Raw genomic sequence first — 56,277 nt, forward strand, 5'->3', positions numbered from 1 at the left:
CGCTCGACAGGGCCGGAAATGCCGATTGCGCCCAGCACGCGTCGATCTTCGTCGAGGATCGGAACGGCAATCGAGAATATTCCCTGCTTCCAGTCGGGATCGGCCTCGAAATAGCCTGCAAGGCGGACCGATGGCAGGCCGGACAAGACATCATCCCGGACAATCTTTGTATCCGAGCGAAGCGGCACCACGCCAAGAGACCGGTCATATAGCCCTTCAGGGTCCTCATGAAAGGCGAGCATGACCCGCCCGGCGGCGGAGGCAGGAACCGGCAGGCGCGACCCCGGACGGCTGGAAAAGCGTATCGGGCGCGGCGAAATGAGCTTCTCCACCACCAGCACGCTGTCACCGTCCAGAACGTACAGGTTCACCGTCTCGCCGAGCTCGCTTTGAAGCTTCTGGCAATATGGCGTAGCCGCTTTGCGCACAGGATGACCAGCCAGCACTTTGGCGCCCAGTTCGAACAGTTTCAGGCTCGGCTGATACATGCCTGTTTCGGCGTCCTGCACCGCATAGTTTGACGCCACAAGGGTGGCTAGCGTGCGATGCGCATTGCTCTTCTGCAGCCCAAGGTCCTGCGCAAGCGTCGATAAGCGGACCGGGCCGGATGCCTGCGCCAGATAGTCCAGCACCCTCAATCCTTTTTCGAGCGTTGAATCCATACCCCTGAACGACCTCATTGAATTGACAGGACCGCCCATGGCGACCATCAAGTCGGCTTGTTATCTGGTCAAAGTGTCGGGGGAGTTTGCGTGAGCGTCAATTGGGAAATGCCGGAGGGCAAAGAGGTCGAGGGCTCAACTGAAAAAGTCATCGGCATTTCTGCAGGCCCGATTGGCTGGATCGTGATCAACAATCCTGCCCGCCGCAATGCTATGTCCCGCGCCATGTGGGAAACAGTGCCTCCCCTGCTAGACACGCTCTGCGCCCTGCCCGACACACGCCTGATTGTCGTAACGGGCGCAGGCGGCAAAGCCTTCATTTCCGGTGCAGACATTTCCGAATTTGAAAAGCAGCGCGCCTCACTGGAGGCCAATAAAGCCTATGACGAAGCCGCGGGTGCAGCCTTTGGCGCGTTCGCGGACTGCATCCTGCCAACCATCGCCATGGTTCGCGGCCCGTGCATTGGCGGCGGACTTGCGACAGCGATCAGCTGCGATATCCGTATCGCCACCGATACATCTATTTTCGGCATACCGGCCGCCAAGCTCGGCGTCGGCTATCAGTTTGATGGCATTCAGCGCCTCATGTCGCTCATCGGACCAGCGCGGACCAAGCAGCTCATGTACACGGCTGAATTCTACAAAGCCGAGCGCGCCGTTGCCATGGGCCTCATCGACGAAGCCATGGACGCTGAAGCACTGGAGCCGCGCCTCTATGAACTTGCAGGCATGATCGCCGCCAATGCGCCGCTCAGTATTCGGGCAGCCAAACTCGCCGTCGATGAGGCGGTAAAAGACCCAGAGCTTCGCAACACGGCCAAAGTTCAGGCCGCAATTGATGCGGCGTGGAGCAGTGACGACGTGAAGGAAGGTCACCGCGCGTTCCTTGAGAAAAGAAAAGCGAACTTCACCGGCAAATAGAGGGCGCTCACTCGGCAGTCAGACTGGTCAGAACCGATGCAATCTCTTGCCCCGATTTATCGAGAAGCGGGAAAGACTTGCTACGCAGAGACGGTGAGATAAGGTTAACCTCCCCACTCACAAGTTTCTGGTGACTGTTTTATGGCCCTCTTCAAACAACTGATTTTATCCGGCGTCATGGCGAGCGCGTTTGCGCTGCCATCCATGGCACAGACTTCGTCCGTCGCGGGCGGCCAGTCTGGCTATGACGAAACGCTCGAAGCGATTTCCCCGACCGACGAGCCTGTGCGCGTTGGTCTTGCAGGCGAAGATCCGGCTGACATCGGCCGCTACATTCTTGCCGCCAATGGCGGCGTTGGCGGCGGCTCGCTGTCTCCTGATGGCGAAACGATTGCCTTCTCATGGTCGATCACAGGCGAGCGCCAGCTCTGGACGATCCCTGCGACAGGCGGCCAGCCAACACGCCTGACATATGGCAACGGCATTTCCTTCTACCGCTGGGCACCGGATGGCGAGCACCTGATCTATGGCGCAGACAATGACGGTGACGAGCAGGAAGCCTACTTCCTGATCTCTGCAGACGGCACGAGCGAGGAAATTATCTTCCCTGCACAGCCGGGCGCATTCCGCACATTTGGTGACTTCCTGACGGAAGGCGATGGCATCATCTATACGTCTACAGCGCGCACCAATCTTCACTTCGACATTTACAAGGCAGCCATCCCGAATGGCGAGCCTGAAATGATCTATGAAGGCGAGTTCGGCGTGTATGTCGGCGCAGTCTCTCCGGACGGAAAGTATGTGAACTTCTCGACCACTGTCGGCGAGGATTCCAACAATCTCTATATGCTCGACATCGAGACCGGCGACGTCACGACAATTTCGGAGCCGGAACGCCGTGCGTCTCAGGGCGGCATCACCTGGAAAGACGATTCCTCAGGCTTCTACTTCGTCAGCAATATGGAACGCGAATATCAGGCGATCCAGTATTATGACGTCGAGTCCGGCTTCACCTCCATGATCGCATCTGACGATCAGGCCGATATGGGCAGCCTGCGCCTTTGTGGTGCGGACGATCGCTATCTTGCATGGACCCGCAATGTCGGCGGCTATTCCGTCATCCATGTTGAAGACCGCGTTGAAGACACAATGCTGGACGTGCCGGAACTTCCGGAAGGCGCGTACGGCCTCTCCTGTAACGAAGAAGACCCGCGCATTGTGATCGGCGTAAACGGCTGGCGCACACCGGGCAGCTTTGTGACTTGGGACCTCGACACAGGCGACGTGCATGACACGTTCATCGCGCCTATGGCTGGTCTCGATCCTGAACGCCTCGTGCGCCCTGAAGATGTTCGCATCACAGCGCGTGACGGTGTTGAACTGCAAGGCTTGCTCTACCTGCCAGACGACGCCTCCTACACGGGCGAAGGTCTTCCGCCGGTCGTCTTTTTCGTACATGGCGGCCCGACAAGCCAGTCCCGCCCGACCTTTGATGCGAACACGCAATATCTGGTCGATCAGGGCTTCGCTGTTTTTGAACCGAATGTCCGCGGCTCAACTGGTTTTGGCCACACATACGTGACGCTGGACGACCGTGAGAACCGTCTTGAGTCCATCGCAGACCTTGTCGATATGCTGGACTGGCTTCGTGAAGATGGCCGCGTTGATGCAGACCGCGCCGCAGTTGTTGGCGGGTCTTATGGTGGCTATGCGGTGAACGCAGCGGTTGCCAACTTCCCGGGCAATTTCGCAGCAGGTGTTTCCCTCTTCGGCGTTGCCGACTGGGTCACAGCGCTTGAAGTTGCGTCCCCGGGCCTCAAAGCGTCTGACCGTATCGAGTATGGTGACATCACTGAGGATTACTGGCGCGAGTACTACACCGAGAACTCTCCGATCCGTCAGGCAGACCAGATCGATGTGCCAATGCTCTACTCACACGGCGCACGCGACCCGCGTATCGATATCTATGAGACTGAGGTAATGGTCCGCACTATCCGCGAAAACGGTGTGCGTGCTGACTATATCCGCTTCCTCGATGAGGGACATGGCTGGCGGAAGCTGTCCAACCAGCTCTTCTATGCCCGCGCGCAGGCAGAATTCCTTGCCGACGTTCTGGACATGGATATTGGCGAGTAATCGCCAGCCAGACATCTGAAAACAGTGAAACGCCGGGAGCCTAGCTCTCGGCGTTTTCTTCTTCTACCGGCATCTCACCGACCGGCCATACGACGGCGCGCGCATAAAGCGTGGAATCAGGGCCGTTAAACGCATCGGTGACAACATGGATGCGGATATACTGCTCGCCTTCCATGCCATCGGTATTGATTGAGATTTTGATCTCACCCAGCTCGTTACCCGGCACCGGTTCAGGAGAAATGCGAACGGAGACGCCTGAAGTCTGCGAATAACCGCGCTGAACGCTGAGCGGGCCAAAGCCGTTATTGAGGAAGAGGTAGGTGTGTTCCAGAACGCTACCTTGCTCGACATCCCCAAAATTGACGCTTGCCGCATCAAAGCCGATCACGCCTTTATCGTCTGGGGCGCGGATCGCATAGGCTTCAACCATTTCTTCGGCTTCGACCATCGCTTCAGCCGGATCTACCGTTTCGATCTGCTCCTCAGGCGCAGCATCCTCATCGCTTGCAACTGACACAGGGGCAATGGCCAGAGTCGCAAACGCAAGGCAGGACAGGCGTAAGGTCGCAAAACTCATCTAAATTCTCCGCTATTCGCTTCAGGCTGAAACACTTTCTGCAGAGAGTGCAATTCCGTTACCAGTTTTGAAAGAGATGATTGCAGTTACAGAATCGGCTAGCAAAGGCTCATGTCCAAGCTCTATTTCACCTACTCGGCGATGAATGCCGGCAAGTCGGCAATCCTGCTTCAGGCCGCCTATAACTACGGCGAACGCGGCATGTCGGTCATGCTCTGGACATCCGGTCATCACGGTTCCGAAAACGCTGAAACCGGCAAGATCGAATCCCGCATCGGACTGGAAGCTGAGGCCCACCTGTTCCGAAGCGAGACAGACCTCTACCGCGCCATCTCCAAGCGGGCCGAAGATGCCCCGCTGCATGCCATCTTTGTGGATGAAGCGCAGTTCCTGAATGAAGATCAGGTCTGGCAGCTGGCGCGCGTAGGCGACGAGATGCGCCTGCCAGTTCTGTGCTATGGCCTGCGCACCGATTTTCAGGGCGAGCTGTTCGAAGGCGCAGCGGCCCTGCTCGCCATTGCGGACGATCTGCGTGAAGCGCGCACCATCTGTCATTGCGGGCGTAAAGCCACGATGACGGCGCGTCTGGACGAGAACGGCAATGCTATTCGTGAAGGCGATCAGGTGAGCGTTGCAAAAGGCATTTATGTTTCGCTCTGCCGCCAGCACTGGAATGAAAAAGTGCGGGGCGTAACCGGATAAAAAACCTCACCAGTTCGGGGGATAGGTCAAACCCGGCATTCATGTGTATTCTGCCGGCAGAGGAATACTGCGGGAGAACGCCAAATGGGAATGAACCTTTCACGCATCGCTTGGCTGGCTGCAACACTGGCCATGGGATTTTCCACGTCAGCAAGTGCTGATGACGACTATAATGTCTGGGACCATTTCGCGCCCGGCTATTATGTTGAGGCGGATGACGCAGGTGCCGCCGATTGCGGGCGCCCCGAAGGCACAAACTGGATATATCTGCATCCTGAGCGCCGCGAAGACGCAACCATTCCAGGTGTATTTTCAACCTTTGAAGGCTGGATGGCATTCAACCTCAATGGGAGAGAGGAAGATTATTTTCTCGAGAGCTTCGGTGGTTATGGCTTCGATCTTGATGAGCCGCAAATTGATATGATCCATAACTTCTTTGATAGCCTGAGCCATGCATCAGCGCGGGGCGTCGGTCTATCAGGCGGCGGTCTCGGCTATACGACAGGCGGCGTCGCCAGCCTTCAATTTGGATGGCATATCGAAACCGGCGACGTCCATGTTCTGTCGCTCGACTTTGAAGATTATGGCCGTACGCGCGACATTGTTCTGAGGGGCGAGGACAATATGAAAGCAGGCACAGACCTGGATGGCCGCCCGTTGCGACCATTCATCCATTGTGGAGCTGAGTAATCAGTCGATCTCTTCGCGGATGAGGCGTGTTGATAGCGGCCGGTCGGCCTCACCGCTGACCGCAAACACAGCCTCATATCCGGCGCTGCGAATGCTCTGATCGAGCGCAGAATTGACGCGCGCTTCATCGCTCAGAAAGTCTGTCAGCCCGATCAGCCCTGCATCACGGGTTCCTGCCATAATCCAGATCAGGTTACCGCCGTCTCCCGCCTGAACGGAGAAGAGCGCAAAATCACGATAGGCCAGATCTTCAGCAGCGTTCCGGAAGGCGTCACTGATAAAATCAGTCTCGTCTTCTGTATCGAGGATTTGGTCGAATGTCCGGCCAAGCTGGAAGCGCGAAGACTGCATGGCCGCCGCCTGCAGCGGGCCGAGGCCGCTGGTAAGACCTAGATAGACAATGTCTGCCTCGGCGATTTGCTCTTCCGTCAACTCCGACGCCATGACGATGCGCGGCGACCGACTGGCAAAGAGTGGAGACAACGCGTTCAGCGCCTGCGCGCTAGACGTAGGCAGATAGCCGAGCGAGACATCCACATAGGTCCCCATCAGCTCGGGCTCACTCAATAGAAGGTCTGTCAGGTCACGCGAGGAATTAATCTCGAAGTCCCGAATCAAGCGGTCGAGAAACAGGCCATCCTGATACTCGCCGAAAATATAATAGTCCCCGAGCGCGATCAGCAGTGGCCTTGAGCGATCAGCCAGCGGCGAGAAGACTGGAGAGGCTTCCAGCCGTGTCTCACCTCGATCGCCTCGCAGCAGGAACACACCCTGAACCAGAATCACGACAAGGCACGCAGCCAGCACGCCCCATAACCAACGAGAGGGAGCAGCTTGTGCGGGCATCGTGTCTGCCTCAGCAACCGGCACGGCCTGCTCTAATACAAAGGCATAATCGCCGCGAGGGAGAATCAGCTGACCATGACCAGCATTCCCCTCACGCAGATAAAACTCTTCCAGCTTTTTGCGCAGGCGGTGAATGTAGACGCGAATGCTGGCGTCTTCAGCATCAAGTTGAACACTACGCCCGAATACGTCGGCGGCAATTTCAGCTTCCTTGGGTGGCCTCGCTTCAAGTGTACGCTTTGCCAGATACTCGAACAGATCGACGAGACGGCCACGGCGTCCGATGACGCCGGACGCACGCACGCGATCAATTTCGGCTTCGAGCTCCGCTGACACTTTCACATCCTCCCGACGCGCTTTCCCTCAAGGGCTTCTTGTATAGCGCACTATCCTAATTCGAAAGATATGCACGCTCTGTCCAGCCTGTTTCTCGTCACTAGCGTATTCGGCTCTGTTCGGAACGCAGATTGCACGTGTCAGGGGAAAGAAGGACTTTTTCCGATGAATGCACGTCTCTCAGAGCTATTTGCGACCCGAATTGATACAGTTTCCGATCTGGAACAGCTGGAATTCCAGTCTGGACAGGTCTGGACGGTACAAGGTGGCCGATATGATGGCCTCCAGATTCTCGTTGTTAAGACAGAACGCCATCCGACCATGGGTGTCGCGGTTCACGTCTCCGTACGCGGCCCGCTGACGACGGAAGGCGGATCCGAGCTGGAAGGGATTCCCCACCTGCCATCCACGCCCGAAGCCATGCGCCATTCCGGTCTTCAGCTGACCGGCTTCATCTCCGAGCTGCCCGATGACTGGGAAGATATGTATGAAGACTGGCTGAGCGACGCAGAAATGGAAGAAGCCGGCCTGTTCAGCCTGCCGCTGCAAGAAATTCTGGACACGATCATGGCCAAGCTGTCCTGGATATAATCCACTAGCCTTCTGTTTTCTTTTATATATTCATCGCCAAAAGATCAGGGCAGGTATTGATTGCCTGCCCGCCCCAATGTGCTAAAATAGGGTGTGTGGCAAAAACACTCCGGACGCGCCGGGATTGACTTCAGGTCAACCCCTCCGTACACGGACGTAAAAATACTGCGCTAGCATCAATACGTAATTGACTCTTATGCCAGCATATGTCATCTGCCGCGCTTTCCGGCTGGCTAATTACCAGTGAAACCCAGTTTTTTGAGAGGATCTGCGCGATGTACGCAGTCATCAAGACTGGCGGCAAACAATACAAAGTGGCCGCCAATGACGAAATCACCGTCGAGAAAATCGACGCCAACGAAGGTGATGAGCACGCATTCAACGAAGTGCTGATGCTCGGCGAAGGCGACGACGTCACAGTTGGCGCGCCGGTTGTTGAAGGCGCTGCTGTTGTTGGTGAAGTCGTTTCTCAAGGCAAAGGTGACAAGGTCATCATCTTTAAGAAGCGTCAGCGCTCTACTTACAAACGTAAGAAGGGTCACCGCCAGAACCTGACAACGATCAAAATCAAAGAGATCGTTGCTGAAGGTTTCGACGGCAAAGTGAAAAAAGCCGCTGCTAAGCCTGCGAAAAAAGCTGAGCCTAAAGCTGAAGAAGCTCCAAAGGCTGAAGCTAAAGCTGAAGCGCCTAAGAAAGCTGCGCCTGCTAAAGCTGCTGCAGCTGGTAGCGATGACCTGACACAGCTCAAAGGTGTTGGCCCGGCATACGCGAAGAAACTGAACGAAGCAGGTATCACCTCTTTCGCTCAGATCGCTGCCCTGACACCAGAAGGCATCACTGAACTTGAAGAAAAACTGAACGCTTCAGGCCGCGTCGAGCGCGACGGCTGGATCGAACAGGCAAAAGAACTTGCGAAATAAGCCTTAAACCGGCATTTATCTCGCAGAATTGAAGGAGTGGCCTAATGGCTCACAAAAAATCAGGTGGTTCGTCCCGTAACGGTCGCGATTCAGAGTCCAAACGCCTTGGCGTGAAGAAATATGGCGGCGAGCACGTCATTCCTGGTAACATCCTCATCCGTCAGCGCGGTACTAAGTGGTATCCGGGCGACAACGTTGGTATGGGCAAAGACCACACGCTCTTCGCTAAAGTTGAAGGCCAGGTTCAGTTCCGCAAAAAGCGTGACAACCGTCAGTACGTCTCTGTGCTTCCAGTCGCGGACGCAGCCGAATAACGGCAGCCGCGCAGGGCTGCCAGAGTGGTGGCCCCTTAGCTCAGACAGAGCATGGTGATAAGACCAGGGAGGCCGCCGGCCTCCCTTGTTTCGTTTCTGGACCTCAGAAACGCTTCGACAGGTGAAACCACCATGCAGAAAATACTGAAGACCAAACGCCTCACACTCCGTCCTCTCGCCGCCGTTGATACGGCCTGGCTTCTGGGCTTCTGGAGCATTGCGGATGTAAGCCGCATGACCGCCAGCATTCCAGCCAGAGTGGATGAAGACTTTGTGCGCGGCCGAATTCAGGCTGCAGCCGAAGGCGATGAGGCACAGACCAGTATTGTTCGCATGATCGAGCTTGAAGACGGCACACGCACGGGCGTCGTCAGCCTCGACCGGACCACAACGCAGGAACCGTTCAACCTCGGCTATGCCATCCACCCGGATTTCTGGGGCCAAGGCATCGCAACGGAAGCCGGTCAGGCAATTCTTGATTGGGCAGACGGGTTCGTCACGCCGAAATATTATGTGTCGGGGCATTTCACCGACAACCCAGCCTCAGGCAACGTCTTAAAAAAGCTCGGCTTCATGCCGTGCTGGCGCGCGCCGGTCTATTCTACGGCACGTGACGAGAAGGCCGATCACCTGTATATGTCGCGTCTTATCTAGCAAGTCAGTCTCATGAAATTTCTCGATCAGTGTAAAATCTATATCCGCTCCGGCCATGGCGGCGACGGCTGCGTCTCTTTCAGACGCGAAGCCTATGTCGAATATGGCGGCCCTGATGGCGGCGATGGCGGTGATGGCGGCGACGTCTGGATTGAAGCTGTAGAAGGCCTCAATACGCTGATCGACTACCGTTACAAGCAGCATTTCCGGGCTGATCGCGGCGGCCACGGCATGGGTAAGAACCGTACTGGCGCACGCGCTGAAGACGCTGTTCTGAAAGTGCCGGTTGGCACTGAAATTCTCGAAGACGACAAAGAAACGGTCATTGCCGACCTTGATGAGGTTGGTAAGCGCGTTCTTCTCGCTTCTGGCGGCTCAGGCGGCTGGGGTAATGCCCGCTTCAAGACGGCAACCAATCAGGCACCACGCCGCTATAACCCGGGTCTTCCAGGTGAAGAGCGCTGGATCTGGCTGCGCCTGAAGCTAATTGCTGATGTCGGTCTGCTCGGCCTGCCGAACGCTGGTAAGTCTACCTTCCTCAGCGTCGTATCTGCTGCCAAGCCGAAGATCGCCGATTATCCGTTCACAACATTGGTGCCAAACCTTGGTGTGGTCGATCTTGGACCGTCTACACGGTTCGTGATCGCAGACATTCCGGGTCTGATTGAAGGCGCTTCGGAGGGCGCAGGCCTTGGTCACCGCTTCCTGGCCCATGTGGAGCGCTGCAAAGTCTTGCTTCACCTGATCGATGCGACGCAGGATAATCCGGAAGAAGCCTATCTGAAAATCCGCGGCGAACTGGAGGCGTATGCCGACCACCTTGCTGATAAGCCGGAAATCATCGCGCTCACCAAAGCCGATTCGCTTCTGCCGGAGCAGCTTGAAGAAGCCCGCCAGCAGCTTGCCCGGGTGACGGATAAGAAGGTTGAGATCATTTCCTCGGTCGCCAAGCAGAATATCACGCCAGTGCTGCGCCAGCTTGCGGCCTATGTGTATGAGGAAGACCTTTCCATGCTGGATGATGACATCAGCGAGGAAGGCTGGACGCCTTAACATATGAACACGTCGATCGACACGGCAGAACGTATTGTCATCAAGGTCGGCTCGGCGCTGATCGTTGATGCAAAAACACGTAAGCCAAACCAGTACTGGCTTGCGACGCTGGCAGCAGACATTGCTGAACTGCGCGCGGCAGGCAAACAGGTCGTTCTGGTGTCTTCAGGCGCAGCGGCACTCGGCCGCCCATTTCTGAGCGACGCTGAAAAATCCGGAAAGCAGGGCCAGCTTGAATTAAAGCAGGCCGCTGCTGCTATTGGCCAGCCTCGCCTGATGGCATCGCTTCAGGCGGCATTCGATCTTCAGAACATTCCGCTCGCACAAGCCCTTCTGACGCTGGACGACACCGAGATCCGTCGTCGCTGGCTGAACGCGCGCGCGACGCTCTTCACGCTTCTGGATAACGGCGCTGTTCCCGTCATCAACGAGAACGACACGGTCGCCACATCTGAAATCCGGTATGGTGACAATGACCGCCTCGCTGCGCGTGTGGCGCAAATGGTCGGCGCAGACGTTCTGGTGCTCCTGTCAGACATTGATGGTCTCTACACGGACGATCCGCGAAAGATCCCGGACGCCAAGCACATCCCGACAGCCAATGGCGTCACGCCAGAGCTGCGTTCTTATGCCGGTGACGCCAATGCGAGCGCGGGCGTTGGCACGGGCGGCATGGCAACCAAACTTGATGCCGCAGAGATTGCATGGTCCGCGGGCTGTTCTACAGTCATCACCATTGGCAAGCCAGAGCACCCGCTGCGCCGTCTGCGCGATGGCGGGCGTTCCACATGGATCGTATCAGACCTGACACCACAGGCAGCCCGTATGAGCTGGCTTGCTGGTCACTTAACGCCTGAAGGCGCGGTCACCGTAGATGCGGGCGCTGAGAAAGCTCTGACAAGTGGGGCAAGTCTTCTAGCTGTGGGCATAAAATCCGTGAACGGACAATTCCCGCGTGGCGCCGCCATTGCGATCAATAACGCCAAAGGCAAAACCATCGCCAAAGGTATCGCCTCCTATCAGGCCGCAGAGATCGAACAGATCAAAGGCTTACAGACAGCCGATGTCACGGCCCGTCTTGGCTACCCGGCCCGCTCTGCCGTCATTCACAGGGACAATATGATCCTTGTCGAAGGGGAAGACTGACGCGTCATGACCCTTCGCTTGCCCGGACCCTATAAAGGCCTTCGCATTGGCCTATTCGGCGGAACCTTTAATCCGGCGCATTCAGGCCATCAGCATGTCGCCATGCAGGCGCTTAAAGCGCTCTCACTTGATTATGTCTGGTGGATACCGGCCGCAGGAAATCCGCTGAAACAGGAAGGCAGTTCGTTCAATGCGCGCTTTGCCAGCGCCAAAAGGATCGCCTCGCATCCTCGCATGAAGGTTACAGACCTCGAAGTCCAGCTTGGCACGCGATATAGCTTTGACACGATCAAGGCGCTGCTGCCGCGCGTCAAAGGCGGCGAATTTGTCTGGCTGATGGGCGCGGATAATCTGCGCTATTTCCATAAATGGGGACATTGGGACGAGATCGCCTCGCTCCTGCCGATTGCTGTGATCGCGCGGCCTGGTGATGCACGTCTGGCACGCCTTTCAAAATTCGCACGGCGTTTTGCTGAATGGCGGCTTCCAGCCGAACAGGCAGGGAGCTTTGACAAATATCACCCGCCGGTCTGGTCCTATCTGCCAACGCCCCTACATACAGCATCATCGACGAATATCCGGCGCGCAGCCCTTGCACGTAACCCGTTTGCAGCGCGCGCCTCCTCCTCTAATTCAGGCGAATAAGGGCCGGACACCTTATTTCACCTCAAGCTTTGTTCGGATGGACAAGTTGTGTTATTAAACAGCTTGTCTGAAACAGTTTTGAAAGGTCAGTTTTTTGGACGTGAGTACACAGCCCGCAGCCTCAGAGTCAGGCGCAGGGTCGCATGATGAATATCCGCCGCTTGAAACCCTCATCATTGAGGCGCTCGAAGACGACAAGGCAGAAGACATCACAGTGATTGATCTCGGTGGTAAATCTTCCATCGCAGACACAATGATCATCGCCTCCGGTCGTTCGGCACGGCATGTCAGCTCACTGGCTGACCACCTCATTCGCAAACTCAAAGCAGGCGGTTTTGGCCGCGCGCAGGTCGAAGGTCTCGCCAGCGCAGACTGGGTATTGATTGATGCCGGTGATGCGGTGGTGCATCTCTTCCGTCCGGAAGTGCGCGACTTTTATCAGCTCGAGCGTATCTGGGCTGGCGACAGCCGTCATACCGCTGAACAGCACTGATCCCTGATCCCGAATGAAAATCAGCCTCATCACGGTGGGCCGCATGAAACGCGGCCCCGAGCGCGAGCTTGTGGACGATTATATCGTCCGCGCTAAAAAGCTCGGCCCATCGCTCGGCGTTCGTGATGTCTCCGAAATTGAGGTCGAAGCCGGTCATACGCAGGACCAGGAATGCGAGAGACTTCTCGCAAAAATCCCTGCTGGCGCGGAAGTTTTCCTGTTTGACGAACGCGGCAAGGATTGGACCTCCACTGAATTTTCCGCACATCTGGAAAAGCTGAAAGACAATGGCTGTCCGGATTTGTGCTTTCTGATTGGCGGCGCTGACGGCTTCACCAAAGATGTGAAGCGCCAGTATCAGAACAAAATCCGTCTCGGCTCACTCACATGGCCGCATAAGCTGGTTCGTGTGCTGGCAGCCGAGCAGATCTACCGCGCACTCAGCCTGATGGCGGGAACGCCTTACCACCGCGAATAATGCGCGCTCATAAACGCCATCCCTGCCCGTGTTGCGGCTTTGATACGCTAAACGCGTCCGGCGCTTATGAACTATGCCCGATCTGTCTCTGGGAAGACGGAGAAGATGAAGGCGAGACGCTGGAACTGCGTCAGGCCCGCATCAATTTTCGTGATCATGGAAACATCTATCCGGCCGGCGCAGTGCCTGTAGACGCCCTCCATCCCTCACCCGAACGCGCCCAGCTTGTAACCTATGCGCTCAGCGTTCTGAACGGTGTTGAGCCGCGCGATCCGCTCTTGCTCGACGGGCTGCTGCTCGCCCATGAAGTTGCCAATGAGTTCGATTAAAAAAGGCGCGCCGTACGTGCCAGCGCGCCTCTTAAAATTTGCGATGGACAGCGCTTAGCTGACCGCTTCGCCTTCTGGTTCAGCTGGAGCTTCGACAGGAGCAGGAGGCGTTGTGCCGTCCAGCGGCTGCAGCGTTACGACCAGCGGGTTTGGAACCAGCTCTTGTGTTGCACCGCTGTTTGCGTCAATCGCTGCGCCGATAACGCCGCCTACGAGTACGTTGCCCGCCATACCCATCGCGCCATCACGTGCAGTTTCGTGCGTGATGTTGAACGTAGCCGTTTCATAACCTTCACGCTCGATTGTAACGGTGAAGTCAGCTTCGCGGCTGACATTCGGAATTACGCATGGTGTTGGCTCGCACATTGTGCCAAGGCTTGTCCGTGCAGTCGCGCCGCCCGGCGTTGTTTCGATGACGAACGCCTCAGTTGAACCGCGTGTGATAGTTGCACAACCAGCAACACTCAGGCTTGCCGCCGCGAGTACAAGTGCTATCTTTTTCAAAATTCTACCCCCCAAGGTAAGGAAACATGGCCCATATGGCCACTCTAGGTTTTTATTGACAAATTTCTCCACGTCCAGAGCACATTGTTGTTTTATACAAATTTTCTTTGGAAACATTGTTCTGAGGCCTCAGGCAAAGCCCCGGCTGACAATTCCTATTCATGACTCATTTGCGAAGCATGGTTAAACTGGGCCGATGATTCTACGTCGCGTTTCTCCCTTACTTCTGGCCTGCCTGATTGCCGCCCCTTTACCGGTTGCGACAGGGCAGGAAGACATGACGCAGGAAGAGCTTCAGGCTTATGAAGAACGCCTTGAGGCCGACCGTATCGCGCTGGAAGCCATCGAAGCCGCACAGGAAGCGGCCCGAACAGATCTTGCCGTCGTGAACCGCCAGCTTCTTGCCGCAGCGCAGGAAGGGGCACGCCGCGAAGAACAGGCCAGCCGCATTCAGCAGCGCCTGATCAGCCTTGAGATTGAAGAACGTCAGGCACGGGACGCCCTGATGGCGGACCGTGAAGGCCTTCGTGATCTTATCGCTGCGCTTATCGCGGCCTCACGTCGGCAGCCACCTGCGCTCGCGACACATCCAGATAGCGCGACAGACGCGATCCGCTCGGCCATCATCATGCGTGACCTCGCCGATGATCTGGAAGATCGCTCGGCGACGCTTGCCGCCTCTATTCGTGAATACGCCGATCTTCTGGATGCTGTGCGCCGCCAACAGGAACGCCTCGACGTAGAAGAAGAGGTGCTTGCAGAGAACCAGCGCGAGATCGAACAGCTCGTCGCGCTTAAACGCGCCGCCTTCGAAGATCTGACAGGTGAAGCAGATGCCCTGCGCGAGCGGGTCGCGGCACTCGCCACACGCGCAGAGAATATTCGAAGCTTTCTTGATGACCTCGCCGCGAATGCGCCACCAACGCCGGGGCGCAAACCACCAGAGCCAACACCAAGCCGTCCAACGACGCCAGCGCCGTCCACTGCCCCGCCTGCAAACGTCGCCGTGCTTGACGGCCTTGGCCTTCCTGCAACCGGCCAGCTCGTTCAGGCTTTTGGCGATTTACTGCCAACAGGACGCCGCGCAGAAGGCATCACACTGCGCACAAGATCAGCAGCACAGGTCGTCGCGCCATCAGATGCGACGATAGAATATGCTGGTCCTTTTCGCAGTTATGGACAAATGTTGATTTTACGAACGGGTGATGGCTACCATATAGTATTATACGGTCTGTCAGATGTTTATCCGACACTAGGCCAGTCGGTTCTCGCCGGAGAGCCAATTGGCAGGATGACAAACCGTTCCGATGTCGAGCCTGACCTGCATATGGAATTGCGACGCAACGGAACGCCTGAAGATCCGCAGAGATGGATGTCCCGCAGGTCCGGTTGATCTGGCGGGCAATTGAGGAGAGAGCCTATGCGCTCATGGTTGATGGGAACAGCTGTCGGTTTGACAGCCCTTGGTTTCACCACAGTTGGCGTTTCATCGCTGGCTTGGTCTGCCGGCAGTAACACCGGCAACCAGGAAGAGATCTATCAACAACTCGATCTGTTCGCGGAAATTCTCGCCCGTGTAGACAGCGAATATGTTGTGGATGTCGATGACTCCGACGCGATGAAGTCTGCCATTAACGGCATGCTCGCGTCGCTCGATCCGCACTCCAGCTATCTTGCGGCTGACGACTATGAAGACATGCAGGTCCAGACAAGCGGCGAATATGGCGGCCTCGGCATCGAGGTTCAGGCCAAAGACGGCTATGTCGAGATTGTAGCCCCTATCGATGACACACCAGCCAGCCGCGCAGACCTGCGCTCTGGCGACCTTGTCTCAGCGATTGATGGTGTTTCAATCGTTGGTCAGTCTCCAAATGACGCGATCACCAGTATGCGCGGCGAAGTGGGCACCGATATTACGCTAACAATCATTCGCGCCGGTGAGGACGACACATTCGACGTCACGCTGACGCGGGAAATCATCCGCCCAAAATCTGTGGTTCACCGTATTGAAGACGAAGACATTGGCTATGTCCGTATTTCTTCCTTCAACGAACGCACGACAGAGCTTCTGGACGAATCCCTTACAGCTATCCGTGAAGAGCTGGGCCCTAACCCTGCCGGTCTGATCATCGATCTGCGTAACAATCCTGGCGGTCTACTCGATCAGGCAATCTCCGTTTCCAGCATGTTCATGAGCTCTGGCGAAGTCGTCTCCACACGTGGCCGCGACCCGCGTGACATCCAGCGCTATAACGCTGCGCCGGGCGAACGCTTCCCGGACACGCCGATCATGGTGCTTATCAATGGCGGCTCTGCATCAGCGGCAGAAATCGTTGCTGGCGCGCTTCAGGATATGGAACGTGCGCAGGTGCTCGGCATGACATCCTTCGGCAAAGGGTCTGTTCAGACGGTTATTCCGCTCAGCGCACAACGCGGCGCTCTGCGCCTGACGACTGCGCGTTATTACACGCCGTCTGGCCGCTCCATTCAGGGCACAGGCATCGAGCCGGACTTTGAAGTTGCAAGCCGTTTCATCACCGAAGACGAGCTCGAAGCGATGCGTCGCTTCTCCGAAGCTGATCTGCCAAACGCGCTCGACAATGACTCAGGCGCTGAACGCCGTGAAATCCACCTGCCGGATGACATGCCGTCAGAAGATTATGAAGGCGATGACTACCAGCTCGAGCGCGCGATTGAACAGCTTCGCACGATCACGCTGTCCAGCCTTGATGCAGCGCGCGCAGGCTAGGCCGCAAGCGGCATAAACTATTGAATTCGCCGGACTGTGAAAGCACCCGGCAGATTCTGCCCCCCTTTGCGAAGCATTAACGGTTTTGCCCCAGAACTCTTAGAGATTCGAATTTCTCTTTAAGAGTTAACCATGGCGTCCACCCGCAAGCCTCCTCCCTCCCCGGTCAAAACGGGGATCATGCATACTGCCATGGCAGTTATGACGTTCGCGGCTATCTCCGCGGCAGGGATTCTGGCTATCCGGTTTACGGGTGATCCGAGTACAGGCGCGCCGCGTCAGGTGGTTGGCCTGTTCGATGCGCAGCCTACTCAACCGGTTGGCCTCAATCATCGTCTGCCAGACGACGAGGCCGGTATTCACCATGCCAGCGCGGAAACCGGCCATGACACGCCCGCACCGAATCTTGGTGTAGCGGACCCGTCCGACCATAGCGAACAGAGCGAAGTGCAGACCGCCAGCCTCGAAACACAGGCACCAGCCGAAGAACCGACGCCGGCGCCAAGCACAGCCCAATCTCACGCATCTCTCCCAACTGCACCTCTGCCGGGCATGTCCCAGTGGAGCGAGCATGGCGGGCGCCTGCCGGTTATCGCCGATGATGGCCGCCGCAGCTTTGATGTTTACCGCCGCCCGTTTTCAAACCCTGCGGGCCGCCCGACGATTTCCATCATCATTGGTGGTCTCGGCCTGAACTCACGCGTCACGCAGGCTGCTATTGATGAGCTTCCGCCAGAGGTCACTCTGTCCTTTGTGCCTTACTCGCGCGGGCTACAAACATGGGTCGACCGAGCACGCGCTGCCGGCCATGAAGTCATGATCGAGCTTCCAATGGAGCCATATGACTATCCGAACAATGACACAGGACCGTACACGCTTCTCACGACCGCAAACGCGACTGAGAACCGTCGTCGTACAGAATGGCTCCTCAGCCGCGCGACTGGCTATTTCGGCGTGACCAACTATCAGGGCGCAAAATTTGCGACCGATAACCGCTCCATCTCGCCTGTCTTCCAGATGCTGTCTGAACGCGGCCTTGCCTTCATTCACGATGGCGCTGCACCTCGATCTGTCTTCCAGACTGTGGCCGACGCGAACCATCTGCCATTCACAGAAGCGGCACGTGTTGTTGATGCGGACCCGACAGGCTCTGCGATTGACGAGCAACTTCTGCACCTTGAAGCCATCTCGCTTCAGCGCGGGTCTGCGCTGGGCACAGGCTTTGCCTTCCCGATCACGATCGACCAGATCCGTGACTGGGCGGAAACCCTGCCGAGCAAGGGATATCTTCTCGCTCCTGCCTCTTCCCTTCCACGGGCTGCGCCTGCTTATATAGCCGAAACAGAAACCGGGGCGGAAGCTAACCATGACGATACGCAGGCACACCACTAATGCATGAAGGCCCGTTGCAGGGACGCCGCGACCCGTCCCTTTACCGACCAAATGTCGGCATTGCGTTATTCTCCAAGCGTGGACACGTCTTTCTTGGCCGCCGCATCAACGCACACGGCCCGTTTCAATGGCAGATGCCGCAAGGCGGCATGGATAAAGGCGAAACGCCTGAGACCGCCGCTATGCGCGAAATGGAAGAAGAGATTGGCGTCTCGCCGAAGCTGGTCGAAGTGCTCGAAGAGTCCGAAGACTGGCTCTATTACGACTTCCCGTCCGATCTGAAATCACGTCTGCCGGGCCCTTATATTGGCCAGCGCCAGAAATGGTTCGCCTTGCGCTTTACGGGGTCTGATTCTGATGTGCGCCTTGATCTTCATACGCCGGAATTCGATGCGTGGCGCTGGGCGGAGCTATCCGAAGTACCAGAGCTTATCATCCACTTCAAACGCCCTGTGTATGAGGCTGTGGTGAAGGCCTTCGATCAGTGGACTGATCCAGTCTGATCGGCAGTTTCAATCGAACAACAAAAAACCGCGCCCTGATGCAGAGCGCGGTTTTTTTAAATCTGATGTAGATCAGCGCTTAGTGGTGCGCGTCTTCCAGTGCATCGAGCTGAGCTTTCAGGCGCTGTACGTCGCCTTCAGCTTTGAAGCGGATCGCCTGATCGCTTGCGCCGTCACGGACACGCTCGGCTTCAGCAATCGCGTCCAGAATGCCGTCATGGTCGAGGTCTTCCAGACGGATAGCTTCTTCAGCGAGAATTGTGAGGCCTTCCGGCGTTACGTCAGCAAAACCGCCATGCACGAAGTAACGGTGCACTTCGTCGCCGTCGATGATACGAACCCGGCCAGAGCGCAGCGTAGACATGAATGGTGCGTGGTTCGGCAGAACACCGAATTCACCTTCAGAGCCCGGCGCGATGACGTGGTCGACTTCTCCGGAGAAAAGTTCACGTGCAGGGGATACCAGGGAAAAGTTCAGCTTTTCAGACATAGTTTCTCTCACGAAATTTCAGTGTGGGTTTAACGTAGAATCTCACGAAGTCCAGCCTTGTGACGCTGCGAAAGCAGGATTTAACGCCGCACCCGTTGAATCGCACATTTCCGCCAGGGCTCCCATTCTCTCCATCTTATCCCACCCACCCTCATATTGGTAGAAACTGCGGCTTCTGTTAACCTTAAGTCTATCGAAATCATGCATCCGGGGGGACGCAGACATGCCAGACAATTTCTTTGACGTCGTAGACATCTCAACGATCAACATGGATCTGATCGTGACCCAGCTGCCGGGCGCGCCCACGTGGAGCAGCATTGAGAGTACCACCCAGGGCAAATACATCTCCGCCTTTCTGGCGTCTGAGGACATTCTGAAAGCCGAAGGCATCAACACAGCTATTCGGCTCGCCCATTTTCTGGGTCAGGGCCTGATTGAATCCAATTTCTTCCGCGCAACAGAAGAAAACCTGAACTACTCAGCCGTCGCCTTGCGCGCGACCTGGCCGGGCCGGTTCCCGACGGACGAACTCGCAGAAGAGTATGCCCGCCAGCCAGAAAAGATCGCCAACTTTGTCTACGCAAACCGTATGGAGAACGGAGATGAAGCCTCTGGCGATGGTTGGCGGTATAGGGGGCGCGGCATTATCCAGCTCACCGGACGGCAGAACTATCGAATCTTTGGCGACTTGCTCGGTCTGCCACTTGAAGATGATCCGGATATTCTCACCCGCGATTTTCGCGCAGCGCTGCACGTCGCGGCAAAGTTCTTCTCCGAGAATAATCTACTAGCTCTGGCCGATGCAGACGACGCAACGAAAGTCTCCCGCGCCATTAATCGCGGAAACGCAAACTCATCATCGCCAGCCCATGGCGAAGATGACCGCATCTGGTGGACAGCCAAAGCGCTCGATCTGTTCCGCAAAGAAGAAGACGAACTGCTAAACCCACGCGAAGGCGGCAAACTGACCATTGGACATAAGGGCGCGCGCGTTGAAGAATTCCAGCGCATGCTCGCCGGGCTGGGGTTCGCTGTCGGTGGCTTTGATGGTGATTTCGGCCCGGCCACCCAGCGTGCGGTGATCGCCTTTCAACAGCAGGCAGACCTGCCCGTGACGGGCATTATCGACAAAGCAACGGCCCTTGCCATGGATGAAGCCCTCACAGGCCAGCCAACACCGAATAACCGTGTGAATGCAGACGAAAACACTGTGCGCGAAACCGGCAGCGAAACACCAGACGATACCAATCAGATCGCTGCTGCAGGCGTCGCAGCAGGTGTCGCTGCCGCAGCCGCTGCGGCATCTGAACTTCTTGATGGTGAAGAGGAATCCGCCCCTACGACCAATACGGAAACCCAGACGCCGCAAACACCTCAAACGACAAGCAGCGGCGTAAACTGGATATTGATCGGATGCCTTCTGGTTGTTGTTGTTGCCGTCACCGTCATTTTCTTGCGAGCACGTAAGATCAAGAAGGATCAGGTGAAGGACTATCAGGAAGGCAAAATTGTCTGATCAGCGATCCGGGTAAAACGACAGGATGGCAACGAGGTCGCCCTCTTCGCCGCCCGTCTCAGTGCCCGCCAGGGCAATGAAGAAGACGATATCATTCACCACACGCTCAAACCGGCGGAAGGTCACACCGTTCACGGCCTGAGCGCGCACTGGTACTTCCTCAAAGCCTTTCTCGCTGGTGACATAGTCTGCGATTGCGTCGAACACCGGCGCGATCGTCATGCCGTCAGCAAACACCTCACAGCGGCCGACTGCGATGTTCTCATGCACATAGACCTCGCCGTCCTGCGTGGTGAAAACCGGCATGGATGTTACGGCGCCGCCCGGCCCCGGAAAGGCTGCGCCAACCGGCAGCTGGGTAAACTCCAGCCCAGTGCCCTCGGCAGCCGCTTCAAGGCTCCAGCTTTCAAAGAAATAGTCCGTGCAGGCTTCGCTCGTTGCAAACACGAAGTTTGTTTCGGCGTCGCTCAGATCCTGCGCGCTCGCCGGGCCGCACATGGCAACCGCCAGAACACCGCTCGCAATGGCAGCGTTGAGTGAAAAAGTCATGGAACGGCCTCCCTACCGCATATTTGCTGTTAGCCAGCTATCATTTCCTTATGAATTCCAGCCCGTAGAGAGAAAGGCAAGAGCTTTAGAAAAATCGCCAAAGAAAAAGGCCGCTCCCATCGGGAACGGCCTCTTCCTGAAACTGAACTGACAGTTCGGCTTATGCAGCCTCAGCAGCCATTTTCTGAGCCTTGGCCATAACTTCGTCCATGTTACCGCACATGTAGAAAGCTTGCTCAGGAATGTGGTCGAACTCGCCAGCGATGAGGCCTTTAAAGCCTTTGACTGTGTCTTCGAGTTTAACCTGAACACCTGGAGAACCGGTGAAGACTTCAGCAACGTCGAACGGCTGAGACAGGAAGCGCTCAACTTTACGCGCACGTGCAACAACCAGTTTGTCTTCTTCAGAGAGCTCGTCCATGCCGAGGATGGCAATGATGTCCTGAAGCTCTTTGTACTTCTGAAGGATAGACTGAACGCCACGCGCCACTTCGTAGTGCTCCTGACCAACAACCAGCGGGTCAAGAATACGGGAAGAAGAGTCGAGCGGGTCAACAGCCGGGTAGATACCTTTCTCGGCGATAGAACGGTTCAGAACAGTTGTCGCGTCGAGGTGGGCAAACGATGTAGCAGGCGCAGGGTCGGTGAGGTCGTCCGCTGGAACGTATACGGCCTGAATAGACGTAATAGAACCTTTAGTCGTGGACGTAATACGCTCCTGCAGGCCACCCATGTCGGTTGCCAGTGTCGGCTGGTAGCCCACAGCAGAAGGAATACGACCGAGAAGCGCTGACACCTCAGCACCGGCCTGTGTGAAGCGGAAGATGTTGTCGACGAAGAACAGAACGTCTTTGCCTTCTTCATCACGGAAGTACTCAGCCTGAGACAGACCTGTCAGAGCAACACGTGCACGCGCGCCTGGAGGCTCGTTCATCTGACCGTATACGAGCGCAACGCGGCTCTCGCCTTCAAGGTTGATAACGCCAGCTTCCTGCATCTCGTGGTAAAGGTCGTTACCTTCACGCGTACGCTCGCCAACGCCAGCGAATACAGAGTAACCGCCGAAGAGTTTCGCGATGTTGTTGATCAGCTCCTGAATGAGAACTGTTTTACCAACGCCCGCACCGCCGAACAGACCAACTTTACCGCCACGTGCGTATGGGCAGAGAAGGTCGATAACTTTAATACCGGTTACGAGAACTTCAGCAGACGTAGACTGGTCAACGAACTCAGGCGCCGGCTGGTGGATAGAACGACGCATGTCTGTTGCGATGTCGCCGCGCTCGTCGATTGGCTCGCCAACAACGTTCATGATGCGGCCGAGAGTAGCCGGACCAACTGGAACAGAGATCGCTGTGCCTGTGTCAGATACTGGCTGACCGCGAACGAGACCCTCTGTGGAGTCCATAGCGATTGTACGAACTGTGCTCTCACCGAGGTGCTGAGCAACTTCGAGAACCAGACGGTTGCCGTTATTCTCAGTTTCGAGAGCGTTCAGAATATCAGGCAGTTTGCCTTCGAATTCCACGTCGACAACAGCGCCGATAACCTGGCTGACGCGACCGGTTGCGGAGGTGCTCATGGATGACCCCTTTTTATTGGACGGTTTAGTAACATTAGTTGTTTTCGGAGCCGCTGCTTTAGCGGCTGTTTGAGCGGGTGCAGCTGTGGCTGCTGCAGCTTTCTTAGGAGCTGCGGTCTTCTTTGGAGCGGCTGGCTTCTTAGCCGCTGCCGTTTTCTTAGCAGGCGCTGCTACAGCAGCTTTTGCTTCTGGCTTACACGCACCGCACGCAGCCGTATCTTTACGACCAAGGCTCGCAGCATGCTTTTCAGCTGCTTTGAAGTCTTTGAACGGGCCGTGCCATTCGTCTGCGCTTGTGTTGTCCGGAGCGCCACCTACACCTTTGCCCTCGTTGCAATAACGACAGCCACCTGTGTGGATACGCGCCCGGTTGCGGATCTTATTTTCGTAAACCCAGAAGCTCATAACCTATGTCCTCTCTCTAGAGCGCTTCAGCGCCAGAGATGATTTCGATCAGTTCTTTCGTGATCTGCGCCTGACGTGCACGGTTGTACTGAAGCGACAGCTTGTCGATCAGTTCACCCGCATTGTTCGTCGCGTTATCCATCGCAGTCATAGACGCGGCCTGCTCGCCTGCTGCGCTTTCGAGAAGTGCAGAGAGGATCAGAGTGTTCAGGTAACGCGGAAGAAGCGTTTCGAGAATGTCGTCTTCAGACGGCTCATAGATGTATGTCGCACCTTTAAGGTCGACAGTCGGCACATCTTCAGGTGGCTCAGCCGGCACAAGTTGCTTGGCTGTCGGAACCTGAGAGATCACGTTTCTGAACTGCGCATAGACCAGCGAAGCGACATCGAACTCACCAGCTTCAAAGCCAGCGTTCAGATCTTTACCGAGCTGCAGAGCGATCTCAGCGAGATCGTCAGAGTTACGGGCAGATGATGTATCGATGTGAGAGACCATGAGATCGCCATGCGTACGCACGAGCTGCTCGCGGCCTTTCTTGCCGACAGTGATGATTTTCACTGTCTTGCCTTCGCCTTTGAGGCGCATGATTTCTTCGCGCGCTTTCTTCACAGTGTTGGCATTGAAGCCACCGCAAAGACCGCGTTCAGCTGTCATGATGATGAGAAGGTGTGTGTCTGACTTACCTGTACCGGTAAGCAGTTTCGGACCCTGACCACCAGTTGAGGCGGCTGTCAGGTTTGCGATCACACCTGCAAGGCGCATTGAGTATGGTTTCGCAGCTTCAGCAGCTTCCTGCGCACGGCGGAGCTTGGCTGCAGCAACCATCTGCTTGGCCTTAGTGATCTTCTGTGTGGATTTCACAGAGGCGATCCGGCCTTTGAGATCTTTCAAACTTGGCATTTGAACTCGCCTGTAAGTCTGCAAGCGATGCGGCGGAGATTACCCTGCCGCAATCGCTCTTCCTAAGTCTGCTTAGCCGAAGTTCTTCGTGAACTCGGTCAGCGCTTTGTCCATGCCAGACTGGATTTCGTCCGTCAGTTTCTTCTCTGAACGGATTTTCGCCAGCAGGTCAGACTTGTTCGCGTGCAGCCATGCGAGAAGCTCTTTCTCGTAACGTGTAACCGCTTCGACAGGAACTGTGTCGAGGTAGCCACGTGTACCCGCGTAGATCACCAGCGCTTGCTCTTCCATCTGAAGCGGAGAGAACTGAGGCTGTTTCAGAAGCTCTGTGAGGCGTGCACCACGGTCGAGCGTTTTCTGAGTCGCAGGGTCGAGGTCAGAACCGAACTTCGCGAAGGCCGCGAGCTCACGGTACTGAGCCAGCTCACCTTTCATGGAACCAGCAACTTTCTTCATGATGCCAGTCTGAGCCGCAGAACCAACGCGGGAAACCGAGAGACCAACGTTCACAGCCGGGCGGATACCCTGGTAGAACAGGTCGGTTTCGAGGAAGATCTGACCGTCAGTGATCGAAATCACGTTTGTCGGAATGTACGCAGATACGTCGTTCGCCTGAGTTTCGATGATCGGCAGAGCGGTCATGGAACCTTTGCCGTGATCGTCGTTCAGTTTCGCCGCACGCTCGAGGAGACGGGAGTGCAGGTAGAATACGTCACCCGGGTAAGCTTCACGACCTGGTGGACGACGAAGCAGCAGAGACATCTGACGGTAAGCAACGGCCTGTTTTGTGAGGTCGTCGAAGATGATCAGAGCGTGCATACCGTTGTCGCGGAAGTACTCACCGATTGTAGAAGCGGTGTATGGTGCAAGGTATTGCAGAGGCGCTGGTTCAGAAGCCGTAGCGGATACGACAACTGTGTAGTCCATAGCGCCGCGCTCTTCGAGGGTTTTAACAACCTGAGCAACAGTCGAACGCTTCTGGCCGACAGCAACGTAGATACAGAAGAGTTTCTCTGAATCGTCTTTTGCAGCTTCGTTCGTTGGCTTCTGGTTCAGGATCGCATCGATACAGATAGCTGTTTTACCAGTCTGACGGTCACCAATAACAAGCTCACGCTGGCCACGGCCGACAGGGATCATGCCGTCGATCGCTTTAATACCAGTCATCATTGGCTCGTGTACGGATTTACGCGGGATAATGCCCGGCGCTTTCACGTCTACACGGTTACGGGAAGAAACGTCAGCCAGTTCGCCTTTGCCGTCGATCGGCTCGCCGAGCGCGTCAACAACGCGGCCGAGAAGACCTTTACCGACAGGCGCAGCAACGATCTCGCCGAGACGCTTAACTGTAGAGCCTTCAGAGATGCCACGGTCATCACCGAAGATAACCACACCAACGTTGTCGCTCTCGAGGTTGAGGGCCATGCCCTTAACGCCGCCAGCGAATTCAACCATCTCACCAGCCTGAACAGAGTCGAGGCCGTGGATACGGGCAATACCGTCACCTACGGACAGTACAGTACCGACGTCGGAAACTTCCGCTTCCACGCCGTAATTTTTGATTTGATTTTTGAGGATCTCAGAGATCTCAGCCGCGCGGATGTCCATTGGGCTCATGCTCCCTTCATGGCAAGGTTCATACGATCAAGTTTGGATTTGGCGCTCGCATCAATGAGGCGAGAGCCAATTTTCAGCTGGAAGCCCGCGATCAGCTCAGGATCAACTCGGACATCCATGGAAACTTCGCCACCGGATACGGAGGCAACCAGGTCTTCCAGTTCTTTCACCTGCGCAGCGGTCAGCTCGTGAGCAGACACAACGCTTGCGCGGGTTACGCCACGCTTGGCAGCAGAAAGGTCACGGAAGGCGCGAACCATGCCAGCGATCTCTCCGGCGCGGCGGTTATCCGCAACAACACCGAGGAAATTCGCAACAAGCTGCGACAGACCCATTTTTGCAGAGATCGCCTGGATAACGGCAACCTTGTTTTCAGCGCTGACCGTAGGCGCAGCGAGCGCGCCAGTAAGATCTGCAGATGCATCCAGTGCAGCGCCAAAAGCGTTCAGTTCGGCCTCGACCTGCGGAATGACATTCTCTTCAGAAGCCAGGTCCAGCAGTGCGGAGGCGTAGCGAGTGGCGGCTTCGCTGACTTGTAACACGCTCAAATGCTCACCCATTCGGATTGGAGGCTTACAGCCCCGGTTCAGACGTCTAACAACCTTGGAAATATCGGCACATAAAGCGCCCCACCCCGGTCATTCGGGCGGTCCTTAGCATGCTACCTACTGACTCGCAACAGGGGGTGAGTGGTGTTTTTCATGCCGGTTTGTCGCAGCTGATTGTTTTCATCAACAAAGACAAATCAGACGGTGATCTACGCCCGATAACGACGTCTGTATGATGACATCATCTCTGGCGCGTTCTATCCCGTTACCCACATAACAAGACTATACCGGAGGAGCCGCCCGTGAAAACCATCAAAGCCGAACAGGTCACAGATAATCTGGTGTTCCCGGAAGGCCCGCGCTGGCGTGATGGGTCGCTCTATTTCTCCGACTTTATCGACCAGCGCATTTCTAAACTCGATCCGGCAACCGGCGAATTGGAAACCGTCGTGCAGCTTTCAGATGCCCCGTCCGGCCTTGGCTGGAGGCCAGATGGCACGCTGCTGTTTGTGAGCATGGCGCGTCAGCAACTTTGCGCGCTTACCGAAAAGGGCCCTGAAGTCGTTGCCGAGCTTGGCGATTTTGCTGGCGGGCGCACCAACGATATGGCCGTCGATGCTAAAGGCGGCGCCTATATTGGTAATTTCGGTTTTGACATGATGCGCGGTGCCCCTGCCCGCACAACCTCGCTCATTTACGTTTCGCCTGAAGGTGGCGTGCGCCATGTAGCTGATGAGCTGATGTTCCCAAACGGCATAGTCCTGACGGATGAGGGCCGCACGCTGATCGTTGCAGAAACCTATGCCAACCGCCTGTCAGCTTATGAGGTTGCAGCGGACGGGTCGCTTTCTGATCGACGCACCTTTGCACAGTTTGGGCAGGACGTTGCGCCGGACGGGATTTCCGTCAATTCAGAGGGCGCGGTCTGGGTTGCGACAGCCCGCGACAATCGCTGCGTCTGCGTGAAGGATGGCGGCGAGGTCATCGCTGAAGTTCTGATTGGCCAGGGCCAGACTTATGCCTGCATGCTGGGCGGCGAGAATGAAAGCGATCTCTATATCTGTGGTTCGTCGGGCTTTCGCCCCGCGCCCGGCGAACGCGAAGGTCGTATCTGGCGAGCGCGTGTCGCCTGACATCATCCGCCAAACTGAAACTTAGAGAACCGATCGAGCTCACCCTCGATGAGCGCTTTATGGTCGGCTTCATTGCCTTTGCCCATCCAGTGCCAGGCCTGAATGAGTAGGCGCTGATCTTTCCTGTCTGCTTTCAGGTCGATACCGGCGACTATCTCGTCGCCGATCAGAACAGGCAGGGTGAAATAGCCAAGCTTGCGCTTCTCTTTTGGGATGTAGACCTCAAAGATATGGTCATAACTGAAGAACGCACTCGTGCGCTTTCGCTGGATGATGAGCGGGTCAAAAGGCGACAGGATATGCGTCAGCGTCGGTTCAGGCGGCGCAGTGTCCAGCGTTTGAGGCCGCGCCCAATGCTGCACATTACAGCCCTCAATCAGAGCCGGCCTTAAGCGTTTTGCCCTCACTTCACGCTCGATCAGCGCCAGAATATCCGGCTTATCCTTCGCATTGAGATGACAGATGGACTCCAAACTCACCAGCCCTTGTGATCGCAGCGCCCGCTCCAGCTGGTATTTCAGCGTCTGCAGACGCGTTGCCGGTTTGGGCAGACGCTCCCATCCGAAGTGCCGTTCCAGAAGATCATAGGTTTTAAGCATGCCGTCACGGCGGCTGATCGCCAGCTGTCCACCGAAAAATCCTGCCTGCAGCGCCTTTTTAGACGGCTTGCGCGAGCCCCAGGCGTGAGACTTATCAACCAGCTTATCGTCTTTGATGTCTGAAATCGCGAGCGGACCGTCCTCGCCCACCCGTTTCAGTATGCGCCGCATATCCTTTGGCTCAACGCTACCGAACCAGCCACCGGGGTCCTTGCGCTTTTCCTTCATCGCCGCGACGAAATAGGGAAAATCCTCAGTCGCGATATAGCTCAGCGCGTGCGTCCAATATTCAAAGACGGACTTATCATCAGATTGGGCGGCATTGAGATCAACCCGCCGGTAAGCCGGAATACGATTGAACAATATGTGGTGATGGCACCGCTCGATCACGTTGATCGTATCGATCTGCACATAGCCAAGATGGGCCACCGCTTTAGCAACAGCCTCAGCCCCCTCACCAAAGGGTTCGCGCTCATCCAGCTTCTGCGCCGCAATCCAGATCGCCCGTGCCCGCGCCTGCGATAGAGTTTCAGTGGGCCGCCCCGCTCTGGCCTTTGGCATTACCGGTCTCCGAAGTGAGCCAATACGCTAAGCACCAACGCGAAAGGCAGCAAGCCTCATCTTAGAAGCTCCCATCTCTCAAGAGGGGAGCCCTTCTCCATGGGGAGAAGGGTTTGGGATGAGGGGAACTCACAAACTGCTTTTGGGAGCCAATCCAAAGATCAACGCTACGTTTTTCTGGTACATCCTTATGATTGATGCACCTTACATTTCGTCATATGCCCGCATTTCATAGAGCGACACGAGCCAACCTCAATAGCGCGTTTATATCCTCACAAATATACCAATACGTTTCGAGCTCTTCTAAATGAGCTTCTGACACATCGTCAGGCGCTTTATCCGGCCACATCTCTTCAGGTGTGAATGGCGGATTAGCGTTGTAAGGATAATCATCGATGATCTGAGCATAAATTGCCCCGGATTTTTCGGGGCGAAGGTCAAGGAGGTAGGTCGGTTCTGCACCCGACCAGTCAGCAATAGGCAATAGCCAATTCGGTACACTTGCCAACAATGAATCACGCGTCTCATAAATGTCCAAGAACCGATGTTCTTCACTCAGTGCGTAAAACTGGTTTAAGAGAAAGTCCTTATCATAAGCTGGTACCCTAAACGGTTCTGAATATTTTTCTCGGATTGCAAACCCATTCACGGTCTGAAGAAAAGTCCGATAAGCAGGCGGCAGATTAAACCCGATCGTGGTTTCCAATTCACGAATTTGCGGCTCACTGGCTGGCTCGCATTGAGCCAGATATTTCTCGTTTTGTGACATCACCTGCGCGCCATAATTTATGATCGGCCCATCACCTTAGAGGCAATTTTCGAAAAAAACAGCTCACGGAACTTCGTTCCGCAGTAGGGCGTACAAAAGCAAAGCGTTGTGCGCCGAATTGAGCACCAGATACAGCACAGTCAGTTCGTTTTTCTGGCGCACTTCGTCCCTCAGTACGCCCTACCCCGCTACCCCGCCCGCTCGATCAGGTCAGCCGCGGAAAGAAGCCCCTGCTCTGTCACATAGGCCGTGACGTATTTTGCAGGCGTAATATCAAAGGCGAGGTTTCCACCCGGTGAGAGGGTGAGTTTCACCCGCTTCATCTCGCCATTTTCATCCAACCCATCAATATGGGTCACCTCGGTCGCGTCGCGTTCTTCAATCGGCACATCGGTGCCTGTTGGCGTGGACGGGTCATAGGTCGTGAACGGCATGGCCACATAAAACGGCACGTCGTTATCTGCCGCAGCGAGCGCTTTCAGATACGTGCCAACCTTATTGCAGGCATCGCCATTTCGCGTGACGCGGTCGACGCCGACAATGCACATCTGCACCTGCCCGCGCTGCATGAGCAGGCCGCCCGCATTGTCCACGATCACCGTGTGCGGCACGCCATGTTGTTGCAGCTCATAGGCCGTCAGAAGCGCGCCCTGATTACGCGGACGGGTTTCATCCACCCACACATGAACCGGAATGCCCTCATCATGCGCGCGATAGATCGGCGCCGTCGCCGTGCCGAAATCCACCGTCGCAAGCCAGCCCGGATTGCAGTGAATGAGAATATTCACCGACTTGCCCGGGTTTTTCGCATGCAGGTCACGAATGATCTGAAGGCCTGTCTCGCCAATCGCGCGATTGGTCTCAACATCCTCATCGCAGAGCGCATTCACCTTGTCATAGGCGGCAGCGGCGCGCGCTTCTGGCGCAAGCGGGGCAACACGCTCTCGCACCTGATCGAGCGCCCATTTGAGGTTCACTGCTGTTGGGCGGGTCGCGACCAGCATGTCATACGCCGCATCGAGCCCTGCATCAGAGGCATCATCGCGCAGCGCCATAGCCAGGCCATAAGCGCCCGTCATCGCAAGCAGAGGCGCGCCGCGAGTCCACATCTCTTTGATGGCCACCGCGCAGTCAGTCGGGCTTTTCAGCTCAACAATGGTCAGCTTCCACGGCAGATCGCGCTGGTCAAAGATATGCACAGACCAGCCGTTTTCGTTCAGCCAGATGGAGCGATACGGTCTGCCATCAATTTTCATGGAATGCTCTCCCGCCCTCAGGCGATCTGAATATTGGCGAAGGTGTCGGTCTTGTTGCCCCAGATACCTTCATCAAGCTCGTGCTTACGGTCGAGAAGAACCGTCTGGAAACCAGCCTCATCTGCAGCCTCAAGCTCGGCAACAACGTCAGACAGGAAGACGATCTCACCGGCTGGCAGCTTCAGCGCCTGCGCGATCTTTTCGTAAGAGAGCGTTTCTCGCTTCCCGCCCGTCGTCGTATCGAAATAGCCGGAGAAAAGCGGCGTGATATCGCCCGCTTCGGAATGCCCGTAGAGCAGTTTCTGCGCTGCGATGGATCCGGAAGAATAGACATAAAGCGCTTTGCCCGCGTCATGCCAGCGCTTCAGCCCCGCCACGGCATCGTCATAGATATGGCCTTTGAACGCGCCCGTTTCGAAGCCTTCCTTCCAGATCATGCCCTGAATGGCTTTCAGCGGCGTGGCCTTACGGTCTTGATCAATCCAGCGGATGAGCACAGAGATAAGTTCGTCAGCCGTTAAATCCGGCGCGTCTTCTTCCTCGCGCACAGCGTCCAGATGTTCCTGAATATCGCCTGCGTTCGCGCGCACGAAGTCACCCATACGCTCACGGGCGTATGGGAACATCACATCGTGCACAAAGCTGATCGAGCTGGTCGTGCCTTCAATGTCGGTGACGACGGCTTTGACGCCCTTCAGTGAGATCATGCGGCCATGAACTCGAATGTCGGGAAGCCTTTGGCGATGCCGCTCTCCGTGAAGTTCGGCACCCAGCCTTCTTCATTGTTGAAGAAGCGGATCGCCGCCAGGCGCGCATCCGGCCCCATATCGAACCAGTGTGTTGTGTTTGCCGGCACGCTGATCAGATCATTCTGCTCGCAAAGCACCATATGCACCTTGCCGTCCACACGCAGATAGAACACGCCAGCGCCTTCAATAAAGAAGCGGACTTCATCTTCAGAGTGTGTGTGCTCGTCGAGGAATTTAGCGCGGATTACGTCCTTGTTCGGCGTCTCTTCGGTCACGCGGATAATGTCCACCGTGGTATAGCCGCCTTCAGCGCAGATGCGCTCGACTTCGTCGCGGTATGCCGCCAGCACATCTTCCTGCGTGGCGTCGGGGGCAAAGGCTTCACGTGCCTCCCAGCGCTCGAAACGCACACCGATATCGTTCAGCGTGGACGCAATGGCTTCAAACTCGGTCGTATCGAGCACAGCCGTTTGCGACGCAGTCTCTTCAAAAACAGTCAGTCGGCTCATTTCCAGAGTCCTTTCTTCGGGACACCCTTAATCTTCAAAATCTCGACTTCAGCGGTCAGCATATGGTCGACAGCTTCGCACATATTCACGCAGGCCTCCATGTCCTTGCCCCAGACATAGAAGCCGTGGTCGCGGATGATATAGGCAGGCACAGGCAGATCGGCGATAAATTCTTCCAGCGTGTTTGCGAGCGCCGGCATGTCCTGCGTGTTATCGACCGCGCGCAGACGAACCTTCACAGCATGCGTTTCTACGCCTGGAAAGGCCTTCAGCATCTCATAGCCTGCCAGCAAGATATCGCCGTGCATGAGCCGCGTCAGCACAACGCCTGCCGTAGAGTGCACGTGCAGAATGGCGTTCGCGTCCGGATAATGCTTGTAAATCTGCGTGTGGAGCAGCGTTTCGGCAGACGGCTTCTTCTCTTCCAGAGCTTTGCCTTCGGCATCTACGCGCATCACATCCTGAATGTGCAGACGGCCCTTATGATTGCCCGATACCGTCACCGCGAATGCGCCGTCATTCAGGCGCATCGAATAATTGCCGCTGGACGCAGGCGCCATGCCCTTCGCATCCAGAAGACGCCCCGCTTCGCAGATATGGCTCGCGGCGGTGTCGAAATCGACAGGCCCGTCAGACTTCAGGCTGATCATTTTGCAAACCCTTTCCGCAGCAGCTCAACAGCCAGCTCCAGCGTTTCCGGCTTCTTACAATAGACGAAACGGATTTTGGTGCGCCCGTCTGCCTTATCGCGATAGAAGCTGGAGCCCGGCACGGTCGCAATACCGACCTCGTCAATCATCCATTTGGCAAAGGCGACGTCATTGTCGTGACCGGTGCGCGCCATCAGCTCAGATGCGTCTGTCATGATGTAATACGCGCCCTGCGGATGATAGCAGGTAAAGCCGATCTCCTGCAGAACCGGCATCAGAATATCGCGCTTCAGCGCATAGGTCGCGCCAAGCTCGCCATAATATTCATCGCCAAAGCGTAGTGCATGGGCCGCGCCCTCCTGCAGAGGCGCCGCGGCGCCAACGGTGAGGAAATCGTGCACCTTGCGAATAGCGTCAGAAGCATCCGGCGGCGCGATGATCCAGCCAATCCGCCAGCCTGTCGCTGAATAGGTTTTGGAAAGACCGGTGATCGTCACCGTGCGGTCTGCCATGCCCTCAATGTCGGCCATGCGCAGATGTGGGCCTTCATAAATGATGTGCTCGTAAATCTCGTCCGTAATCGCGACGACATCCCATTTCTGGCAAAGCTCGCCAATGAAGGTGAGCTCCTCTTTTGAGAAGACTTTGCCTGTCGGGTTGGATGGCGTGTTGATGATGATTGCGCGGGTCTTGTCATTGAAGGCCGCGGCAAGCTCTGCCTCATCAAAGCTCCAGTCCGGTGCGCGCAGTTTCACAAAGCGCGGCACAGCGCCAGAAAGGATCGCGTCAGGGCCATAGTTTTCATAGAACGGCTCGAAAACAATCACTTCATCGCCCGGATCAACCAACGCCATCATGGTCGCCATCATCGCTTCGGTTGTGCCACAGGTGACGGTAATCTCGCGCTCTGTATCAGGGCGCAGGCCATAATGGCGCTCTGTCTTCTCGGCGATCGCGTTTCGGAGATTCACTGTGCCCCAGGTGATGGCATACTGGTTGAAATCCTCACGGATCGCCGCAACGGCCGCTTCTTTCAGCGCTTCAGGGGCAGCAAAATCCGGAAAGCCCTGGGCAAGGTTCACGCCCGGTTTATCGCCGCCGCGCGCATTGAACTGGCGCGTCATACCGCGAATGACAGACTCGGCGAATACGCCTGCTTTCTTTGAGGTGTGAATTGGCATGGAGAAGCCCCTAACAATCGTTCAGCGCAGCAGCCTTGAGCGCGCTCTATCGCGATAGCCGAAGGCGAAGCGGAGAACAAACAAAACAAGGCAGCCTTGAGCGCGCCTCATGTAGCGCGCAGCGCTGCGGAGGCAAAGTGTAAATCATCCCTATCCATGAAGGCCGCGCGATATATCAGGTTTGCGCGTCGGCGCAATGATCAGGGCGTGTATTGCCATGTTCTTTGATTGGCGGACTACGACTATTCAATCCGAGTATGACAAATTTTCCCTAGCGCTGTTAACCAAATTGCCACATTTCGTTAACAACTTGCAATTGGAGGCCGAATTCAAATGCTCGCAACTATCGGATACGAAAAAGCTACACTCGATGATTTTGTCGCCACACTGAAGGAGCAAAACGTCGAAGTCCTTGCAGACATACGAGACCGCGCGCAGTCTCGTCGCAAGGGATTCTCGAAGACAGCCCTATCTGAGGCCCTTAATGAGGTCGGCATCAAATACATACACCTCAAAGCTCTTGGCGATCCTAAACCGGGGCGTGAAGCAGCCAGGGCAGGCGATTTCGATCGCTTCAGACAGATTTTTGACGGTGTCATGCAATCCAATGAGGCCAAAGAGGCATTGGATGTTCTAAGAGAAATGCTCGAGACATCAAATGTTTGTCTAATGTGCTACGAGCGAGACCCGATGACTTGTCATCGAAAAATTGTTTCTGATAAACTTAAAAGTGAAGCAGGCGGAAAGGTGCAGCACTTTGGGGTCAGACTCGGAAAAACTCGGGATTCAGAAAGAGGACGAATGCTTCATTCTGATCAAGGCGCAGCCGCATAGGTCAAACAAGTACTCCGAAACCGTTTGTTGCGCCGGCATTGGCCGTGATGGCAAATGGCGGAGACAGTATCCAATACCCTATCGTATTTTGCAGGACGGCCAAAAATTCAAGCGTTGGCAATGGATCAGCTATAAGTTCACACAAGCACTGAATGACCGGCGTACCGAAAGCCAGAAAGTCTTACAAGAGACACTGGAAGTGAAAGGCGCGTTAAAAGAATCCGAGCGGACAAGGTTCGTGAACCCGTTGATCAGAAGCTCGCTTAAAGAAGCTGACGAGAAAGACGAGTCACTATGCATCGTTAGACCCACGGTCGTCGAAGTTAAAGAAAAGCGTATTTCGAACGATGAGCTAGATTTACAGAGAGAACTCCACCGCCAGCTTGCTGCTCAGGGGTCACTTTTCGACAAAGCTGCAAAGCCGTTAGAGCCTTGCCCCATCGCATTCCGAGTGCGCTGGAAAGATGAAGACGGTGACTGGCACAATCATACTTCTGATGATTGGGAGACATCGGCCGCATACTTCAATTTGAAGCAAAAGTATGGAGAATCTCAGGCTATCGAAATTATCAAAGATAAATTCCAAAACGAATACTTCGAAAAAGGGCTGGTTTTCGGCTTTAGCACCCATTCTCGCCGCAACAAAACCTTTGGCACTGTGAATCAATGGCTTCTAGTTGCAATGATACGGCTAGATAAATCTAATCAAGGAGACATGTTTCTCTAACGATTAATTATACGAACTAATCCCACCCCCTGCCATCCCGCTCTAAACTCGCCGTATGCAGTTCGGAATTCCTCTTCCAGACGCGTTTGCCGGTTTCATTGAGCGTTTGCCGCTCTATCTTGCCCGCATAACGCGCCTACCGATTGCCTGGGGTATTCCGGGCAGTGAGGGCGCGCATGGCATGCCAACCCGCCTGTTCCGTTATGATCATGACCGCATGAAACGCATGGTGCTTCGGAGCGAACATTTGATCCGCTGCCTCATTGTCTGGCTGGCCTTTCTGCGCCTGCACTATGACAAGGTTTCCCCAAGCGCACATGCCGCGCCCCTTACAGGCGGCACGCCCACTTCGCCTCAGCGTCCTGTGCATGAGCTGTTTGCTGTACGCGCCTTGCCGCTTCACCCGGTCAAGCCTCCACCGTTTCGCGTCTCCATGCCCGATCCCTCACCTGAGCCATACGCCAAAGGCTCCTTCCTTCGGACAACGACGCGTGCAAAACGTCGATATGATGATGAAATGGATGGGGAGCGACTGATCCAGCGTGCTGACCGGCTGGAACATTTGATAGACACTTTGGTGCCTCGCGCAGACAGGCTTGCCGCTTATTGGGCAGGTCGGCTGAAACGAGCCAGAGCACCAGATGCTCGCGATACTGATGCGCCAGCGCCTCATGCCGCGTTTATCGAACCAAGCGACCTCATATTCGATCCATTGAAATCGCCAAGGCCACCGCCTGACTTATTGGAGGATGCCGAAGACGATGAGGCCGAAGACCTCTCCCTTTTACATGAAGTCGCCATCGACGCCGCAGAAGGCTTTAACGCCCTCTGCGGATAGTGGTGCAGGCACCCCCCTCTCCCCGCGGGAGAGGGGCTGGGGGTGAGGGGATAAAACGATCACTCTATACCCAGACGTTCACGAACCAGAGTAATCAGATGATCGGGATGAAATGCGATATCGTTGGGAATACGCAGAATATCCCAGCCAAATGCGCGCAACTTACTGTCCCGTTCCTCATCTCGCATTTGCACATCATCGCGACTATGGATGCTGCCATCGACTTCAATCACCAGCATGGCGCGTTCAATTGCGAAATCGACGATCATGTTCTCAATCGGGTGCTGACGGCGAACAGGATAACCTTCATCACGAAGCTTGCGAAGCACCTGCCATGCAGCCTGTTCTCCAGTCGTGGATGCCTGACGAAGACGTCGCGCCCGATCGGTCTGCTGGCTCATACAATTCCCCTCATCCCCACCCCTTCTCCCCAGGGAGAAGGGCGCTTCCCTCTCCCCACGGGAGAGGGATTAAGGGTGAGGGTAAATCAAACTACTCCCGAAGCAAAATCTCGTAATAGCCCGGCATGAGCGTCTGAAGGCGCGCGCGGCCTTCATCAGACAGGCGGTTGAGCTTGAGGCGTTTATTGTCCGCATCCGCAATCACCTCGACCAGCCCGTCCGAAACGAGCGCGCCAAGCGACCGGCTGATCACCGGCGAGGAGACATCAATCCGGTCGACAATCTGCGAATGCTGGAGCCCCTCATGCGCGCCGTCCAGAATAACAAGGATCAGAAAGCGCGTGAGCGAGAGATCATGTTCACGGAAGAAATCATCCAGATCGCGCAGTAGGAGCGAGGCTTTGCGCAGCATTTCCAGCTGGCTTGAAATCTGAGGCTCCGAGCCTGCCGGAAAATGCTCGCGATAATTCATCAATAGCGACTGCGTCGGCAGGTATTTCAGAAAGAACATTTACACCACCTCTGATAGATGCATAAAAGTTTTGCGCATCATTAGAGCGCACAGCCATCAGGGGGAAGACGTGGCAGGAATTTCAGACATTTACTATATCGGTGACCTCGATTTTGCCGATGTTTATGAAATGGAACGCGACGATGAACCAATGCCGTCAGTTGACGTTTTTTCTGCCAAAAATCTTAGCTTGATTGAACTCTGTGAACTTGGTCAGGTTCTGGGTCTCGGTTCTTTTGACGAGATGATGGCTGGATTTAAAGACGCGTTTGTCGACGAAGATGCAGGTTGTGGTGCATTGATCATCCCAGAAAAGCTGGTCCGTAAGATCAAAAGCCTATCTGTGTATGAGATCGGAAGCGCCGCGGAAGCGTGGAGCAAATTCGAACAGTTTCAGCACATGTTGCCACCTCAGACCTTATCAAATCCGCCTAAAAAGCGTGGCCTGTTTGCTCGAATTTTTAAGTTGAAAACAGAGGTGCCAATTGTTCAGGAACCGGCGGATAACGGAGTTAAGCCACGACTTGTTGAATACCTCATCAAACTTCAGACCTTTCTGAAGACACGAAACGAAACCGCCTATCTGTTCATGACGCCCTAATCGCCGAAAGCCTTCGTCAGATTGTCGCGAATCGGCATCCAAGCAGCCTTGAGCCCGTTCTATCGCAATAGCCGAGCGCGAAGCGGAGAACAGAAAACAGGACAGCCCTGAGAGCGCCCCAAACGAAGACCGGTTCGCGGGAGCAATTAAAGGAACGAATATGGATCGATATCCACCTGCAAACGGGCCTGCGCAGGCAGTCTGAGCGCGGTTTTCCATACGCTCATATAAGCCGAGAGATCAACATTGAGCTCGGAACGGACCAGGAAACGCCAGCGCCAGCGCCCGCGCAAAACACCGATAGGCGCAGGCGCAGGGCCCCAGACTTCGACGCCATCTGCATTTGGCGCGACCATGCCGAACTCTTTGGCAAGACGGGCCGCGTCATCCTCGCCCGGGAAAGACAGAATGACAGCTGCAAGCCTGCCATAAGGCGGCATGCCCATCATCTCGCGCATTTCTTCTTCGCAGGCGAGGAAGCTGTCACGGTCGGTTGCCGCCAGGGCCTGCATAAGCGATGCATCCGGATCATAAGTTTGCAGCATGGCGCGGCCCGGCTTTTCCGCGCGCCCTGCCCGGCCTGCCACCTGAGAGAGGAGCTGGAAGGTGCGCTCACCGGCGCGGAGGTCTCCGCCCTTCAGGCTGGCATCCGCATCGACAACACCCACAAGTGTGAGGCCCGGAAAGTTATGCCCTTTAGCGATCATCTGTGTACCGATCAGCACGTCAATCTGGCCTTGCTCCATCCGGTGGATGAGCGCGCGCAGATCGTCGCCTGACTGAATTGTGTCTGATGATAAAAGCTCGATACGGGCTTGTGGCAGTTTGGAGCGAACTTCTTCGGCGACGCGCTCAATGCCCGGCCCTACGCCCATGAGAGAATCCCGCGCACCGCATTTCGGGCAGGCCGCAGGTCGCCTCATCGAAAAGCCCGTCAGGTGGCAGACAAGGCGGTTTGTATAGCGATGTTCGGTGAGCCAGCTTTCCGTGCCCGGCGTTTTCAATTTCTCACCGCACGCCTTGCAGATAACAAGCGGGGCATAGCCGCGACGGTTCAGAAATAGAAGAGACTGCTCACCCGCGCTCAGAACGTCTGCCATATTGCGTACGAGCACGGGCGAGAGCCAATCCCCTCGGTCGGGGGCTTCGGACCGCATGTCAATGAGGCTGACCTCAGGCAGGCGGGACACCCCCGGCCTAGCAGCTAAGCGCAGATAGTCAAACCGTCCGGTGCGCGCATTATGCAAAGTTTCGAGCGCTGGCGTGGCGCTGGCGAGGATAACTGCAAACTTTTCAAAGCGTGCGCGCGCCACACATAAATTTCGGGCATGATAGATAACGCCGTCTTCCTGCTTGTAGGATCCGTCATGTTCCTCATCCACAATGGCGAGACGCAAATTCGGAAATGGCAGAAAAAGTGCAGACCGGGCACCAACGACGATGCGTGCTCGCCCGTGAGCGACCTCGCGCCAGGCGCGGCGGCGGTCTGCATCAGTGATACCTGAGTGCCACTCAACGGAGCGCGCGCCGAAGCGGGCCTCAAAGCGTTTCATGATCGCCTGAGTGAGCGCGATCTCAGGCAAAAGGATCAGGATTTGCGCGTCAGGGTCGGCGCGAAGGGCTTCAGAGATTGCTTCGAAATAAACCTCGGTTTTGCCCGAACCGGTTACGCCGTCGATCAGGGAGACATTGAAGCCGTGCTCACGAACGCGGCGGCGCAGATGTTCTGCAGCGCTTTCCTGTTCGTCTGTCAGGTCGAACCCCTGCCCTTCGGCATTCGGGACGGGATAAGACGGATCTATCGGACGATAATCCGTACCCAGAACACCAAGATCAACCAGGCCTTTCACGACAGAGGTCGAAACGCCTACCTCTCGGCCAAGCTCGGCCTGCGTCATGGGCGGATTGTCTTTGACAAACTCTAACACGCGCTCGCGGGCAGCGGTCAGGCGCTTTGGCGCTCCGGTAGACGGCTTTTCAAGAACCACCGTTTCCATTTTGGACGGATAGAGCGAGGCCGGAGAACGAAGTACCATACGCAGCACCCCGCCCGGATTGGAGCAGGTATATTTCGCCGACCATTCGATGAAGTCTCTGAACGGCTTAGAGAAGGCAGGCGTGGGATAGGATGCATAAAGCTCTTTCAGCTCGCGCAGCCCGTCTTCTTCCTCACAGACATCCCAGACGACGCCCATACGTTCCTGTGCGCCCAAAGGGGCACGCACAACAGAACCGGGCTCGACATGCATCTCTTCCGGGATGGCATAGTCAAACGGCTCTGGCAGAGGCAAAGTAAAAAGGACTCGGGCGTAACGCATGGAGGAGAGATTGGGCTTAAGCGGGCTTCAAGAAAAGAGGCTGTTAACGCCCTTCCACGACAATCTGCAAAATGAATGCATCTGACACCCCTGCGACCGACCTGTTTTCCGACTTTCTCGAGCATATTGAGAAGGAGCGCGGCATGTCTGCGCATACGGTGACGGGCTATCGCCATGACATCGGATCATTTGTTGGCTTCCTCAACCGGAATAACCCGAAGCCAGTTACGGGCAGCGACCTTGAAGCCGTGCATCCAAGACGTGTCCGCTCATGGCTCGCAGAACGGCGTGAAGGCGGCGCGGATGCTGCGGCCACTCTGGCTCGCGCACTTTCAGCGCTTCGCGCATTCTATCGCTGGCTCGATGTCGCCCACGGGATCGAGAACGCCAAACTGCTGGCCATGTCCGGCCCTAAGCTCAAATCGCGTCTGCCGCGACCGACCAGTGAGGAAGACACGGCAAACCTGATCGCTCTGGCTGGTGACATGCAGGAAGAGCCATGGCTTGGCGCGCGCGATACTGCGCTTTTGACGCTGATTTATGCAGGCGGCCTGCGTATTTCAGAAGCGCTGTCTCTCACGGGTGATCTTACACCCGCCCCTGTCGAGCTTCGTATTCTGGGCAAACGCAACAAGGTCCGAATTATCCCGCTTATGGATGTCGCGCGTAATGCGATGGATGCCTATGCAAAGCTTTGTCCGTATAAGATGGGCACAGACACGCCGTTCTTCTTTGCTGTGCGTGGCGGCCCGATGAGGCCACGCGCGGCGCAGGCGCTCATGCAGCAACTTCGCGGCGCGCTAGGCTTGCCCGAAAGCGCAACACCGCATGCGCTACGCCATGCTTTCGCCAGTCATCTACTCGCCCATGGCGGCGATTTACGGTCCATTCAGGCCCTGATGGGGCATGCCAGCCCGTCAACGACGCAAGTCTATCTGGGCGTTGAAGATGCCCGCCTCACCCGCGCTCATAAGCTCGCTCATCCACGGGCCTGACGTCTCCACTCAGTTCACTTTGAAAAACAAAGTTGACATTTATCGAAAAACAATTACTTTGAAATTCAAAGTTATTTGTGGAGACAATCATGAACTCGAAACTTGCTGCTGATCTGGAATATGTACGCACCATTGCCGAGGCCGGGGAAGACGCCCCTCCGATTGCGGGCCGGTTTGCGACTCTCTGGTTTTTGCTGGTTACGGCGGCCCTTCTGGCCCACTGGGCTCTTGCAAAGGGTTTCTTTGCAGGCGCAGACGAACGCTGGGCAGGCGCAGTTTGGATGACAATGGGCATTTCAGGCGGCATTGGCAGCTTTATCCTTGGAAAAACCGCCTCTGACCTGCCGGGTCAGTCTGCCCCGGTGAACCGCGTCGACCGCTCCACCTGGCGTGTAGCCTCCTTCGGGCTGTTTGCTTTCGCGATTTCGATCGTTGTCGCGGTCAGTGTTCGTCCTGAACTGAGCGTCGATTTGTTCGATGCAATCATGCCGGCTGCATTTCTGGTCTACGGTATCAGCTATGCTGCGACGGCGGCCTTTTCCAAAGACCGGGCTAAATGGTTGCCGGTAATTGTGTCCGTGGCTTTTGCCTGCCTCACGATTGGAATGTTCGGACTGAGTGATGCCTATCTGGTCGCCGCGGCGGGCACCATACTCTGCTGGCTGACGGGCGGCGCGCGCCAGCTGATAAACGAGCCGAAGTCAGTGGTGTAACTCGCGATGAGTGACACACCCGACAACCCTTTCGACCATGGCGAGATTGATGATGCCATTCACGGGCGGCTTCGCCTCGGCATCATGGCCTATCTCTCAGCAGCATCGCCAGCAATTTTTGGCGAGCTGAGAGACAAGGTGAATGCCACGGATGGCAATCTCTCAACCCATCTGCGCAAGCTTGAAGATGCTGGATATGTGGAGATAGAAAAGCGCTTCGAAGGCCGACGCCCACAAACGCGCATCCGTCTGACCGAAGCCGGCCGGAAAGCCTGGCTCGATTACCTCGCAAGACTTCGCTTGCTGCTCGACGCCGCCGAGTAAATACAAAAACAGGCGGGCATGCCCCCCGGCACCCGCCTGTTTCGTCCCTGATCAGCTATCGCTGTTACGCGACCACCTCAGGAAGTGCTCTGCAGAACTTGTCCACGTCTTCGATAAAGCCCATCGAGACACGGGTCCATTCATTATAGTCCATGTACTGGCCACGAACCGAGATCATCCGGTCAGCCATTGCCTGCTGAACGGCGTTAGCCTCTTTACCCGACTTAAAGTAGACGAAGTTCGTCTGTGACGGCAGATACTCGAGACCAAGCGTATCTAAGGTTGTTGTAACCATTTCTCGGGCTTCGACAATCTTTGCCTTTGAATAATTTACAAATTCCATGTCGTTATAGCTGCCGATGGCCGCTGCGATGGAGGTAGACGGCGTCCAGCTCATGACGACAGACTGGATTTTCGCCGCAGTTTCCGGCGCCGCGATCAGATAGCCCATACGGATACCCGCCATTCCATAAAGCTTGGAGAAGGTACGCGTCACAATCACATCATGACCTTCTTTGATGAGCGGAACACAGGTCGTGCCTTCTTCATCATCAGCCAGCTCGATGTAAGCCTCGTCAACAATGACAGGCGCCTTCGCCGCCATGCGTGCAACCGCTGCGCGGATTGTATTGCCCGGCGTCACAAGACCTGTCGGGTTGTTCGGGTTACACAGCTGAACGGCGCCGGTGCTGTCATTCACTGCTGCTTCCATGGATGGAAGGTCGATCTCCATATCAGCTGTCAGCGGAATACGTTGAATGTCCGCCATGCCGAGATTAGCCGCGTAAAGCGCTGTCGTATCCCAGAAGAGACGCGGGGCCACGATTGGGCCATTCGGACCGTATGTGAGCGCGATCGCAGACAGGATCTCACCGGAACCTGTAGAGAGCGCGATGTGATCAGGTGTCACGCCATGGCGCGCCGCGATCATCGCTTTCAGTTCTTCGGTCGCGCCCTGCGCCGTATAGTAAGCACCTTTAGACGCTGCATAGGCGATCATGTCTTTAGCAGACTGCGCCGGGCCGTAAGGGTTTTCGTTGCGCGACAACAGCGCCACGCCCTGAGGCGCGCCGAGAAGATACGGGTTCTCCACCGCAGCATTCTCTGGCGTGAATGCGCCCTGAGCGACCGCTGCACCGTTCGTTGAAGTGGCGCAAGCTGTCAGGCCTGCAACTGCTGCGCCTGCTGATCCTGTCAGCAAAAAACGTCTTGATAGATCAAATGCCATGTCCGTAACTCCCTTTTACCTTTCCGTTCTGATCTCTCATCAACCCGCTACGGCCTTGTAGAAAACGTATGCTGAGGTCGCGATCAGGTAGATTCCGAAGTATCGTTTGAGCTTCACGCCATCGAGACTGTGCGCGAGCCTGGCGCCAATGGGCGCGGTGAAGATCGACATGCTGACAATGGAGAGGGCAGCAATCAGGTTCACATACCCGATAGACCCGGGCGGCAGCCCGGCCTCACCAAAGCCGACGATCATATTACTGATAGTGCCCGGCACCGCGATGATAACACCAAAGCCCGCCGCAGTCGCGACAGCCTGATGGATAGGTCGCTGACAGGCCGTCATCACCATGACAGCAGGCGTACCGCCGCCAATACCGAGTAGTGCCGAGAACCCGCCAAGGAATGTTGCGATTGGAGCCAGCACGAAGCCTTTCGGCATTTCAGCGCTGAAATGAAACCGGACATTGCCCTTTGCCGGGAACACGAAGTGCAGGCCCATAAGGAAAACGCCAACCGAGAAGATCAGTTTAAGCGCTGAACCGTCCAGCACGCGTGTCAAAATTGTTCCGAGAATGGCCCCTATAGTCAGCCAGGGGGCCCAGTCCCTGATAATCTGCATGTCGACCGCGCCTTTTTTATAGTGCGCCTGCGCCGACCTGAAACCTGTAACCACAATGGTTGCGAGTGATGTTGCAACAGCCATCTTCATCAGAATGGAGTCGCTGAAATCAAAGAACTCAAACACCACAATAAGCGTTGGAACGACAACAAAACCGCCGCCAATGCCAAATAATCCGGCTACCAGCCCTGCTGCCAGACCTGCCCCCATCAAAATGAAGACCATCTGCACCAGCTGGAGCCAACTATAATCACCCAAGAAACCACATCCCAGACTGAGTTGCGTAAATCGCCTCTGGCCAAACTATCGCTAAAGGCGAGGCTGAGGCGGGAAATTCCCGCCTCAATCCATTTAATATGATGGTTGCCCCATTTTTCCGCAGTGACACCGCAGGACGGCACAAACCATCATCAAACCCTCAGTTTTATTAGAGGTCTGCGCGAAGCTTCAGGTAGTAATAGCCACCCTGCCAGTCGACGACTGAATCTGAGCGGTACACGCGACCACAGCAGCTGTCGCCAATCGCAGGATCTGCAGCATCCGGGTACTCGTCGAACACGTTACGTGCACCGAGCGAGAGACGAACCGCATCGCTGATCTGGTAAGAGGCTTCTACGTCGACCATGACTTCAGGGCTGAAGTTTTGAACAAGACTACTCATAGTCTGGCCGCCACCGCTGTCAGAGTTGTCATACTCGCCATAATAGCTTGCACGGCCGAGGAAGGTCCAAGGACCTGCTTCGTGAAGGACAGAGAACACGCCGCGCCATTCAGGCTGACCGTTTTCAAAGTCGAACGTGTCTTCTGCGTTGAACACAGATGCACCACCATCGAATTCGGTCTTGTTGTAGTTCACAGATGCTGTGAACGCAGTAGAAGAGCCTTCGGTGAACGACGTGCTATAAGTACCCACGACGTCGAGGCCCTGAGTGACAGTGTCGAATGCGTTCTGGAAGTAGAACACGCCACCGATTGAGTCAGCGCCAGCAACACCTGCACCAGCGAGTGCGAGATAGTTCTGATAAGCCTGACCCGCGCCCGGATCGTTAGAAACGTCCTGAGTAGAGATCGCGTTCACGCGGTCTTCCAGTTCAATGCGGTAATAGTCGACTGTCAGAGAGACGTCGCCAAAACCACCTGTCCAACCAAATGAATAGTTGGTAGATTTTTCAGGACCGAGCGGTGAAGCACCAAGCGCCTGAGCGATCGGACCACCTGCAGGGAAGAGACCTGTTGCAACCGGGAAGCCGTTAGGCAGACGTGTAGACACGTTGGTTGTACCTTGCTGACCCGGTGTCGGGGCGCGGAAGCCTGTACCAACAGAACCACGAAGGCCCATATTTTCCGTCAGATCGAACTGACCGGCAACTTTCCAGACAAGCTCTGAGTCGAAGTCGGAATAGTCTTCAAAACGAAGTGCACCTTGCAGGAAGAGACGGTCTGTGACGTCACCGGAAAGGTCAACGTAGATCGCATAGGAATCACGCGTGTACTCGCCAGAGAACGCCGGAGAATAACCCGGGAAGCCGTTAGAGCCGACGCCTACAACCTGATAAACAGGGTCGAGACCAGGGATGCCGTCATCCTCAATACCATCATTGTCGCTGTCAGCCGTCGTGTAGTTGGCACAATCAAGGCCAACGACACCTGCACCCGCCGCAGTTGGCGTGTATGCAGGAGAACACAGATCCCAAGGGTCTGGTGTGGCGTACGGACCGGTGGCGTAAGATGCGGGATCACCACCTACAAGCTCGTAAGATTCGTCCATATAGCTCGCACCGAACGCAAATGTGAGCGGGCTTGCCATGGATGCAAGTTCAATGTCGTACGCGAAGTCAGCCTGAAGCTGGAATTCTTCGTTGATCAGATCGCCCGGATTGAAACGTGTCGGAGACATGTTGCCAAGTGACGGGTTCACAGTGTTTGCGAGCGTATACTGGACCTCGTTGTGACCGAAGCGTGCGCTCAGGTCGTATGTGAAGCCTTCAGAAAACTCACCCTGAATGCCACCAACGCCAGAATAGTCGATTACTTCACCGAAGAAGCGCGGCGTGAAGCCGCCCGGGAAGAAGAAGAGCGGGCTCCAGAGGGAACCGTCTTGAAGACGGAGATTCTCAATCGTGCCATTGCCCGGATAACGATAGAAGAACGAACCGTCAGCCTCACTCTTTGAATAGTTTGCGAAACCGTAGAGCGATGTTGTCGGGCTGAGGTCATAGCCTGCATTCACAAAACCACGAAGCGCTTCAGAGCTTGGCTGGCCCCATGGCTGCACGACGTCACCAAAACCGATATTCGCGTCTGGAAGACCTGCAAGGAACGTTGCCGGATCATACCCTGCGATTGTTGTATCAAACCCGCCAAAGCTTGGATCGTTCGGGTCAACACAAGCCCATGATTGACAGTATTCTGCACCACGCGAAGTCGCGTCGGATGTAGAGCGCTCGATAGAGAAGTTGGCAAAGCCGTTTTCACCGAGTGGAACACCGAGGTTTGCAGCGGCTACGAACTGGAAGCCGTCGCCTTCATAGTATTGTCCGGTTTCGGCGGTGATCGTAGCGCCTTCTGCGTCATCTTTCAGGATGAAGTTGATAACGCCCGCAATCGCGTCAGAACCATAGAGCGCGGCAGCGCCGTCACGAAGAACCTGTACGTTTGCCAGAGCGATCGCTGGAATTGTCGCGATGTCCGGACCTTGTGTACCAGAACCACCGATCTGAACCAGCGCCGCGCGGTGGCGACGGTGACCGTTTACAAGAACGAGGGTTTTGTCTGTCGGCATGCCGCGAAGCTGCGCCGGACGAATGAACGTACCACCATCCGAGATCGGCTGCCGGGACAGAGAGTAGGATGGAACCAGAGTACGGATAATGTCGTTGGCGTCCGTGAATGGAACGTTTTCGAGTTCCTCGGAGCTGAGAACATCAACCGGAACCGGCGAATCTGTAACCGTACGCGGCTGACCACGAACACCCGTTACAATGACGTTTTCCTGAACCGCTTCCTCATCTTCCTGCGCGAAGGATGCAGGCGCGAATAGTGCTGCTCCCATCGCCATGGCGATGACGGACGTCATCAGGAATTTATTTTTGCGTTGACCCATAACTTATTTCCCCAGTCAGATAGCCAGCCTGGAGGACACGCGACTCCACACACGAGTTACGTTTCCGACCAGAGTTCTGGCGAACTAAACATTTGCTGAAAAAGTGCTGCCCGGCCCTTGGGCTGCGATGTAAGGAAATCCCGGGTCGAAGATAGCACCCCCCATTGGACGCCGCCCGAGATTTCATTTCACAAGCCTAGCCCACCAGCGAAACAAGACGCTGTAAACTGTCATGCATTTTTGCTTTGGGGAGGGATGTATTGCTGCATTCTTTTGATGCAGTGCGATAATTTAACGGTCATTTAATGAGCAGGCGCAGCAGAGACGGCCCTGTCAGTCGAGCAACCCAGATAGTGCAAGATAGCTTTCTGCAACTTCTCGCATTGTCTTGCTTTGCTTCATCGCGGTTTTTCTGAGGAGATCATACGCCTCTGATTCTTTTAAGCCGCGCTGTTCCATCATGACGCCCTTGGCGCGATCAATGACTTTGCGCGCCTCAAGCGTACCTTTGGTTTCAGCCAGCTCGACCTGCAGCTTGCGAGACTGTAGGAAGCGTTCACGTGCAATCGCAGCGAGGGTGCCAATGCGGTGAGGCTGCATCCCGTCAATCACACAGGAGCTTGCGCCAGCACGCAGGGCTTTCTGGGCATCTGCCGCCTCACCCGATGCTGAGAAGATGAGAACAGGACACGGAGACCGCGCTTGCAGAGCGGAAATCTGCGAGAGCATTTCATCATCGATCACATCACAATCAATGATGAGAAGCGTGTCCTCAGAGAAGCCTGAGAAATGGCCTTTCAAAAAGGCATCGCGGTATATGATCGAAAACGCGCTGTCCGCAAACGCTTTGGAGAAGACATCAAAATGCCCCGCCCCAAAGGACACGATCACAACTGATTCTGACATAACGCTATCGCCCGACACCATTGCCATGCCTTTACTCACCCAAATCTTCAAACCGTCAGTGGCCTGAAATACCGGCAAAATGACTATTGGCGCTGCGCCCCGGATTAGCACTCGATAATTTGATTTCTTCGTGATCGGGCGATGTATCGCACAAAAAAAATGCCTCCCCTGATCACAGGGAAGGCATTCTCAGGCATAATATTGCTGCAGATTACATCTGCATCGTCCAACCTTCGACGCCCATCGCCGCCTGACGGATCCCCTCAGACAGAGTCGGGTGAGCATGACAGGTGCGCGCAACGTCTTCAGAAGACGCTTTGAATTCCATCGCGACACAGATCTCGCCGATCAGTTCACCAACGCCGACGCCCAGCATGTGAACACCGAGAATTTCGTCAGTTGTCGCGTCTGCGAGGATTTTCACAAAACCCTCGGTTTCGTGGTTACAGCGCGCGCGGGAGTTCGCCATGAATGGGAACTTACCTGTTTTGTACTTGATCCCAGCATCTTTGAGCTGCTGCTCATTCTTGCCGACCCATGCAATCTCAGGGCTTGTGTAAACGACGCTCGGCACGAGATCATAATCAACGTGACCTGCTTTACCTGCGATCAACTCAGCAACGGCAGCGCCATCATCTTCGGCTTTGTGCGCCAGCATCGGGCCAGCCACACAGTCACCAATCGCCCAGACGCCTTCAACATTTGTCTTGAAGTGATCGGTCGTATCGATCACGCCGCGCTGGTTCACACCAACACCGATTGTTTCGAGGCCAAGACCTTCAGTGTACGGCTTACGGCCGATCGCCATAATCACGACGTCCGCATCAAGGTGCTCCTCATCGCCGCCTTTTGCAGGCTCGACTGAGACTTTCAGCTTTGTCTTCAGCTTCTCAATACCGGTCACTTTCGTGCCCATGCGGAATTTGAGACCCTGCTTTTCAAAGATGCGCTTAGATTGTTTGGAGATTTCCGCGTCAGCACCCGGCATGATGTGGTCGAGGAATTCGATCACAGTCACTTCAGAACCGAGACGTGACCAGACAGACCCCATCTCAAGACCGATAACGCCAGCTCCGATCAGGGTCAGCTTTTTCGGAATTTCTTTCAGGGAAAGCGCGCCGGTGTTCGTGACGATGCGCTCTTCGTCAATCTCGATGCCTGGCAGACTTGCAGGCTCAGAGCCCGTCGCGATGACAATGTTCTTCGCGCCGACTTTCTCAGTGCCGCCAGCGTTCAGCTCGATCTCGACTTCACCTTTGCCGACAATCTTACCCTTGCCAGCGTAATGCTTGACCTTGTTCTTCTTCATGAGGAAAGCGACGCCCTCGGTAAGGCCTTTCACAGCCTCATCCTTCTGAGCCATCATTTTTTCAAGGTTCACAGCGAGGCCGGACACTTCAATACCCATGCCTTCAAAGTCGTTCTTCGCAGCCGCGTAAAACTCAGACGCGTGCAGAAGCGCTTTGGAAGGAATACAGCCAACATTCAGGCAGGTACCGCCCAGCGTGTCGCGCATTTCGATAATTGCAGTTTTCAGTCCAAGCTGACCGCAACGGATTGCGCAGTTGTAACCGCCGGGGCCGCCCCCGATAATAACGACGTCATAAGTTTCAGACATATTATTCAGACTCGCTGGCTTGGATTTCTACTTACCCCTCTCCTACTCCCCTAGGACTACAGGTCAATGACCAAGAGGTATTAGAAGAGCTGAACGGGCAGGTTTATTCCGGTTTTATCGAAACTTATAAATGCCCGCCGTCAGGACAAGCAGAACGCCAGACCAGATCGCTTCATCCAGCCATAGAGACACGTCTCCGCCGACGGCGATAATCGCGCCCGTGAGCAGTAAGAAACACAGCGTTCCAAGTGTCACCATGATACGTGAGACCCAGCGCTTTCCTGCCAGCCCGATCAATGCCCCCAACAGGAGTAGCAGAGTGCCCACAAAACGCAGGAGAAACGGAATGTCAGATGTCAGGCTTTCCAACCCGTCAGGGCGGCGCGCCATGATGAAATTGATGTATACGCCAGCCTGATACAACAGATATGCGCCGCATGCTGCGATCAGCAGAGTGAAGATACTTCTCATCATTTCAGAGCCTCCCTGACCTGCACCCTAGCACGGATCAGAGTTTGAAGATGCCCTCGATGATTGTCACCGCCTGCCCTGCAAGAAGCACCCGGTCTCCATCAAGGCGGGTATCAATGCGGGCGCCTCGTCCCGGATATGCCTGAAAGCATCGGAAGGTCGATTTGTCTGCTCGCTCGGCCATCACGGCTGTCAGCATGCAGTGCCAGCTGCCTGTGGCAGGGTCTTCATCAATTCCGGAACCCGGGGCAAAGAAGCGGGAGGTCACATCAACGTCTTCGCCGCCATCTGCGAAACAGCCGAAATTGCCCCGCTCCCATCTGCCTTCGCCGCTCAGCGCAGCCAGTTTGGAGAGGTCCGGCTTCAGCGCCAGAACCTCTTCGACGCTGGCAAACTCGGCCGCAAAGAATGATCCAGACCAGGCTGCGACAGGGAGCGCGCCCAGCGCCTCTACAATATCTTCGGTAATTTCAGTTTTACTGATTGGCGGTGCAGGAAAATCCATCAGATAGCCGACTTCCGTTTTCTGAACGATCAGCTCTCCGGATTTACGCGTTTCGAAAATGATCTTCGACCCGTCAAAGTCCATATGATCAAACAAAGCATGCGCTGACGCGAGCGTTGCATGGCCGCACAGCGGCACTTCTACAGTTGGCGTAAACCAGCGCAGCTTCCAGCGATTACCCTCAACCGGCACGATGAAAGCCGTTTCAGGTACGTTGTTTTCAGCTGCAATCGCCTGAAGCACTTCATCATCAGGGTAGGCATCCATCGGCATGACGCAGGCAGGGTTTCCCATCAGCGCGCGGGCCGCAAACGCATCAATCTGAAAAATAGGATATTCAGCCATGGATTTGATCCTTTCAGGATGTACCTTCTCTCACAATGATTAGACCGGCTTTCTGATTTTACCAGAATTCAATTCTGCGATCTCGATCAGAAATTCTAAGGTCAGCCGCAGCAAACAAAGGTGTCTATATGCATTGGGCAAATCTTCTCATCGGCCTCGGGCTCGCCTCGGGTATGATGATCGCCGCTCAAGGCGCGATAAATGGTCGGTTGAGCGCGGCCATTGGCGGGCCGGTTCAGGCCGCTACGGTTTCCTTCTGCGTCGGGCTCACCTGTCTGGTCATTGTAAACACGCTAATGGGAAACCGGTTCGCGTTTTCTAACGCCGTGTCGTCACTGCCATGGTGGGCCTGGATTGGCGGCGCGCTTGGCGCGGTAATGGTTACAAGCTCGGCGCTTGCCGTGCCGCGTATCGGTGTCGCCGCATGGGTGAGCGCCGTCATAGCGGGCCAGCTTCTGGCGGCGGTACTTTACGATCAGTTCGGCGCTTTTGGCCAGACGGTGCGTCCCGCTACACCGCTACGCCTGCTGGGCGTCGGATTTCTCATTGCCGGTGTGTATCTGGTGCGCCGCTTCTAAGACTATTTCGGGCCATAGAGCCGCTGAAAGCTCTCAGAGAAATAACTGATTTCGGCCTCGGGCAGTACCGCCTGAAGCGCCCACCAGATGGCTAGCCCTTCATGTTCGAACCGGCTCTGCGCCTCCGGTGTTTCAAATCCTGATTGGGATGGATCGGTCTGATTATAAGTGGCGGAATACGCGTCGGCCCAGTCTTCAATCCGCTTCACCAGCGTTTCTGACAGCCCCAGAACCGCTGGATCGACATTGCAGTACTGCCCGCCTGACGTTTCCCAGATCGGCCAGGCTTCATAGTCCGCCATCAGCTTATAGCGACGCATGGCTTAGCGCTCTTCGTCCAGCGGCCAGCCATGATTGACCGGTCCATGCCCCTGCCCGAGCGGCTTCGCGCTTTCAATGGCTTTCAAGAGATAATCACGCCCCGCAGAGACCGCATCCGGAAGCGCTTTGCCGAGACCAATATGGGTGGCGATCGCGGAGGCGAGCGTGCATCCCGTTCCATGCGTGCTGGTCGTTTCAATGCGCGGACTTTCGAAAAAGAACTCGTCATATTCTGTCTGCAGCACATCGACGATGACATCCCCGCCGACATGCCCGCCTTTGACGAGCACAGCCTTGGCACCCGATTCCAGCATACGTTCCGCTGCGCGGCGTTGACCGTCCACGCTTTCAACGGCTTTACCTGACAGGATTTCAGCTTCCGGTGCATTGGGCGTCAGGAGGAATGCGCCCGGAACCAGCAGGTTTTTCAGCACGTCAACAGCATCAGATGCCAGCAATCTGTCGCCAGACGTTGCCACCATAACAGGATCAATCACGCGAGGTGTTTCGGCCGCAAAATCATTCAGAATACCCGACACGGTCTCGATTGTTTTTCTATCACCCAGCATGCCTGTTTTGATCACATCAGCGCCGATGTCAGACAGCGTCACTTTGATCTGACCGGCAATGGCATCCTGCGGAACAGGAATGACGCCGTACACGCCCTGGGTGTTCTGAACCGTTATTGCGGTGACTGCCGTCATCGCGAAACCGCCATTCATAGCGATGGCTTTAATGTCCGCCTGAATACCTGCCCCACCGCCGGAATCAGATCCTGCGATCGATAAAATACGCGCGGGAGTTTTTGCCGGTTTAGCTTCTGTCACGTGGTTCGCACCCATAGTCTATCATAGTGAGATGACATAATCAGGATGAGACGCAAAGTCTGGTTATGCAATCATGGCCGGTCACGACTTTGTGTCGGCTGGAACCCCTACACGTTTCAGACATTGAAAGCTAAGCTTTCAAAAAATTCACCTTGTCTGGGAGACATCATATGCGGAACGCCTTGTTGAATTTCACCACGCTTGCAGCAACCGTCGGGTTGGCAGCATGTAGCGGAGGTGGCGGCGGAAGCAATTCTGGCGGCGGCATCCCGCCTAACTCTCCTCCGGTGATTACATCTGCAACCTCAGTCGACGTGCCAGAGAATTCTATGGGCACGATTTACACAGCCACCGCGAACGATCCGGATGGCGATCCCGTTTCATACATTCTGCTGTTCGATGATGATTCGACGCAGTTCGAGTTCAACGGCGCGACCGGCGAGTTGAGCTTCCGCTCACCGCCAAACTTCGAGTTTCCCGACGATGCCACCGGCAATAACACGTATCTGATTTCAATCCGCGCCATTGATGGTCGCGGCGGTCAGGACACGACGCCAATCCTGATCAATGTGACCGATGTTGCAGAAACGGCCGAAACACGCCGTGTTGTCAGCGGTCTGAACCAACCTCTCTTCCTGGCGGGTATTCCGGGCACGGATCAGGTGGCCGTCCTCCAGAAGTCAGGCGAAATCCGTGTCGTCACGCCATCTACCGGCGCTGTAGAAACCGTGAACTTCCTCGACACAAGCGCGAACATCAGCACCGCGGGCGAAGGCGGTCTTCTGGGCCTCGCTTTTTCACCGGACTTTGAAAACGACCGCACCTTCTACCTCAACGTAACGAATACATCGGGCGATACTGAAATCCGCAGCTATCAAATGGTGACAGGCTCAGACACGCAGGCCGACCCGGCCACGATGGATGTTATCCTGACCGTCCCGCAGCCTTTCGCCAATCATAATGGTGGCTCTATCAGCTTCGATTCAAACGGCTACCTGCTCATTCCGCTCGGCGATGGCGGCTCTGCTGGTGATCCGGGTGATCGCGCTCAGGATGTGAACGAGCTTCTCGGCAAGGTGCTCCGTATTGATGTAACAGGCGATGACTTCCCGGCTGACGATCTGCGCGACTATGCGATCCCGTCTGATAACCCGTTCGCTTCTGGTGGCGGCGCGCCTGAAATCTGGGCTGTTGGCCTGCGCAACCCTTACCGTAGCAGTGTAGATGACACGACTGGCTTCCTCTATCTCGGTGATGTCGGTCAGGACGCCGTAGAAGAGATCAGCCGCGTCGACCTTAGCGCGACATCATCTTCCAGTGACCCGATCAATTTCGGCTGGCCGATCAAGGAAGGTACAGCTGATTTCCGAGGCACGACGACCGCGACACTCACGCCACCAATTGCTGAATACACCCACGCTGATCCGTCAGCACCTGGTACCTCGGTAACCGGCGGTTTTGTCTATCGCGGACCAGTTGATGACCTGATCGGTCGCTATGTCTTCGGCGATTTCACGTCTGGCAATATCTGGTCCATCGGCCTTGATGAGATCAATGATGGCCAGACGCTAGGTCTCGCTGACTTCCGGAATGACAATGGCATTTTCACGCCGGATGTTGGCACCGTCGACAACGTGTCGAGCTTCGGTCTGGACGAAAGCGGCAACCTCTATGTCGTCGACTATGACGGCGAGGTCTTCGTGATCGAGCGCAATCCATAAGCGCAGCGCACCATGAAAACTGAAAAGCCCGGCTCAATGCCGGGCTTTTTTATGAGCTGTGAAGGCCCCCCCGGATCTGGAGCTCATTCCAGATAGAACGTGATCCAGTTATAAGCCGCCAAAGCGATCCGCCGGCCAATAAAGAAGACAGACCCGAGCACAGCAAACAGCGCCACGATCACCGCGTATGAATACATCGCGCTCCACGCGCCGAAGCTGAGCGCCTCTGTGCCCATGAAAAACTCCACGCCGACACACACAAGAACACCAACCAGCGCCCAGAATACCGGCGCAATCACCCACATCATCGCATGGGTCGTGCCGTTTTTCTTATACAGTTTGTCAGGGATGAACTCGTCGCGCCACATGCCGCTCGCTCCATAAAAAAGCCCGGCATCGAGCCGGGCTTTTGTAAAATTTATGCCGGTTCAGGTGAGCCGTCGCCGACACCGCCATCACCGTCTTTCTTCTTGCGCGAACCGGTGATTGGTACCGCAGAAGACGGGCCTGGCATGTCATCTTCGTCCTCAGGACGTTCAGGCTTCTTACCGTTGAGCAGATCATTGATCTCATCGCCGGTGAGCGTCTCGTATTCGAGAAGACCTTCAGCAATCGCGACCCAATCATCTTTGTAGTCGGTCATGATACGGCGGGCTTCATCCATACCCGTCTGAACGAGATGACGAACCTGCTCTTCAATCTTCTTGGAGGTATCCTGCGAAATCTGAGTCGGGCGATAAGGGTCATCGCTCTCGCCATAATCGACCGGGCCAACTTCGTCAGAGAGGCCAAACTGGGTCACCATTGCACGGGCAATACGGGTCGCCATTTTGATATCAGAAGAGGCACCAGACGTGACGTTCTCTTCGCCGAACGCGATCTCTTCAGCCACACGGCCACCCATGAGAACAGCCAGACGTGATGTCATTTCCTGACGGGTCTGAGACAGCTTGTCGTCTGTCGGAAGCTGCATAACCATGCCCAGCGCACGGCCACGTGGAATGATCGTCGCTTTGTGGACAGGGTCCGTTGCCGGCATTTTAAGACCAACAATCGCGTGACCTGCTTCGTGATAAGCTGTGAGACGCTTTTCCTTGTCAGACATGACCATTGAGCGGCGCTCAGGGCCCATCATGACCTTGTCTTTCGCGTCCTCGAACTCCTTCATGGATACCATACGCTTGCCGCGGCGTGCCGCCAGCAGCGCTGCCTCATTAACAAGGTTTGCGATATCTGCACCCGAGAAGCCCGGCGTACCGCGCGCGATAACCTTCGCATTGACGTCTTTCGCCGTCGGAACGTTGCGCATGTGGACTTTGAGGATTTTCTCACGGCCGATAATGTCCGGATTACCAACAGTGATCTGACGGTCGAAACGGCCCGGGCGCAGAAGCGCAGGGTCAAGAACGTCAGGGCGGTTGGTCGCCGCGATGATGATAATGCCTTCATTGGCTTCAAAACCGTCCATCTCAACGAGCAGCTGGTTCAGCGTTTGCTCACGCTCGTCATTGCCGCCGCCAATACCGGCGCCGCGCGAACGACCGACAGCGTCAATCTCGTCGATGAAGATGATGCATGGTGCGTTTTTCTTCGCCTGCTCGAACATGTCGCGGACACGGCTTGCGCCAACGCCCACAAACATTTCAACGAAGTCCGAACCGGAAATCGTGAAGAACGGAACGTTCGCTTCACCCGCAACAGCGCGCGCTGTCAGAGTTTTACCTGTACCCGGGGGGCCAACAAGCAGCGCACCTTTAGGAATTTTACCGCCAAGGCGCTGGAACTTGGAAGGGTCTTTCAGGAATTCAACAATCTCCTGAAGCTCTTCTTTCGCTTCATCAATGCCTGCCACATCGTCAAATGTCACACGGCCATGACGCTCGGTCAGAAGACGTGCCTTGGATTTGCCAAAGCTCATAGCACCGCGACCGCCGCCGCCCTGCATCTGACGCATGAGGAAGAACCAGAGGCCAACGATGATGATCAACGGAAGAATAGAACCGACCAGATCCCAGATATTGAAGCCGCCGCCTGGCTCTTCGTAGGAAATGTTCACGCCCGCAGCGTCCATCTGCTCGACGAGGTGATCCTGCGAGTAGGCGCGAGTCGTGAAAC

At 55.7% G+C, this 56,277-nt stretch carries 60 protein-coding genes (2 of these 60 only partly in view); 29 read left to right on the top strand and 31 right to left on the bottom strand.

Features of this window, described 5'->3' with window-relative positions; genetic code table 11:
• Positions 1-662 carry the 5' portion of an IclR family transcriptional regulator gene (locus P1U45_RS02385; protein WP_301057326.1) on the bottom strand. Its footprint begins 85 nt before the window's first position, so only the first 662 of its 747 coding nucleotides appear in the window; its start codon is at positions 660-662; the stop codon falls past the left edge of the window.
• Positions 663-752: 90 nt separating this feature from the next.
• Here P1U45_RS02385 and P1U45_RS02390 point away from each other — a divergent pair, with 90 nt between their 5' ends.
• Both P1U45_RS02390 and P1U45_RS02395 read left to right on the top strand, forming a co-directional pair.
• Complete coding sequence (locus tag P1U45_RS02390; protein ID WP_301057327.1) at positions 753-1,583, top strand: enoyl-CoA hydratase; 831 nt, start codon at positions 753-755, stop codon at positions 1,581-1,583.
• 141 nt (positions 1,584-1,724) lie between these two features.
• Positions 1,725-3,719 carry a S9 family peptidase gene (locus P1U45_RS02395; protein ID WP_301057328.1) on the top strand — a complete coding sequence of 665 codons (1,995 nt, stop codon included), beginning with the start codon at positions 1,725-1,727 and terminating at the stop codon, positions 3,717-3,719.
• A gap of 40 nt (positions 3,720-3,759) precedes the next feature.
• Here the strand turns inward: P1U45_RS02395 and P1U45_RS02400 are convergent, their stop codons facing one another.
• On the bottom strand, positions 3,760-4,296 hold the full coding sequence (locus P1U45_RS02400) for a DUF1573 domain-containing protein (RefSeq protein ID WP_301057329.1): 537 nt from the start codon (positions 4,294-4,296) through the stop codon (positions 3,760-3,762).
• A gap of 111 nt (positions 4,297-4,407) precedes the next feature.
• Here P1U45_RS02400 and P1U45_RS02405 point away from each other — a divergent pair, with 111 nt between their 5' ends.
• Entirely contained in the window at positions 4,408-4,998 is a 591-nt protein-coding gene (locus P1U45_RS02405; RefSeq protein WP_301057330.1) for a thymidine kinase, read from the top strand.
• Between the two features lie 84 nt (positions 4,999-5,082).
• On the top strand, positions 5,083-5,688 hold the full coding sequence (locus P1U45_RS02410) for a hypothetical protein (protein WP_301057331.1): 606 nt from the start codon (positions 5,083-5,085) through the stop codon (positions 5,686-5,688).
• Here P1U45_RS02410 and P1U45_RS02415 read toward each other — a convergent pair whose 3' ends face one another.
• Positions 5,689-6,870: a helix-turn-helix domain-containing protein gene (locus P1U45_RS02415; RefSeq protein WP_301057332.1), complete on the bottom strand. Its 1,182-nt coding sequence runs from the start codon at positions 6,868-6,870 to the stop codon at positions 5,689-5,691.
• Positions 6,871-7,035: 165 nt separating this feature from the next.
• Between P1U45_RS02415 and P1U45_RS02420 the strand changes: the two genes are divergently transcribed.
• The 10 genes from P1U45_RS02420 (at position 7,036) to P1U45_RS02465 (ending at position 13,493) form a co-directional block, all read left to right on the top strand.
• Positions 7,036-7,461, top strand: a complete 426-nt coding sequence (locus P1U45_RS02420) for a hypothetical protein (protein WP_301057333.1) — start codon at positions 7,036-7,038, stop codon at positions 7,459-7,461.
• 275 nt (positions 7,462-7,736) lie between these two features.
• Positions 7,737-8,381: a 50S ribosomal protein L21 gene (locus P1U45_RS02425; protein ID WP_301057334.1), complete on the top strand. Its 645-nt coding sequence runs from the start codon at positions 7,737-7,739 to the stop codon at positions 8,379-8,381.
• 44 nt (positions 8,382-8,425) lie between these two features.
• Positions 8,426-8,695 (top strand): 50S ribosomal protein L27, encoded by a 270-nt coding sequence (rpmA, locus tag P1U45_RS02430; protein WP_022693348.1) that lies wholly within the window; start codon positions 8,426-8,428, stop codon positions 8,693-8,695.
• Between the two features lie 132 nt (positions 8,696-8,827).
• Entirely contained in the window at positions 8,828-9,349 is a 522-nt protein-coding gene (locus tag P1U45_RS02435) for a GNAT family N-acetyltransferase (protein ID WP_301057335.1), read from the top strand.
• 12 nt (positions 9,350-9,361) lie between these two features.
• Positions 9,362-10,402, top strand: coding sequence for a GTPase ObgE (gene obgE, locus P1U45_RS02440; RefSeq protein ID WP_293607729.1), 1,041 nt, complete (start codon positions 9,362-9,364; stop codon positions 10,400-10,402).
• 3 nt (positions 10,403-10,405) lie between these two features.
• Entirely contained in the window at positions 10,406-11,548 is a 1,143-nt protein-coding gene (gene proB / locus P1U45_RS02445) for a glutamate 5-kinase (protein ID WP_301057336.1), read from the top strand.
• A gap of 6 nt (positions 11,549-11,554) precedes the next feature.
• Positions 11,555-12,193: a nicotinate (nicotinamide) nucleotide adenylyltransferase gene (gene nadD, locus P1U45_RS02450; protein ID WP_301057337.1), complete on the top strand. Its 639-nt coding sequence runs from the start codon at positions 11,555-11,557 to the stop codon at positions 12,191-12,193.
• Positions 12,194-12,293: 100 nt separating this feature from the next.
• Positions 12,294-12,686, top strand: coding sequence for a ribosome silencing factor (gene rsfS / locus P1U45_RS02455; RefSeq protein ID WP_027441371.1), 393 nt, complete (start codon positions 12,294-12,296; stop codon positions 12,684-12,686).
• A 13-nt stretch (positions 12,687-12,699) separates the two neighbouring features.
• Complete coding sequence (locus P1U45_RS02460; protein ID WP_301057338.1) at positions 12,700-13,164, top strand: 23S rRNA (pseudouridine(1915)-N(3))-methyltransferase RlmH; 465 nt, start codon at positions 12,700-12,702, stop codon at positions 13,162-13,164.
• Positions 13,164-13,493 carry a CPCC family cysteine-rich protein gene (locus tag P1U45_RS02465; RefSeq protein ID WP_301057339.1) on the top strand — a complete coding sequence of 110 codons (330 nt, stop codon included), beginning with the start codon at positions 13,164-13,166 and terminating at the stop codon, positions 13,491-13,493. Before P1U45_RS02460 ends, P1U45_RS02465 begins: the two co-directional genes overlap by 1 nt.
• 54 nt (positions 13,494-13,547) lie before the next feature.
• Here the strand turns inward: P1U45_RS02465 and P1U45_RS02470 are convergent, their stop codons facing one another.
• Entirely contained in the window at positions 13,548-13,997 is a 450-nt protein-coding gene (locus P1U45_RS02470; RefSeq protein WP_293607723.1) for a translation initiation factor 2, read from the bottom strand.
• A 196-nt stretch (positions 13,998-14,193) separates the two neighbouring features.
• On the opposite strand from P1U45_RS02470, the gene P1U45_RS02475 reads away from it, so the two are divergent.
• The 4 genes from P1U45_RS02475 (at position 14,194) to P1U45_RS02490 (ending at position 18,641) form a co-directional block, all read left to right on the top strand.
• A complete protein-coding gene (locus P1U45_RS02475) occupies positions 14,194-15,390 on the top strand; it encodes a peptidoglycan DD-metalloendopeptidase family protein (protein WP_301057340.1) in 1,197 nt (398 codons plus the stop codon).
• 27 nt (positions 15,391-15,417) lie between these two features.
• Positions 15,418-16,746, top strand: a complete 1,329-nt coding sequence (locus P1U45_RS02480; protein ID WP_301057341.1) for a S41 family peptidase — start codon at positions 15,418-15,420, stop codon at positions 16,744-16,746.
• A 192-nt stretch (positions 16,747-16,938) separates the two neighbouring features.
• Positions 16,939-18,138: a divergent polysaccharide deacetylase family protein gene (locus P1U45_RS02485; protein ID WP_301057342.1), complete on the top strand. Its 1,200-nt coding sequence runs from the start codon at positions 16,939-16,941 to the stop codon at positions 18,136-18,138.
• Entirely contained in the window at positions 18,138-18,641 is a 504-nt protein-coding gene (locus tag P1U45_RS02490) for an RNA pyrophosphohydrolase (RefSeq protein WP_301057343.1), read from the top strand. The genes P1U45_RS02485 and P1U45_RS02490 overlap by 1 nt, the downstream gene beginning before the upstream one ends.
• A 79-nt stretch (positions 18,642-18,720) precedes the next feature.
• Here P1U45_RS02490 and P1U45_RS02495 read toward each other — a convergent pair whose 3' ends face one another.
• Positions 18,721-19,131, bottom strand: coding sequence for a F0F1 ATP synthase subunit epsilon (locus P1U45_RS02495; protein WP_022693360.1), 411 nt, complete (start codon positions 19,129-19,131; stop codon positions 18,721-18,723).
• Positions 19,132-19,354: 223 nt separating this feature from the next.
• On the opposite strand from P1U45_RS02495, the gene P1U45_RS02500 reads away from it, so the two are divergent.
• The gene (locus P1U45_RS02500; RefSeq protein WP_301057344.1) at positions 19,355-20,647 is read left to right on the top strand and encodes a peptidoglycan-binding protein; all 1,293 of its coding nucleotides are present in this window, start codon (positions 19,355-19,357) and stop codon (positions 20,645-20,647) included.
• Here P1U45_RS02500 and P1U45_RS02505 read toward each other — a convergent pair whose 3' ends face one another.
• From P1U45_RS02505 to P1U45_RS02525, 5 genes are all read right to left on the bottom strand, one after another.
• Positions 20,648-21,196, bottom strand: coding sequence for a hypothetical protein (locus P1U45_RS02505; RefSeq protein WP_301057345.1), 549 nt, complete (start codon positions 21,194-21,196; stop codon positions 20,648-20,650).
• Positions 21,197-21,356: 160 nt separating this feature from the next.
• Positions 21,357-22,778 carry a F0F1 ATP synthase subunit beta gene (atpD, locus tag P1U45_RS02510; protein WP_366144975.1) on the bottom strand — a complete coding sequence of 474 codons (1,422 nt, stop codon included), beginning with the start codon at positions 22,776-22,778 and terminating at the stop codon, positions 21,357-21,359.
• A gap of 421 nt (positions 22,779-23,199) precedes the next feature.
• A complete protein-coding gene (locus P1U45_RS02515) occupies positions 23,200-24,084 on the bottom strand; it encodes a F0F1 ATP synthase subunit gamma (RefSeq protein ID WP_301057347.1) in 885 nt (294 codons plus the stop codon).
• A gap of 72 nt (positions 24,085-24,156) precedes the next feature.
• Positions 24,157-25,692 (bottom strand): F0F1 ATP synthase subunit alpha, encoded by a 1,536-nt coding sequence (gene atpA / locus P1U45_RS02520; RefSeq protein ID WP_301059279.1) that lies wholly within the window; start codon positions 25,690-25,692, stop codon positions 24,157-24,159.
• A gap of 5 nt (positions 25,693-25,697) precedes the next feature.
• On the bottom strand, positions 25,698-26,243 hold the full coding sequence (locus P1U45_RS02525) for a F0F1 ATP synthase subunit delta (RefSeq protein ID WP_301059280.1): 546 nt from the start codon (positions 26,241-26,243) through the stop codon (positions 25,698-25,700).
• 308 nt (positions 26,244-26,551) lie between these two features.
• Between P1U45_RS02525 and P1U45_RS02530 the strand changes: the two genes are divergently transcribed.
• Positions 26,552-27,382, top strand: a complete 831-nt coding sequence (locus tag P1U45_RS02530; RefSeq protein WP_301057348.1) for an SMP-30/gluconolactonase/LRE family protein — start codon at positions 26,552-26,554, stop codon at positions 27,380-27,382.
• 2 nt (positions 27,383-27,384) lie between these two features.
• Here the strand turns inward: P1U45_RS02530 and P1U45_RS02535 are convergent, their stop codons facing one another.
• The 7 genes from P1U45_RS02535 to P1U45_RS02565 form a co-directional block, all read right to left on the bottom strand.
• A complete protein-coding gene (locus tag P1U45_RS02535) occupies positions 27,385-28,542 on the bottom strand; it encodes a winged helix DNA-binding domain-containing protein (protein WP_301057349.1) in 1,158 nt (385 codons plus the stop codon).
• Between the two features lie 229 nt (positions 28,543-28,771).
• Complete coding sequence (locus P1U45_RS02540) at positions 28,772-29,311, bottom strand: SMI1/KNR4 family protein (protein ID WP_301057350.1); 540 nt, start codon at positions 29,309-29,311, stop codon at positions 28,772-28,774.
• 188 nt (positions 29,312-29,499) lie between these two features.
• Positions 29,500-30,567, bottom strand: a complete 1,068-nt coding sequence (gene mtnA, locus P1U45_RS02545; protein ID WP_301057351.1) for an S-methyl-5-thioribose-1-phosphate isomerase — start codon at positions 30,565-30,567, stop codon at positions 29,500-29,502.
• Between the two features lie 17 nt (positions 30,568-30,584).
• Positions 30,585-31,274, bottom strand: coding sequence for an acireductone synthase (gene mtnC / locus P1U45_RS02550; protein WP_301057352.1), 690 nt, complete (start codon positions 31,272-31,274; stop codon positions 30,585-30,587).
• Positions 31,271-31,825 (bottom strand): hypothetical protein, encoded by a 555-nt coding sequence (locus tag P1U45_RS02555; RefSeq protein WP_301057353.1) that lies wholly within the window; start codon positions 31,823-31,825, stop codon positions 31,271-31,273. Before P1U45_RS02555 ends, mtnC begins: the two co-directional genes overlap by 4 nt.
• A complete protein-coding gene (mtnB, locus tag P1U45_RS02560) occupies positions 31,822-32,475 on the bottom strand; it encodes a methylthioribulose 1-phosphate dehydratase (RefSeq protein WP_301057354.1) in 654 nt (217 codons plus the stop codon). Before mtnB ends, P1U45_RS02555 begins: the two co-directional genes overlap by 4 nt.
• Complete coding sequence (locus tag P1U45_RS02565) at positions 32,472-33,656, bottom strand: aminotransferase class I/II-fold pyridoxal phosphate-dependent enzyme (protein ID WP_301057355.1); 1,185 nt, start codon at positions 33,654-33,656, stop codon at positions 32,472-32,474. The genes mtnB and P1U45_RS02565 overlap by 4 nt, the downstream gene beginning before the upstream one ends.
• A 333-nt stretch (positions 33,657-33,989) precedes the next feature.
• Between P1U45_RS02565 and P1U45_RS02570 the strand changes: the two genes are divergently transcribed.
• The 3 genes from P1U45_RS02570 to P1U45_RS02580 are packed head-to-tail and all read left to right on the top strand — an operon-like array spanning position 33,990 to position 36,055.
• Complete coding sequence (locus P1U45_RS02570) at positions 33,990-34,490, top strand: DUF488 domain-containing protein (RefSeq protein ID WP_301057356.1); 501 nt, start codon at positions 33,990-33,992, stop codon at positions 34,488-34,490.
• Positions 34,414-35,217 carry a hypothetical protein gene (locus P1U45_RS02575; protein WP_301057357.1) on the top strand — a complete coding sequence of 268 codons (804 nt, stop codon included), beginning with the start codon at positions 34,414-34,416 and terminating at the stop codon, positions 35,215-35,217. The genes P1U45_RS02570 and P1U45_RS02575 overlap by 77 nt, the downstream gene beginning before the upstream one ends.
• 55 nt (positions 35,218-35,272) lie before the next feature.
• Positions 35,273-36,055 carry a hypothetical protein gene (locus tag P1U45_RS02580; RefSeq protein ID WP_301057358.1) on the top strand — a complete coding sequence of 261 codons (783 nt, stop codon included), beginning with the start codon at positions 35,273-35,275 and terminating at the stop codon, positions 36,053-36,055.
• 59 nt (positions 36,056-36,114) lie between these two features.
• Here the strand turns inward: P1U45_RS02580 and P1U45_RS02585 are convergent, their stop codons facing one another.
• Together P1U45_RS02585 and P1U45_RS02590 are read right to left on the bottom strand one after the other, a co-directional pair.
• Positions 36,115-36,456 (bottom strand): DUF559 domain-containing protein, encoded by a 342-nt coding sequence (locus tag P1U45_RS02585; protein WP_301057359.1) that lies wholly within the window; start codon positions 36,454-36,456, stop codon positions 36,115-36,117.
• A gap of 91 nt (positions 36,457-36,547) precedes the next feature.
• A complete protein-coding gene (locus tag P1U45_RS02590; RefSeq protein WP_301057360.1) occupies positions 36,548-36,967 on the bottom strand; it encodes a MarR family transcriptional regulator in 420 nt (139 codons plus the stop codon).
• A gap of 130 nt (positions 36,968-37,097) precedes the next feature.
• Here P1U45_RS02590 and P1U45_RS02595 point away from each other — a divergent pair, with 130 nt between their 5' ends.
• Positions 37,098-37,568, top strand: a complete 471-nt coding sequence (locus P1U45_RS02595; protein ID WP_301057361.1) for a hypothetical protein — start codon at positions 37,098-37,100, stop codon at positions 37,566-37,568.
• A gap of 146 nt (positions 37,569-37,714) precedes the next feature.
• Here P1U45_RS02595 and P1U45_RS02600 read toward each other — a convergent pair whose 3' ends face one another.
• Positions 37,715-39,886: a primosomal protein N' gene (locus P1U45_RS02600; RefSeq protein WP_301057362.1), complete on the bottom strand. Its 2,172-nt coding sequence runs from the start codon at positions 39,884-39,886 to the stop codon at positions 37,715-37,717.
• 71 nt (positions 39,887-39,957) lie between these two features.
• Between P1U45_RS02600 and P1U45_RS02605 the strand changes: the two genes are divergently transcribed.
• The 3 genes from P1U45_RS02605 to P1U45_RS02615 all read left to right on the top strand — a co-directional run bounded on the left by P1U45_RS02605 (position 39,958) and on the right by P1U45_RS02615 (position 41,918).
• Complete coding sequence (locus P1U45_RS02605; RefSeq protein WP_301057363.1) at positions 39,958-40,881, top strand: tyrosine recombinase XerC; 924 nt, start codon at positions 39,958-39,960, stop codon at positions 40,879-40,881.
• Between the two features lie 89 nt (positions 40,882-40,970).
• On the top strand, positions 40,971-41,594 hold the full coding sequence (locus tag P1U45_RS02610) for a hypothetical protein (protein WP_301057364.1): 624 nt from the start codon (positions 40,971-40,973) through the stop codon (positions 41,592-41,594).
• A 6-nt stretch (positions 41,595-41,600) separates the two neighbouring features.
• On the top strand, positions 41,601-41,918 hold the full coding sequence (locus P1U45_RS02615; RefSeq protein ID WP_301057365.1) for a transcriptional regulator: 318 nt from the start codon (positions 41,601-41,603) through the stop codon (positions 41,916-41,918).
• 64 nt (positions 41,919-41,982) lie between these two features.
• Here the strand turns inward: P1U45_RS02615 and P1U45_RS02620 are convergent, their stop codons facing one another.
• From P1U45_RS02620 to P1U45_RS02650, 7 genes are all read right to left on the bottom strand, one after another.
• Entirely contained in the window at positions 41,983-43,146 is a 1,164-nt protein-coding gene (locus tag P1U45_RS02620; protein ID WP_301057366.1) for a histidinol-phosphate transaminase, read from the bottom strand.
• A 39-nt stretch (positions 43,147-43,185) separates the two neighbouring features.
• Positions 43,186-44,025: a sulfite exporter TauE/SafE family protein gene (locus P1U45_RS02625; RefSeq protein ID WP_301057367.1), complete on the bottom strand. Its 840-nt coding sequence runs from the start codon at positions 44,023-44,025 to the stop codon at positions 43,186-43,188.
• Positions 44,026-44,194: 169 nt separating this feature from the next.
• Positions 44,195-46,819: a TonB-dependent receptor gene (locus P1U45_RS02630; protein WP_366144976.1), complete on the bottom strand. Its 2,625-nt coding sequence runs from the start codon at positions 46,817-46,819 to the stop codon at positions 44,195-44,197.
• Positions 46,820-47,203: 384 nt separating this feature from the next.
• On the bottom strand, positions 47,204-47,776 hold the full coding sequence (locus P1U45_RS02635; protein WP_301057369.1) for an ANTAR domain-containing protein: 573 nt from the start codon (positions 47,774-47,776) through the stop codon (positions 47,204-47,206).
• Positions 47,777-47,987: 211 nt separating this feature from the next.
• Positions 47,988-49,394 (bottom strand): dihydrolipoyl dehydrogenase, encoded by a 1,407-nt coding sequence (lpdA, locus tag P1U45_RS02640; protein WP_301057370.1) that lies wholly within the window; start codon positions 49,392-49,394, stop codon positions 47,988-47,990.
• Positions 49,395-49,508: 114 nt separating this feature from the next.
• On the bottom strand, positions 49,509-49,868 hold the full coding sequence (locus P1U45_RS02645; protein ID WP_301057371.1) for a hypothetical protein: 360 nt from the start codon (positions 49,866-49,868) through the stop codon (positions 49,509-49,511).
• A gap of 34 nt (positions 49,869-49,902) precedes the next feature.
• Positions 49,903-50,715 carry a PhzF family phenazine biosynthesis protein gene (locus P1U45_RS02650; protein ID WP_301057372.1) on the bottom strand — a complete coding sequence of 271 codons (813 nt, stop codon included), beginning with the start codon at positions 50,713-50,715 and terminating at the stop codon, positions 49,903-49,905.
• A gap of 128 nt (positions 50,716-50,843) precedes the next feature.
• On the opposite strand from P1U45_RS02650, the gene P1U45_RS02655 reads away from it, so the two are divergent.
• Entirely contained in the window at positions 50,844-51,293 is a 450-nt protein-coding gene (locus P1U45_RS02655) for a DMT family transporter (RefSeq protein WP_293607690.1), read from the top strand.
• A gap of 2 nt (positions 51,294-51,295) precedes the next feature.
• Here the strand turns inward: P1U45_RS02655 and P1U45_RS02660 are convergent, their stop codons facing one another.
• Positions 51,296-51,613: a hypothetical protein gene (locus tag P1U45_RS02660; RefSeq protein WP_301057373.1), complete on the bottom strand. Its 318-nt coding sequence runs from the start codon at positions 51,611-51,613 to the stop codon at positions 51,296-51,298.
• 3 nt (positions 51,614-51,616) lie between these two features.
• A complete protein-coding gene (gene thiD, locus P1U45_RS02665; RefSeq protein WP_301057374.1) occupies positions 51,617-52,441 on the bottom strand; it encodes a bifunctional hydroxymethylpyrimidine kinase/phosphomethylpyrimidine kinase in 825 nt (274 codons plus the stop codon).
• 170 nt (positions 52,442-52,611) lie between these two features.
• Between thiD and P1U45_RS02670 the strand changes: the two genes are divergently transcribed.
• The gene (locus P1U45_RS02670) at positions 52,612-54,162 is read left to right on the top strand and encodes a PQQ-dependent sugar dehydrogenase (protein WP_301057375.1); all 1,551 of its coding nucleotides are present in this window, start codon (positions 52,612-52,614) and stop codon (positions 54,160-54,162) included.
• 83 nt (positions 54,163-54,245) lie between these two features.
• On the opposite strand, the gene P1U45_RS02675 is transcribed toward P1U45_RS02670, so the two are convergent.
• Together P1U45_RS02675 and ftsH are read right to left on the bottom strand one after the other, a co-directional pair.
• The gene (locus tag P1U45_RS02675; RefSeq protein ID WP_301057376.1) at positions 54,246-54,530 is read right to left on the bottom strand and encodes a hypothetical protein; all 285 of its coding nucleotides are present in this window, start codon (positions 54,528-54,530) and stop codon (positions 54,246-54,248) included.
• A gap of 50 nt (positions 54,531-54,580) precedes the next feature.
• Positions 54,581-56,277 carry the 3' portion of an ATP-dependent zinc metalloprotease FtsH gene (gene ftsH / locus P1U45_RS02680; RefSeq protein WP_301057377.1) on the bottom strand. 202 nt of this gene lie beyond the right edge of the window, so 1,697 of the gene's 1,899 nt are visible here — the last part of the coding sequence; its start codon lies beyond the right edge, outside the window; it ends in the stop codon at positions 54,581-54,583.

It is taken from the genome of Ponticaulis sp., from assembly GCF_029210165.1.
Classification (GTDB): Bacteria; Pseudomonadota; Alphaproteobacteria; order Caulobacterales; family Hyphomonadaceae; genus Ponticaulis.

Coding starts and splice junctions, on each gene's coding strand:
- P1U45_RS02395 (WP_301057328.1), top strand. CDS start 1,725: ATGGCCCTCTTCAAACAACTGATTTTATCCGGCGTCATGGCGAGCGCG.
- P1U45_RS02400 (WP_301057329.1), bottom strand. CDS start 4,296: ATGAGTTTTGCGACCTTACGCCTGTCCTGCCTTGCGTTTGCGACTCTG.
- P1U45_RS02405 (WP_301057330.1), top strand. CDS start 4,408: ATGTCCAAGCTCTATTTCACCTACTCGGCGATGAATGCCGGCAAGTCG.
- P1U45_RS02410 (WP_301057331.1), top strand. CDS start 5,083: ATGGGAATGAACCTTTCACGCATCGCTTGGCTGGCTGCAACACTGGCC.
- P1U45_RS02420 (WP_301057333.1), top strand. CDS start 7,036: ATGAATGCACGTCTCTCAGAGCTATTTGCGACCCGAATTGATACAGTT.
- P1U45_RS02425 (WP_301057334.1), top strand. CDS start 7,737: ATGTACGCAGTCATCAAGACTGGCGGCAAACAATACAAAGTGGCCGCC.
- rpmA (WP_022693348.1), top strand. CDS start 8,426: ATGGCTCACAAAAAATCAGGTGGTTCGTCCCGTAACGGTCGCGATTCA.
- P1U45_RS02435 (WP_301057335.1), top strand. CDS start 8,828: ATGCAGAAAATACTGAAGACCAAACGCCTCACACTCCGTCCTCTCGCC.
- obgE (WP_293607729.1), top strand. CDS start 9,362: ATGAAATTTCTCGATCAGTGTAAAATCTATATCCGCTCCGGCCATGGC.
- proB (WP_301057336.1), top strand. CDS start 10,406: ATGAACACGTCGATCGACACGGCAGAACGTATTGTCATCAAGGTCGGC.
- nadD (WP_301057337.1), top strand. CDS start 11,555: ATGACCCTTCGCTTGCCCGGACCCTATAAAGGCCTTCGCATTGGCCTA.
- P1U45_RS02460 (WP_301057338.1), top strand. CDS start 12,700: ATGAAAATCAGCCTCATCACGGTGGGCCGCATGAAACGCGGCCCCGAG.
- P1U45_RS02465 (WP_301057339.1), top strand. CDS start 13,164: ATGCGCGCTCATAAACGCCATCCCTGCCCGTGTTGCGGCTTTGATACG.
- P1U45_RS02475 (WP_301057340.1), top strand. CDS start 14,194: ATGATTCTACGTCGCGTTTCTCCCTTACTTCTGGCCTGCCTGATTGCC.
- P1U45_RS02480 (WP_301057341.1), top strand. CDS start 15,418: ATGCGCTCATGGTTGATGGGAACAGCTGTCGGTTTGACAGCCCTTGGT.
- P1U45_RS02485 (WP_301057342.1), top strand. CDS start 16,939: ATGGCAGTTATGACGTTCGCGGCTATCTCCGCGGCAGGGATTCTGGCT.
- P1U45_RS02490 (WP_301057343.1), top strand. CDS start 18,138: ATGCATGAAGGCCCGTTGCAGGGACGCCGCGACCCGTCCCTTTACCGA.
- P1U45_RS02495 (WP_022693360.1), bottom strand. CDS start 19,131: ATGTCTGAAAAGCTGAACTTTTCCCTGGTATCCCCTGCACGTGAACTT.
- P1U45_RS02500 (WP_301057344.1), top strand. CDS start 19,355: ATGCCAGACAATTTCTTTGACGTCGTAGACATCTCAACGATCAACATG.
- P1U45_RS02505 (WP_301057345.1), bottom strand. CDS start 21,196: ATGACTTTTTCACTCAACGCTGCCATTGCGAGCGGTGTTCTGGCGGTT.
- atpD (WP_366144975.1), bottom strand. CDS start 22,778: ATGAGCACCTCCGCAACCGGTCGCGTCAGCCAGGTTATCGGCGCTGTT.
- P1U45_RS02515 (WP_301057347.1), bottom strand. CDS start 24,084: ATGCCAAGTTTGAAAGATCTCAAAGGCCGGATCGCCTCTGTGAAATCC.
- atpA (WP_301059279.1), bottom strand. CDS start 25,692: ATGGACATCCGCGCGGCTGAGATCTCTGAGATCCTCAAAAATCAAATC.
- P1U45_RS02535 (WP_301057349.1), bottom strand. CDS start 28,542: ATGCCAAAGGCCAGAGCGGGGCGGCCCACTGAAACTCTATCGCAGGCG.
- P1U45_RS02540 (WP_301057350.1), bottom strand. CDS start 29,311: ATGTCACAAAACGAGAAATATCTGGCTCAATGCGAGCCAGCCAGTGAG.
- mtnA (WP_301057351.1), bottom strand. CDS start 30,567: ATGAAAATTGATGGCAGACCGTATCGCTCCATCTGGCTGAACGAAAAC.
- mtnC (WP_301057352.1), bottom strand. CDS start 31,274: ATGATCTCACTGAAGGGCGTCAAAGCCGTCGTCACCGACATTGAAGGC.
- P1U45_RS02555 (WP_301057353.1), bottom strand. CDS start 31,825: ATGAGCCGACTGACTGTTTTTGAAGAGACTGCGTCGCAAACGGCTGTG.
- mtnB (WP_301057354.1), bottom strand. CDS start 32,475: ATGATCAGCCTGAAGTCTGACGGGCCTGTCGATTTCGACACCGCCGCG.
- P1U45_RS02565 (WP_301057355.1), bottom strand. CDS start 33,656: ATGCCAATTCACACCTCAAAGAAAGCAGGCGTATTCGCCGAGTCTGTC.
- P1U45_RS02570 (WP_301057356.1), top strand. CDS start 33,990: ATGCTCGCAACTATCGGATACGAAAAAGCTACACTCGATGATTTTGTC.
- P1U45_RS02580 (WP_301057358.1), top strand. CDS start 35,273: ATGCAGTTCGGAATTCCTCTTCCAGACGCGTTTGCCGGTTTCATTGAG.
- P1U45_RS02585 (WP_301057359.1), bottom strand. CDS start 36,456: ATGAGCCAGCAGACCGATCGGGCGCGACGTCTTCGTCAGGCATCCACG.
- P1U45_RS02590 (WP_301057360.1), bottom strand. CDS start 36,967: ATGTTCTTTCTGAAATACCTGCCGACGCAGTCGCTATTGATGAATTAT.
- P1U45_RS02595 (WP_301057361.1), top strand. CDS start 37,098: ATGGAACGCGACGATGAACCAATGCCGTCAGTTGACGTTTTTTCTGCC.
- P1U45_RS02600 (WP_301057362.1), bottom strand. CDS start 39,886: ATGCGTTACGCCCGAGTCCTTTTTACTTTGCCTCTGCCAGAGCCGTTT.
- P1U45_RS02605 (WP_301057363.1), top strand. CDS start 39,958: ATGAATGCATCTGACACCCCTGCGACCGACCTGTTTTCCGACTTTCTC.
- P1U45_RS02610 (WP_301057364.1), top strand. CDS start 40,971: ATGAACTCGAAACTTGCTGCTGATCTGGAATATGTACGCACCATTGCC.
- P1U45_RS02615 (WP_301057365.1), top strand. CDS start 41,601: ATGAGTGACACACCCGACAACCCTTTCGACCATGGCGAGATTGATGAT.
- P1U45_RS02620 (WP_301057366.1), bottom strand. CDS start 43,146: ATGGCATTTGATCTATCAAGACGTTTTTTGCTGACAGGATCAGCAGGC.
- P1U45_RS02630 (WP_366144976.1), bottom strand. CDS start 46,819: ATGGGAGCAGCACTATTCGCGCCTGCATCCTTCGCGCAGGAAGATGAG.
- P1U45_RS02635 (WP_301057369.1), bottom strand. CDS start 47,776: ATGTCAGAATCAGTTGTGATCGTGTCCTTTGGGGCGGGGCATTTTGAT.
- lpdA (WP_301057370.1), bottom strand. CDS start 49,394: ATGTCTGAAACTTATGACGTCGTTATTATCGGGGGCGGCCCCGGCGGT.
- P1U45_RS02645 (WP_301057371.1), bottom strand. CDS start 49,868: ATGATGAGAAGTATCTTCACTCTGCTGATCGCAGCATGCGGCGCATAT.
- P1U45_RS02650 (WP_301057372.1), bottom strand. CDS start 50,715: ATGGCTGAATATCCTATTTTTCAGATTGATGCGTTTGCGGCCCGCGCG.
- P1U45_RS02655 (WP_293607690.1), top strand. CDS start 50,844: ATGCATTGGGCAAATCTTCTCATCGGCCTCGGGCTCGCCTCGGGTATG.
- P1U45_RS02660 (WP_301057373.1), bottom strand. CDS start 51,613: ATGCGTCGCTATAAGCTGATGGCGGACTATGAAGCCTGGCCGATCTGG.
- P1U45_RS02670 (WP_301057375.1), top strand. CDS start 52,612: ATGCGGAACGCCTTGTTGAATTTCACCACGCTTGCAGCAACCGTCGGG.
- P1U45_RS02675 (WP_301057376.1), bottom strand. CDS start 54,530: ATGTGGCGCGACGAGTTCATCCCTGACAAACTGTATAAGAAAAACGGC.